The sequence below is a fragment of the Rhodovulum kholense genome, from assembly GCF_003053725.1.
GTDB lineage: Bacteria > Pseudomonadota > Alphaproteobacteria > Rhodobacterales > Rhodobacteraceae > Rhodovulum > Rhodovulum kholense.
Genome location: NZ_QAYC01000009.1, coordinates 1 through 55,174, shown reverse-complemented (window position 1 = coordinate 55,174; position 55,174 = coordinate 1). Strand labels below are relative to the sequence as shown.

At 66.7% G+C, this 55,174-nt stretch carries 59 protein-coding genes (1 of these 59 cut by a window edge); 36 read left to right on the top strand and 23 right to left on the bottom strand.

Annotated elements, in window-relative coordinates:
• Window positions 1-761, bottom strand: the 5' portion of a protein-coding gene (locus tag C8N38_RS12715) for a LysR family transcriptional regulator (RefSeq protein WP_108027561.1). Its footprint begins 121 nt before the window's first position; the window shows 761 of its 882 coding nt (coding positions 1-761); the start codon lies at window positions 759-761; its stop codon lies off the left edge, out of view.
• 114 nt (window positions 762-875) lie between these two features.
• On the opposite strand from C8N38_RS12715, the gene C8N38_RS12710 reads away from it, so the two are divergent.
• The 12 genes from C8N38_RS12710 to C8N38_RS21535 all read left to right on the top strand — a co-directional run bounded on the left by C8N38_RS12710 (window position 876) and on the right by C8N38_RS21535 (window position 11,906).
• Window positions 876-1,298: a CidA/LrgA family protein gene (locus C8N38_RS12710; RefSeq protein ID WP_215731140.1), complete on the top strand. Its 423-nt coding sequence runs from the start codon at window positions 876-878 to the stop codon at window positions 1,296-1,298.
• The gene (locus C8N38_RS12705; protein WP_108027560.1) at window positions 1,273-1,995 is read left to right on the top strand and encodes an LrgB family protein; all 723 of its coding nucleotides are present in this window, start codon (window positions 1,273-1,275) and stop codon (window positions 1,993-1,995) included. The genes C8N38_RS12710 and C8N38_RS12705 overlap by 26 nt, the downstream gene beginning before the upstream one ends.
• A 478-nt stretch (window positions 1,996-2,473) precedes the next feature.
• Entirely contained in the window at window positions 2,474-3,598 is a 1,125-nt protein-coding gene (locus C8N38_RS12700; protein WP_108027559.1) for an NAD(P)H-dependent glycerol-3-phosphate dehydrogenase, read from the top strand.
• Window positions 3,595-4,377, top strand: coding sequence for an HAD-IIB family hydrolase (locus C8N38_RS12695; protein WP_108027558.1), 783 nt, complete (start codon window positions 3,595-3,597; stop codon window positions 4,375-4,377). Before C8N38_RS12700 ends, C8N38_RS12695 begins: the two co-directional genes overlap by 4 nt.
• 3 nt (window positions 4,378-4,380) lie before the next feature.
• Window positions 4,381-5,883: a glucosylglycerol-phosphate synthase gene (gene ggpS, locus C8N38_RS12690; protein ID WP_108027557.1), complete on the top strand. Its 1,503-nt coding sequence runs from the start codon at window positions 4,381-4,383 to the stop codon at window positions 5,881-5,883.
• Window positions 5,884-5,980: 97 nt separating this feature from the next.
• Complete coding sequence (gene nadD / locus C8N38_RS12685) at window positions 5,981-6,586, top strand: nicotinate (nicotinamide) nucleotide adenylyltransferase (protein WP_108027556.1); 606 nt, start codon at window positions 5,981-5,983, stop codon at window positions 6,584-6,586.
• Window positions 6,579-7,379 (top strand): ATP-dependent sacrificial sulfur transferase LarE, encoded by an 801-nt coding sequence (gene larE, locus C8N38_RS12680; protein WP_215731139.1) that lies wholly within the window; start codon window positions 6,579-6,581, stop codon window positions 7,377-7,379. Before nadD ends, larE begins: the two co-directional genes overlap by 8 nt.
• Window positions 7,376-8,011 (top strand): nickel pincer cofactor biosynthesis protein LarB, encoded by a 636-nt coding sequence (gene larB / locus C8N38_RS12675; RefSeq protein ID WP_108027554.1) that lies wholly within the window; start codon window positions 7,376-7,378, stop codon window positions 8,009-8,011. The genes larE and larB overlap by 4 nt, the downstream gene beginning before the upstream one ends.
• A complete protein-coding gene (gene larC, locus C8N38_RS12670) occupies window positions 8,008-8,793 on the top strand; it encodes a nickel pincer cofactor biosynthesis protein LarC (RefSeq protein WP_108027553.1) in 786 nt (261 codons plus the stop codon). The genes larB and larC overlap by 4 nt, the downstream gene beginning before the upstream one ends.
• A 129-nt stretch (window positions 8,794-8,922) precedes the next feature.
• On the top strand, window positions 8,923-10,338 hold the full coding sequence (locus C8N38_RS12665) for a radical SAM/SPASM domain-containing protein (RefSeq protein ID WP_146176273.1): 1,416 nt from the start codon (window positions 8,923-8,925) through the stop codon (window positions 10,336-10,338).
• A gap of 4 nt (window positions 10,339-10,342) precedes the next feature.
• Window positions 10,343-11,500, top strand: coding sequence for an aldo/keto reductase (locus tag C8N38_RS12660; RefSeq protein WP_158272350.1), 1,158 nt, complete (start codon window positions 10,343-10,345; stop codon window positions 11,498-11,500).
• Window positions 11,493-11,906 carry a hypothetical protein gene (locus C8N38_RS21535; protein ID WP_075784544.1) on the top strand — a complete coding sequence of 138 codons (414 nt, stop codon included), beginning with the start codon at window positions 11,493-11,495 and terminating at the stop codon, window positions 11,904-11,906. Before C8N38_RS12660 ends, C8N38_RS21535 begins: the two co-directional genes overlap by 8 nt.
• 9 nt (window positions 11,907-11,915) lie before the next feature.
• Here C8N38_RS21535 and C8N38_RS12655 read toward each other — a convergent pair whose 3' ends face one another.
• The gene (locus C8N38_RS12655; RefSeq protein ID WP_158272349.1) at window positions 11,916-13,142 is read right to left on the bottom strand and encodes a S41 family peptidase; all 1,227 of its coding nucleotides are present in this window, start codon (window positions 13,140-13,142) and stop codon (window positions 11,916-11,918) included.
• A 130-nt stretch (window positions 13,143-13,272) separates the two neighbouring features.
• Between C8N38_RS12655 and C8N38_RS21155 the strand changes: the two genes are divergently transcribed.
• Window positions 13,273-13,728, top strand: coding sequence for a hypothetical protein (locus C8N38_RS21155; protein ID WP_146176272.1), 456 nt, complete (start codon window positions 13,273-13,275; stop codon window positions 13,726-13,728).
• A gap of 894 nt (window positions 13,729-14,622) precedes the next feature.
• Here C8N38_RS21155 and gyrB read toward each other — a convergent pair.
• From gyrB to mutM, 9 genes are all read right to left on the bottom strand, one after another.
• A complete protein-coding gene (gyrB, locus tag C8N38_RS12645; RefSeq protein ID WP_108027548.1) occupies window positions 14,623-17,040 on the bottom strand; it encodes a DNA topoisomerase (ATP-hydrolyzing) subunit B in 2,418 nt (805 codons plus the stop codon).
• Window positions 17,041-17,118: 78 nt separating this feature from the next.
• Complete coding sequence (locus tag C8N38_RS12640; RefSeq protein WP_108027547.1) at window positions 17,119-17,739, bottom strand: LysE family translocator; 621 nt, start codon at window positions 17,737-17,739, stop codon at window positions 17,119-17,121.
• Window positions 17,736-18,176: a VOC family protein gene (locus C8N38_RS12635; protein WP_108027546.1), complete on the bottom strand. Its 441-nt coding sequence runs from the start codon at window positions 18,174-18,176 to the stop codon at window positions 17,736-17,738. The genes C8N38_RS12640 and C8N38_RS12635 overlap by 4 nt, the downstream gene beginning before the upstream one ends.
• Window positions 18,173-19,285: a DNA replication/repair protein RecF gene (gene recF, locus C8N38_RS12630; RefSeq protein WP_108027545.1), complete on the bottom strand. Its 1,113-nt coding sequence runs from the start codon at window positions 19,283-19,285 to the stop codon at window positions 18,173-18,175. Before recF ends, C8N38_RS12635 begins: the two co-directional genes overlap by 4 nt.
• An 80-nt stretch (window positions 19,286-19,365) precedes the next feature.
• On the bottom strand, window positions 19,366-20,484 hold the full coding sequence (gene dnaN, locus C8N38_RS12625; RefSeq protein ID WP_108027544.1) for a DNA polymerase III subunit beta: 1,119 nt from the start codon (window positions 20,482-20,484) through the stop codon (window positions 19,366-19,368).
• A gap of 123 nt (window positions 20,485-20,607) precedes the next feature.
• On the bottom strand, window positions 20,608-21,963 hold the full coding sequence (dnaA, locus tag C8N38_RS12620; RefSeq protein ID WP_108027543.1) for a chromosomal replication initiator protein DnaA: 1,356 nt from the start codon (window positions 21,961-21,963) through the stop codon (window positions 20,608-20,610).
• Between the two features lie 589 nt (window positions 21,964-22,552).
• Window positions 22,553-22,819 (bottom strand): 30S ribosomal protein S20, encoded by a 267-nt coding sequence (gene rpsT / locus C8N38_RS12615; protein ID WP_108027542.1) that lies wholly within the window; start codon window positions 22,817-22,819, stop codon window positions 22,553-22,555.
• 182 nt (window positions 22,820-23,001) lie between these two features.
• Window positions 23,002-23,778, bottom strand: coding sequence for an enoyl-CoA hydratase (locus C8N38_RS12610; RefSeq protein ID WP_108027541.1), 777 nt, complete (start codon window positions 23,776-23,778; stop codon window positions 23,002-23,004).
• 62 nt (window positions 23,779-23,840) lie between these two features.
• Window positions 23,841-24,692, bottom strand: a complete 852-nt coding sequence (gene mutM, locus C8N38_RS12605; RefSeq protein ID WP_108027540.1) for a bifunctional DNA-formamidopyrimidine glycosylase/DNA-(apurinic or apyrimidinic site) lyase — start codon at window positions 24,690-24,692, stop codon at window positions 23,841-23,843.
• A gap of 85 nt (window positions 24,693-24,777) precedes the next feature.
• On the opposite strand from mutM, the gene ubiE reads away from it, so the two are divergent.
• Both ubiE and ubiB read left to right on the top strand, forming a co-directional pair.
• Window positions 24,778-25,530: a bifunctional demethylmenaquinone methyltransferase/2-methoxy-6-polyprenyl-1,4-benzoquinol methylase UbiE gene (ubiE, locus tag C8N38_RS12600; RefSeq protein ID WP_108027539.1), complete on the top strand. Its 753-nt coding sequence runs from the start codon at window positions 24,778-24,780 to the stop codon at window positions 25,528-25,530.
• Window positions 25,531-27,063, top strand: coding sequence for a 2-polyprenylphenol 6-hydroxylase (gene ubiB, locus C8N38_RS12595; RefSeq protein WP_108027538.1), 1,533 nt, complete (start codon window positions 25,531-25,533; stop codon window positions 27,061-27,063).
• A gap of 39 nt (window positions 27,064-27,102) precedes the next feature.
• Here ubiB and C8N38_RS12590 read toward each other — a convergent pair whose 3' ends face one another.
• Complete coding sequence (locus tag C8N38_RS12590) at window positions 27,103-27,768, bottom strand: flagellar hook capping FlgD N-terminal domain-containing protein (RefSeq protein ID WP_108027537.1); 666 nt, start codon at window positions 27,766-27,768, stop codon at window positions 27,103-27,105.
• Window positions 27,769-27,780: 12 nt separating this feature from the next.
• Window positions 27,781-29,508: a flagellar hook-length control protein FliK gene (locus C8N38_RS12585; protein WP_146176271.1), complete on the bottom strand. Its 1,728-nt coding sequence runs from the start codon at window positions 29,506-29,508 to the stop codon at window positions 27,781-27,783.
• A gap of 116 nt (window positions 29,509-29,624) precedes the next feature.
• Here C8N38_RS12585 and C8N38_RS12580 point away from each other — a divergent pair, with 116 nt between their 5' ends.
• From C8N38_RS12580 to C8N38_RS12555, 6 genes are all read left to right on the top strand, one after another.
• A complete protein-coding gene (locus C8N38_RS12580; RefSeq protein WP_108027535.1) occupies window positions 29,625-29,933 on the top strand; it encodes a rod-binding protein in 309 nt (102 codons plus the stop codon).
• Window positions 29,920-30,258: a hypothetical protein gene (locus tag C8N38_RS12575; protein ID WP_108027534.1), complete on the top strand. Its 339-nt coding sequence runs from the start codon at window positions 29,920-29,922 to the stop codon at window positions 30,256-30,258. Before C8N38_RS12580 ends, C8N38_RS12575 begins: the two co-directional genes overlap by 14 nt.
• A gap of 209 nt (window positions 30,259-30,467) precedes the next feature.
• Window positions 30,468-31,670, top strand: a complete 1,203-nt coding sequence (locus C8N38_RS12570; RefSeq protein ID WP_108027533.1) for a flagellin — start codon at window positions 30,468-30,470, stop codon at window positions 31,668-31,670.
• Window positions 31,671-31,735: 65 nt separating this feature from the next.
• Window positions 31,736-32,131, top strand: a complete 396-nt coding sequence (gene flaF / locus C8N38_RS12565; RefSeq protein WP_245895736.1) for a flagellar biosynthesis regulator FlaF — start codon at window positions 31,736-31,738, stop codon at window positions 32,129-32,131.
• A complete protein-coding gene (gene flbT, locus C8N38_RS12560; protein ID WP_108027531.1) occupies window positions 32,128-32,538 on the top strand; it encodes a flagellar biosynthesis repressor FlbT in 411 nt (136 codons plus the stop codon). The genes flaF and flbT overlap by 4 nt, the downstream gene beginning before the upstream one ends.
• Window positions 32,535-33,899: a DUF1217 domain-containing protein gene (locus C8N38_RS12555; RefSeq protein ID WP_108027530.1), complete on the top strand. Its 1,365-nt coding sequence runs from the start codon at window positions 32,535-32,537 to the stop codon at window positions 33,897-33,899. Before flbT ends, C8N38_RS12555 begins: the two co-directional genes overlap by 4 nt.
• 56 nt (window positions 33,900-33,955) lie before the next feature.
• Here C8N38_RS12555 and C8N38_RS12550 read toward each other — a convergent pair whose 3' ends face one another.
• Window positions 33,956-35,317, bottom strand: a complete 1,362-nt coding sequence (locus tag C8N38_RS12550; protein ID WP_108027529.1) for a FliI/YscN family ATPase — start codon at window positions 35,315-35,317, stop codon at window positions 33,956-33,958.
• Between the two features lie 84 nt (window positions 35,318-35,401).
• On the opposite strand from C8N38_RS12550, the gene C8N38_RS12545 reads away from it, so the two are divergent.
• From C8N38_RS12545 to C8N38_RS12505, 9 genes are read left to right on the top strand one after another with little or no spacing between them, the layout of a single operon-like run.
• Window positions 35,402-35,791: a FlgB family protein gene (locus C8N38_RS12545; RefSeq protein ID WP_108027528.1), complete on the top strand. Its 390-nt coding sequence runs from the start codon at window positions 35,402-35,404 to the stop codon at window positions 35,789-35,791.
• Window positions 35,792-35,812: 21 nt separating this feature from the next.
• Window positions 35,813-36,205: a flagellar basal body rod protein FlgC gene (gene flgC / locus C8N38_RS12540; RefSeq protein WP_075784565.1), complete on the top strand. Its 393-nt coding sequence runs from the start codon at window positions 35,813-35,815 to the stop codon at window positions 36,203-36,205.
• Between the two features lie 11 nt (window positions 36,206-36,216).
• Complete coding sequence (fliE, locus tag C8N38_RS12535) at window positions 36,217-36,507, top strand: flagellar hook-basal body complex protein FliE (RefSeq protein WP_108027527.1); 291 nt, start codon at window positions 36,217-36,219, stop codon at window positions 36,505-36,507.
• Window positions 36,508-36,511: 4 nt separating this feature from the next.
• On the top strand, window positions 36,512-36,778 hold the full coding sequence (locus C8N38_RS12530; RefSeq protein WP_075784567.1) for a flagellar biosynthetic protein FliQ: 267 nt from the start codon (window positions 36,512-36,514) through the stop codon (window positions 36,776-36,778).
• A gap of 3 nt (window positions 36,779-36,781) precedes the next feature.
• Entirely contained in the window at window positions 36,782-37,504 is a 723-nt protein-coding gene (locus C8N38_RS12525) for a flagellar hook-basal body complex protein (RefSeq protein WP_108027526.1), read from the top strand.
• 19 nt (window positions 37,505-37,523) lie between these two features.
• Complete coding sequence (flgG, locus tag C8N38_RS12520) at window positions 37,524-38,309, top strand: flagellar basal-body rod protein FlgG (RefSeq protein WP_108027525.1); 786 nt, start codon at window positions 37,524-37,526, stop codon at window positions 38,307-38,309.
• The gene (gene flgA / locus C8N38_RS12515) at window positions 38,309-38,746 is read left to right on the top strand and encodes a flagellar basal body P-ring formation chaperone FlgA (RefSeq protein WP_108027524.1); all 438 of its coding nucleotides are present in this window, start codon (window positions 38,309-38,311) and stop codon (window positions 38,744-38,746) included. The genes flgG and flgA overlap by 1 nt, the downstream gene beginning before the upstream one ends.
• 15 nt (window positions 38,747-38,761) lie before the next feature.
• On the top strand, window positions 38,762-39,499 hold the full coding sequence (flgH, locus tag C8N38_RS12510; protein WP_108027523.1) for a flagellar basal body L-ring protein FlgH: 738 nt from the start codon (window positions 38,762-38,764) through the stop codon (window positions 39,497-39,499).
• Between the two features lie 8 nt (window positions 39,500-39,507).
• Window positions 39,508-40,053, top strand: a complete 546-nt coding sequence (locus C8N38_RS12505) for a flagellar basal body-associated FliL family protein (protein WP_108027522.1) — start codon at window positions 39,508-39,510, stop codon at window positions 40,051-40,053.
• Between the two features lie 20 nt (window positions 40,054-40,073).
• Here the strand turns inward: C8N38_RS12505 and C8N38_RS12500 are convergent, their stop codons facing one another.
• From C8N38_RS12500 to C8N38_RS12460, 9 genes are all read right to left on the bottom strand, one after another.
• Entirely contained in the window at window positions 40,074-40,421 is a 348-nt protein-coding gene (locus tag C8N38_RS12500) for a hypothetical protein (RefSeq protein ID WP_108027521.1), read from the bottom strand.
• Window positions 40,421-41,500, bottom strand: a complete 1,080-nt coding sequence (locus tag C8N38_RS12495) for an EscU/YscU/HrcU family type III secretion system export apparatus switch protein (protein WP_108027520.1) — start codon at window positions 41,498-41,500, stop codon at window positions 40,421-40,423. The genes C8N38_RS12500 and C8N38_RS12495 overlap by 1 nt, the downstream gene beginning before the upstream one ends.
• Window positions 41,497-42,267: a flagellar biosynthetic protein FliR gene (locus C8N38_RS12490; protein ID WP_108027519.1), complete on the bottom strand. Its 771-nt coding sequence runs from the start codon at window positions 42,265-42,267 to the stop codon at window positions 41,497-41,499. The genes C8N38_RS12495 and C8N38_RS12490 overlap by 4 nt, the downstream gene beginning before the upstream one ends.
• On the bottom strand, window positions 42,264-44,351 hold the full coding sequence (gene flhA, locus C8N38_RS12485; RefSeq protein WP_108027518.1) for a flagellar biosynthesis protein FlhA: 2,088 nt from the start codon (window positions 44,349-44,351) through the stop codon (window positions 42,264-42,266). Before flhA ends, C8N38_RS12490 begins: the two co-directional genes overlap by 4 nt.
• 491 nt (window positions 44,352-44,842) lie before the next feature.
• Window positions 44,843-47,260: a hypothetical protein gene (locus C8N38_RS12480; protein ID WP_108027517.1), complete on the bottom strand. Its 2,418-nt coding sequence runs from the start codon at window positions 47,258-47,260 to the stop codon at window positions 44,843-44,845.
• Window positions 47,257-48,126 carry a flagellar motor stator protein MotA gene (gene motA, locus C8N38_RS12475; protein WP_108027516.1) on the bottom strand — a complete coding sequence of 290 codons (870 nt, stop codon included), beginning with the start codon at window positions 48,124-48,126 and terminating at the stop codon, window positions 47,257-47,259. The genes C8N38_RS12480 and motA overlap by 4 nt, the downstream gene beginning before the upstream one ends.
• Before the next feature lie 64 nt (window positions 48,127-48,190).
• Window positions 48,191-48,808 carry a MotE family protein gene (locus tag C8N38_RS12470; protein WP_108027515.1) on the bottom strand — a complete coding sequence of 206 codons (618 nt, stop codon included), beginning with the start codon at window positions 48,806-48,808 and terminating at the stop codon, window positions 48,191-48,193.
• Window positions 48,805-49,266, bottom strand: coding sequence for a hypothetical protein (locus C8N38_RS21950; RefSeq protein WP_245895734.1), 462 nt, complete (start codon window positions 49,264-49,266; stop codon window positions 48,805-48,807). Before C8N38_RS21950 ends, C8N38_RS12470 begins: the two co-directional genes overlap by 4 nt.
• A gap of 10 nt (window positions 49,267-49,276) precedes the next feature.
• The gene (locus C8N38_RS12460; protein ID WP_245895732.1) at window positions 49,277-49,786 is read right to left on the bottom strand and encodes a flagellar basal body-associated FliL family protein; all 510 of its coding nucleotides are present in this window, start codon (window positions 49,784-49,786) and stop codon (window positions 49,277-49,279) included.
• 78 nt (window positions 49,787-49,864) lie between these two features.
• Here C8N38_RS12460 and fliF point away from each other — a divergent pair, with 78 nt between their 5' ends.
• From fliF to C8N38_RS12430, 6 genes are all read left to right on the top strand, one after another.
• On the top strand, window positions 49,865-51,559 hold the full coding sequence (gene fliF, locus C8N38_RS12455) for a flagellar basal-body MS-ring/collar protein FliF (protein WP_342750300.1): 1,695 nt from the start codon (window positions 49,865-49,867) through the stop codon (window positions 51,557-51,559).
• Window positions 51,559-52,161, top strand: coding sequence for a FliH/SctL family protein (locus C8N38_RS12450; RefSeq protein WP_108027513.1), 603 nt, complete (start codon window positions 51,559-51,561; stop codon window positions 52,159-52,161). Before fliF ends, C8N38_RS12450 begins: the two co-directional genes overlap by 1 nt.
• Window positions 52,154-52,447 carry a FliM/FliN family flagellar motor switch protein gene (locus C8N38_RS12445; RefSeq protein WP_108027512.1) on the top strand — a complete coding sequence of 98 codons (294 nt, stop codon included), beginning with the start codon at window positions 52,154-52,156 and terminating at the stop codon, window positions 52,445-52,447. The genes C8N38_RS12450 and C8N38_RS12445 overlap by 8 nt, the downstream gene beginning before the upstream one ends.
• Window positions 52,448-52,452: 5 nt before the next feature.
• A complete protein-coding gene (gene fliP / locus C8N38_RS12440) occupies window positions 52,453-53,190 on the top strand; it encodes a flagellar type III secretion system pore protein FliP (RefSeq protein WP_108027511.1) in 738 nt (245 codons plus the stop codon).
• Window positions 53,191-53,661: 471 nt separating this feature from the next.
• Window positions 53,662-54,240, top strand: coding sequence for a hypothetical protein (locus C8N38_RS12435; RefSeq protein WP_108027510.1), 579 nt, complete (start codon window positions 53,662-53,664; stop codon window positions 54,238-54,240).
• Window positions 54,241-54,266: 26 nt separating this feature from the next.
• Window positions 54,267-55,174: HAMP domain-containing protein (locus C8N38_RS12430; RefSeq protein WP_146176270.1), on the top strand; the 908-nt coding region annotated here is incomplete at its 3' end.

Here is a 55,174-nt window from a genome sequence, read left to right as displayed (position 1 = left end):
GCCACCGGCACATGCACCCGCGCCCGGGCGATCAGCCGGGGCAGGAAGGCCACGCCCAGCCCGGCGGCCGCGAGCCGGATGATGAAGTCGATCTGGCTCGACCGCGCGGTCACCTCGGGCTCGAACCCATGCCGGGTGCAGGCGGCGCGGATGATCCGGTTCAACGCGAAGCCGCTGTCGAAGAGGATGAAGGGCATGGCGCGCAGATCGGAGAGCGTGATCGGCCCCGGGCTTTGCGCCAGCGGCGCGTCGGGGGCCATCAGCGCGACCAGCGGGTCGCGATGCACCGGGCGCCAGTCGAATTCGTCCGACACCGGCAGAAGCGAGGCGGCCAGGTCGATCTCGCTGGCCCGCAGCAGTTCTTCGAGCCGGTCGCTGCCATGTTCGACCAGCGTGATGTCGACCCCGGGATAGCGCTGGCGGTAAAGCGTGAAGACCGGCGCGAAAAGTTCGCTCGACCCGATCGGCGGCAGCCCGATACGCAGCAGGCCACGCCTGAGCCCGGCCAGTTCCTGCAGCTCGGTCATCAGCGTGTCGCGGTCGGCCAGCAGGGCCTGGCCGCGCTGGAACACGATCCGGCCCGCGGCGGTGAGGGTGACGCCTGCCGGGCCGCGATTGAGCAGCGGCACCCCGATCTCGTCCTCAAGCTGGCGCACCGCCTTGCTGATCGTCGACTGGGTTGCATGCACGCGCCCGGCCGCGGCCGAGAACCCGCCTGCGCGCACGACCTCGACAAAGACCCTGAGCGTCCTGAACTCCATGCCTATTCCGATAACGACTGAGGGTCAGTCAAACAAGTCATTTGAAGAATGCGGCATCTTGCCCACATGAACCCCTTGCGGGACGTTTCCCGCGCGTCTTCAGGAGTAGAGATCGTGACCGCCCATGCCCTTGCCCGACAGCTTCGCATCGCCCTGCGCCGGAGCCGCCTGGTGCAGATCGGCCTTCTGGTCGGCTTCTGGCTGGCCGGCGAGGCGGTGGTGCGGCTGACCGGGCTGCCGCTTCCGGGCGGGTTGGTCGGGATGGCGGCGGCGCTGGCGCTGCTGGGCTCGGGACTGGTGCGGGCGGGCACGCTGCGGCGGGGCGCGAACTGGTTCCTGGCCGAGATGCTGCTTTTCTTCGTGCCGGCCGTTCTGGCGGTGCTGAACCACCGCGAATTCCTGGGACTTCTGGGGCTTCAGATCCTGCTGATCATCGTTCTGGGTACGCTTGCGGTCATGGCGGTCACCGCATTGACGGTCGAGCTGTGCTGCCGCTGGGGGATCGGGGGGCATGGACAGCCTTCTGCACTGGACTGAGCAGCTTCTGCCGGTCGCCGGCTGGACGGCGCTGACGGTGGGGTTCTATCTGCTGGCCAAACGGGTCTACCGGCGCTGGTCGCGCTGGTGGCTGATGCCGCTGGCGGTGGCGCCCGCGCTGTTGATGATCGCGGTGCTGGCGCTGCATGAAAGCTATCGCGACTATATCCGCGGCGCGGGCTGGCTGATGCTGATGCTGGGCCCGGCGACCGTGGCTTTCGCGGTGCCGATCTACGAACAGCGCGCGCTGATCCGGCGCTATTGGCCGGTGCTGCTGGTCGGCATGGTCGCGGGCAGCGCGACGGCGGTGGCGGTCAGCTGGGGGCTGGCAAGCCTGTTCGGGCTGGACGAAAGCTTGCGGCTGAGCCTTCTGCCCCGGTCGATCAGCACGCCCTTCGCGATGGAGGTTTCGGCCGATATCGGCGGGTTGCCCGATCTGACGGCCGTCTTCGTGGTGATGACCGGTGTGCTGGGCGCGGCGCTGGGCGATGTGGTGCTGGCCTGGCTGCCGGTGCGCTCGGCCCTGGCGCGGGGCGCGCTTCTGGGGGTTGCTGCCCATGGCGCGGGCACCGCCCGGGCGCATCAGATCGGTCCGGTCGAGGGCTCGGTTGCGGGACTCGTCATGGTGCTGGTCGGTCTGCTGAATGTCTGCCTCGCGCCGCTGCTGGTCTCGGCCGCCCGGTTGGCCGCCGGATGAAACGGCCTGACGGGTCAAAAATGCTTAGCATTCGGAATGGTTCGTGGGGCGAATGAAGGTCCACCGATGCTGGCCTTCGGCGGTCGCGCGGCGGGCGGAAGGGCGGCGAGGCCAAGGGACAGGTGGCTCGCCTCCCGCCGAAATCTACGGATTTTGCCTTCCAGAACTGCAGACCCGACTGGACTGGCCGAAGGGCGCAAAAACCGGTCGCGGTGCATATTTCGTGAGCAGAACGAAGAAGGGCGCCCTCGATTTCGCTTCGCATTGATGCTGCGGTGCGGCGAATGCTTGATTTGACGAAGTAACGGCATAGCTTTGGCTGGCGCGTATCGCCGCGCTTGCGGCCCGTATCCTTCCCGTATCGCAACGGCATCGATAGGGCGGCCGCGCGCAGGCGTACCGCGGGCCGGCCCGGAGGCGGCTTTCAACGCTTTCCCGGGCCCGTCCTTCCGACAGATGGCAGGGAGTCCGACCAGACATGAAAGACATCGCATCCGGGGACCGGCAATCCTCTCCGTTCGGGACGGTCGCCGTGCTGGGCGCCGGGTCCTGGGGCACGGCGCTGGCGCGCGTACTGTCCCGCAACGGTCGTGCAGTGCGGCTTTGGGCGCGGCGCCCGGCGCTGGCGCAGGAGATCGCCGCCACCGGCCGGAATTCGCAATATCTGCCGGGCATCGAGCTGGGCGAGACGTTGCACGCGACCGCCTCGCTGGCCGAGGCGTTGGACGGGGCCGAGGCGGTGCTGATGGTCACGCCGTCGGCGACGCTGCGCGAGATGTGCCGGGCCGCGGCGCCGCATATGCCGCCGGGCATCCCGATTGCGCTTTGCGCCAAGGGGATCGAGCTTGGATCGGGGCTTCTTCTGTCCGAGGTCGCGGCGCAGGAATTGCCGGGCCATCCGATCGGCGCGATTTCGGGGCCGACCTTCGCGCGCGAGACCGCGCTGGGCCACCCGACCGCGGCGACCGTGGCCTTTCCCTTCACCTATGCCGACCGGCTGGCGCCCCAGTCCAGCGCGGCGGCGCGGATGGCGATGTCGGTCGGGGGCCACGGCTTCCGGCCCTATGTCTCGGACGATCTGGTGGGCGTCGAGGTCGGCGGCGCGGTCAAGAACGTGATCGCCATCGCCTGCGGGATGATGTCGGGCGCGGGCTTTGCCGAAAACACCCGCGCGGCCCTGATTGCCCGCGGCGTCGACGAGATGAAGGCGCTGGCCGAGGCCCTGGGCGGGCAGCGCGAGACCGTGACCGGGCTGTCGGGCGCGGGCGATCTGACGCTGACCTGTTCCTCGACCACCTCGCGCAACATGGCGCTGGGCACCCAGCTTGGCGAGGGCATCGCGCGCGCCGATTGTTTCGGCGGCCGCCCGGTCGTGGTCGAGGGCGAGGTCAATGCCCGCTCGGTCATCGATCTGGCACGGCAGATCGAGGTGCCGATGCCGATCTGCGAGACGGTCAATGCCGTGCTGCACGAGGGGGCCGATCTCGAGCGCAGCTTCTCGGCGCTCTGGACCCGGCCGATCGAGGCCGAGCCGCGCGCCCTGACGCTGTCGCTCGACCATCCCGCCCCGACCGTTCCCCTGCCTTTCGGAGTGTCCTCATGAACCTTGCCACCGCCCCCCATCCGCCGCTGTCGGACCGCCGCTTCGTGCTGGCAACCGATCTGGACGGCACCTTCCTTGGCGGGACCGAGGCCGAGCGGCAACGCCTTTACGACTGGATCGAGGCCAACCGCGCCAGCGTGGGACTGATCTTCGTCACCGGGCGCGACCCGGAATTCATCATGGAGATGTGCGCCGAGAACGGCCTGCCCTGGCCCGAATACGTGGTCGGCGATGTCGGTACCTCGATTGCCGAGGTTCATCCCGGCGAGGCGATCCGGCCGATCCCGGCGCTGGAAGAGGATATCTCGCGGCGCTGGGATGACAGCGGCGCGCGTGTGCGCGCGGCGCTTGACGGCCATCCGGGGCTGACGCTGCAACCCACCGAGTTCCGCTACCGCGTCAGCTTCGACATGGACCCCGAGACCTACGACCCTTCGGCCGAGGCGAAGGTCGAGGCGATGGGGCTCGACTGGCTGATCTCGGCCGACTGCTATTTCGACGTGCTGCCCAAGGGCGTGTCCAAGGGGCCGTCCCTGCGCCGGCTGGTCGCGCATCTGGCCATCCCCGAGGGCCGGGTGCTGGCCGCGGGCGATACGCTGAACGACCTGTCGATGCTGGAATGCGGTCTCAACGCCGTTGCCGTCGGCAATTCCGAACCCGCCCTGGTCGAGCGGGTCCGCGACCTCGACCATCTGCACATCGCCCGGGCGCATGGCGCCGCAGGCATCATGGAGGCCATCGCCGCTTTCGATCTTCACACTTTGCCCAAAGGAGCCTGACCCATGCCATCGGATCTTGTCATCGTCTATCACCGCCAGCCCTACGAGGAGGTGGAGGAAGACGGAAAGATCGTCCTGCGAGAGAACAAGAGCCCGAACGGCATCGTGCCGACCCTGAAAAGCTTCTTCGGTCGGTTCGAGAAAGGCGCCTGGATCGCCTGGAAACAGGCCGAAGACCCGGCCAATCCCGATTTCGAGCGGGTGATCGAGGTCGACGACGCTTTCGGCAAGTACACGGTCTCGCGGCTGCCGCTGACGGCCGAACAGGTCAGCAGCTTTTATCACGTCACCTCGAAAGAGGCCTTCTGGCCGATCCTGCATTCCTTCAAGGAGCGCTACAATTACGACCCCGTCGACTGGCCGACCTTTCGCGAGGTGAACTGGGCCTTCGCCGAGGCCGCCGCCGCCGAGGCCGCCGAGGGCGCGGTGGTCTGGGTACATGACTACAATCTGTGGCTGGTGCCTGGCTATCTGCGGACCCTGCGCCCCGACGTGAAGATCAGCTTCTTCCACCACACGCCGTTTCCGGCGGCCGACACGTTCAACGTGCTGCCCTGGCGCAAGGAGATCCTGCAAAGCCTGCTGGCCTGCGACGTGGTGGGCTTTCACATCCCGCGCTATGTGGCGAATTTCGTCTCGGCCGCGCGCAGCCTTCTCGATGTCGAGGTGACGGCGCGCCAGAAGGTCGAGCCCGAATTCGCCGCCGAAGTGACCGCGCTTTCCGAACGCAGCGTGCCGACCGAACTGGTCTATGAAGACCGGCGGGTGGCGGTGCAGGCCTCGCCCGTCGGGGTCGATGCCGATTACATCGACGCGGTCGCGCGGCGCGAGGAAACCGCCCGCCGTGCGGAAGAGATCCGCGCGGAAATGGGCGGCGCCAAGCTTCTGCTGTCGGTCGGGCGCACCGATTACACCAAGGGCGGGATCGACCAGCTGCTGAGCTATGAACGCCTGCTGGAGGCCCAGCCCGATCTGCGCGGCAAGATCCGGCTGATGCATGTCTCGGTGCCCGCGAACCGCAACATGACCGTCTACGAGAATATCCAGAACGAGCTGGAACAGATGGCGGGGCGGATCAACGGCCGTTTCGGCAGCCTCGACTGGCAACCCATCGTTCTGATTTCGCGCGCGATCCCGTTCGAGGATCTGGTGGCCTATTACCGCGCCGCCGATGTCGCCTGGATCACGCCGCTTGCCGACGGGATGAACCTGGTCTGCAAGGAATTCTGCGCCGCGCGGGTCGATGGCGACGGGGTGCTGGTCTTGTCGGAATTCGCCGGCGCCGCGGTCGAGATGGGGGCGGCGCTGCTGACCAACCCGTTCTCGCACCGCTCGATGGACAGCGCCATCGCCCAGGCGCTGGACATGCCGACGGCCGAACGCCGCGACCGCATGGCGGCGCTTCGCGATGTGGTGCATCGCCACGACGTCCGGTTCTGGGCCAACCATCAGATGGAGGCGCTGTCCGGTCCGACGCTGGGCGCGGCCGCCTTGCCCGCCGCGTGATCTTTTCCTGACGCAGCGGAACCTTGCGGGGCGACAGGACGCCCCGCCTCTGCTACCATGAGCCAGCGGAAGACGGGCTTTCGGTGGGGAGGGTGCGGTGCGCGTCGCTTTGTTCGGCGGAAGCTTCGATCCGGTTCACGAGGGGCATCTGGCGGCGGCGGTGCTGGCCCGGCAGGCGCTTGACCTGGACCGCGTCATCTTGATCCCCGCAGGCTCGACCGCCACGCGGCCCGGCCCCAAGGCGCAGGCCGTCGCCTCGGCGGCGCATCGGCTTGCGATGCTGCGGCTGCTGTGCGAGGGCCGTCCCTGGCTTGAGGTCAGCGATGCCGAATGCCGCCCTGGCGCTTCGCCCTTTGCCGTCGATACCCTGGCGCTGTTTCACAGGACGCTTCCGGCGGGCACTGACATCGTTCTGCTGATCGGCAGCGACAAGCTGGCCCTGTTGCCGCGCTGGCACGGTATCGACGCGATCCGGGCCTCTGCGCGTATCGTTGCGCTGGACCGGCCCGGTCATCCGCTCGACGCGGCGCCGCCCTGGGTCGAGCGGCTTGGCGGACCCTTGCCCGACCTCTCGTCGACCCAGATCCGCGCGCGTCTGGCGGCGGGCGGACCGCTTGACGGGCTCTGCCCCTCGGCGGTGATCTCTTATCTGATGACAGAGCAGCCCTATGCCCGGCCCGGCCCCGCAGCCCGCTTTGCCTGAGCGGCTTAGCGCCGTGCTGGCAGGACTGCCCTTGCGGGCGGTGGCCTGCAGCGGCGGCATCGACAGCCTGCTTCTGGCCACGCTTGCCCATCGGCAGGCGCCCAAAGCCACGCGCATCGTGCATGCCGTCAGCCCCGCCGTACCCGCCGCCGCCACCGCCCGGGTCCGCGCACAGGCCGGGGCCGAGGGCTGGGCGCTGGATCTGGTCGATGCGGGCGAGTTTTCCGATCCCGACTATCTGGCCAACCCGGTCGACCGCTGTTTCTTCTGCAAGCAGCGGCTTTATTCCACCTTGCGGCAGGTGACGGCCGCCGTCGACGGGCCGGTCGCGATCCTTTCGGGCACCAATGCCGACGATCTGGGCGAGTATCGCCCAGGCTTGCGCGCCGCCGAGGCGCTGGGGGTGCGGCACCCCTATGTCGAGGCGGGGATCGACAAGGCGCGCATCCGCGGCATGGCGCGTGCGCTGGGGCTTTCCTTCGCCGATCTGCCCGCCTCGCCCTGCCTGGCCAGCCGACTGTACACCGGGCTTGCGGTCACGCCCGAACGGCTGCGCGCGGTCGAGCGGGCCGAGGACCGGCTGCGGGCCGAAACGGGGCTTTCGGTGCTGCGCTGCCGCCGCCGGGGGGATCTGATGCTGATCGAGGTCGAGGCGGGCGAGGGCGCGCGGATCGGTCCCGGGCTGATCGCCTGTGTTGCCGCCGAGGCTCGCGCCATCGACCCGGGCATCCGTGAGCTGAGGCTCGATCCGCGGCCCTATGCGCCGGGCCGGGCGTTTCGCGGGGCGCGATGAGGGTGCGGCTCGATCACGACCGGCCGCGCCGGATCGGCCAGCCCGAGGCGATCCTCTGCGAGGGCAAGGCGCTGGCCGATCTCGACGCGATCCTCGGGGCGCTGCAGGGCCGGCCCACGCTTCTGACCCGGCTGGCGCCCGAGCGTCATGCCGCGCTTGCCGCCCCGCCCAAGGATTACGACCCGGCCTCGCGCACCGCCATCGTCAATGGCTGTCTGCCTGCGCGGACGGGTAGGGTGCGGGTGGTGACGGCGGGCACCGGCGACCTGCCGGTGGCGCTGGAGGCGCTGCGCACGCTCCGCTTCGGCGGGCTTTCGCCGGACCTGATCGCCGATATCGGCGTGGCCGGGCTCTGGCGGCTGGAGGAACAGATCGAGAGCATCCGCGACAGCGATGCGGTGGTCGTGGTGGCGGGCATGGACGGGGCGCTGGTGTCGGTGATCGGCGGGCTGGTGGGCGTGCCGGTGATCGGGGTGCCGACCTCGGTCGGCTATGGCGCGGCAGAGGGCGGGCGCACGGCGCTGAACGCGATGCTGGCCAGCTGCGCCCAGGGGGTGCTGGTGTGCAATATCGACAACGGCTTCGGCGCGGCCTCGGCGGTGCTTCGGATCCTTGAGGCACGGGCACGGTGAGCGGGGTTCTGGTGATCCGGACGCCTTCGGGGCTGAGCGGCGACATGCTGCTGGCGGGGCTGGCGGTGATGGCGGGTCAGGCGGCCGATATCGGCTCGGTTCTGGCCGCGACCGGTCTGCCGCTGCCGCACGGCGCGGTCGAGATCCGGCCGCATGCCTTGCAGGGCATCTCGGGCTGGCAGGCGCGGGTCCGGCTGCCGCATGAACATGCCCATCGCCATCTGGGCGACATCCTGGCGTTGATCGAGGCGAGCCGTCTCGCGACCCCGGCGAAGGCGGTCGCGGCGCGGGCCTTCACGCTTCTGGCCGAGGCCGAGGGGGCGGTTCATGGCTGCCCGCCCGGGAAGATCGCGTTTCACGAGGTCGGCGCGCTCGATTCGATCCTCGACACCTGCCTCGCGGCCGAGCTTCTGGTCCGGATCGCGCCTGACCGGCTGGTCTGCAGCCCTCTGCCGCTGTGCGACGGGACGGTCCGCTGTGCCCATGGCCTGTTGCCGACGCCCGCGCCTGCGGTGCAGGAGCTTCTGCGCGGGGTGCCGGTCTGCGGCCTTGCCTCGATCGGCGAGACCGTGACCCCGACCGCCATCGCCTTCCTGCGCGCAGCCGGTTTCGTCTTCGGCGACTGGCCCGAAATGGTGATTCGACAGACCGCCCGGATCTATGGCGGGCGGGTGCTGCCGGGGGTGCCGAACGGCGCGCTTTTCGCGCTGGGCGATGCGGTCCCGGCCCCCGCGAAACACCGGCCGCACGATCCCGCCGGGCCCGACAGCGAGTCATCTTGACTTAGCGTCAAGTGCCACGCATAATAATGAAATTAAAGGCAATTTGTTTCTGTCCTCTGCGTTTGCCGAGCCTGGCAGTGCGTGCCGAGTGGCGTTTGTTCCCGAAAGTCATTGACCCCGAGGTGTGCGATGCCCGTTACCGCCACGACTGCGCCCGCGTCCGCAGGCGAAAGCCACAAGACCCCCTCTGCCACGCCGCTTTCCCAGACAGACTACCTGATGCCGGTCGAGGTGCATGTCTTTGCCCGCGACGGCCAGCACTATGCCTTCGATTGCCGGTCCTACGCGATCTTCAAGCTCGACCGGGCGGCGGCGCTGGTTCTCGAGCGCGCGGCGCGGCTGAGCTTGCCCGGGATCGTCGAGGATCTGGCGGGCGAGGTGCCCGAGGCCGAGATCCGCGCCCATTACCTGCGCTTCCTCGAGATGCTGGTGGCGGGCGAGTTGTCCTGCGAGCCGGTGCCGAGGCCCGGCCGGCCGCCCTTCAAGAACCTCGTCCTGATGTTGGCGGGCGGCTGCAACATGGGGTGCAGCTACTGCTTCGAAAAGGACGTGCCGATCTACCAGAAGCCCAACGTCATGACCCGCGACCGGGCCGACGAGGTTCTGGACTGGTTCTTCCGCCATCAGGAAGGGCCGAAGGCGCATGTGCAGCTTTACGGCGGCGAGCCGCTGCTGAACTGGGAGGTGCTGACCCATGTCGTCGAGCGGATCGACGCCTGGGCCGCGCGCGAGGGCAAGGACCTGAGCAAGTACCTGATCACCAACGGCACGCTGCTGAACGAAGAGAGGGTGGGCTTTCTGGTCGATCACGGGGTGACGGTGCAGGTCAGCGTCGATGGCGACCGCCGCACCCATGACCGGTTCCGGACCTTCAAGAACGGCCGTCCGACCATGCCCGCGATCCTGCCCAATATCAAAAGGCTGGCCGAGAAGGGGGCGGATTTCAACCTGCGCGCGGTGCTGACCCGGGCCAACAAGGACCCCGATGCCGTGACCCGCGGGCTGAGCGCGCTGGGCGGCGAGAGGGTCTCGTTCGAGGTGGTGGCGACCGACGCCCGCGAGGCGCAGTTCGACGAGGCCGACTGGGAAGAATTCCTGGCCCATTACGACCGCTATCTTGGCCGCGCCTTCGAGACCTGGACCGGCCTGCCCGACGAAATGAAGGGCACGATCCTCAAGATCCTGCGCCAGCAGCGCGTGGTTTATGGCTGCGGCGCGGGCGTGTCCGAGGTGACGGTGGCGCCCGATGGCAACATCTACGAATGCCAGCGGATCTATCGCGATCCCTATTCCAACATCGCCGAGAACAGGGGGCCGACCGAGCTTGACAGCCGCTTCCTGACCATGGTCGACGACCGCCCGGTCTGCCGGGACTGCTGGGCGCGGTATCTTTGCGGCGGCGGTTGCCTGCATCAGTCGCAGACCGGGCACGGTTCGGACGACCCGCTTCCGCATTATTGCCGGATGAAACATGCGCTGGTCGAGGCGGCCATCGTCCGGATCGACCAGATCCGCAGCGTCGCGGCCCGGGCCGTCGAGGCCTGAGGCCATGGCGCTGGCTCTCGACAGACGCCCGCTGGGCAAGACCGGGATCGAGGTCTCGGCGATGGGGATCGGGTCGAGCCCGTTCCGCCATGGGGCCGCGGCCGACTGGGCCGGGCTTCTGGAAGAGGCCTATGACTGCGGCATCACCTATTACGACACCGCCCGCAGCTACGTGAACGGCGAGGCGGTGATCGCCCATCTGCCGCCCCGCGTGCGCGACGGGCTGACCATCGCCACCAAGACCGGCGCGCGGGGCGGGCCGCATTGCCTGCGCGATCTGCAGACCTCGCTTCGGACCATGGGCCGGGACCATATCGACCTCTGGATGACGCACATGGTCGAGACCATGCGCGAGTATGAGCTTTGCACCGATCTGGGCGGGTTCTGCGATGTGGCGGTCGCGGCCCGGACGGCGGGTCTGGTGCGCGCCACCGGCGCCTCGTTCCATGCCCCGACCGAGGTCATCCTGCGCGCCATCGAGGAGCGCGCCTTCGATGTGGTGATGTTTCCCTTCAACGTGCTTGGCCGCGAGACGGTGTTCGGCTCGCCCATTTCCGACTATCGCGACCGGCTGTTGCCGGCGGCGCGCGCCAACGGCGTGGGCGTCGTGGTGATGAAGGTGCTGGCGGGCGGCGAGATGAAGCATGGCGCCCCCCGGCTCGGGTTTCTGGCCGATCCCGCCACGGGGCAGGACACGCTGTCGGGGGCGATCCGCTATGCACTGATGCAGCCCGGCATCGCGACCGCCGTGCTTGGCATGGCCAACCGGACCGAACTGCGCCGGAACCTCGCCGCCGGGATCGGCGTCGGGCCGGACCCCGAGGCCTGCCGGACGCTCGAGGCCCGGGTGGCGGCGGCCTCTCCCGGCGAATGCACCCGCTGTGCCGCCTGTCTGGACGTCTGCCCCGAGGGGATCGAGATCCCCAAGGTGTTTCGCCTGCTCGATCAGGACCGCTTCTTCGGCATGACCGGGATCGCGCGGTTCAAATATGCCCGGATGCAGCCCGATGCCTCGGCCTGTGCGCGCTGCGGAAAATGCGCCGAGGTCTGCCCCGAGGATTTCGATATCGCCCGCCTGCTGCAGCTTGCGCATGTGCGGTTGACCCAAGCCACCCGTCCAGCCGGTTCCAGACAGACAGAGGAGGAAAATACGCATGGCTGACGAAGTCCAGGGCTTCAAGAAGGTGACTGCAGAGCAGTTACCCGAGGAGCAGAAGAAGAAGCTCCGCAACGCGCTCCAGCAGGAGCTGGCGGAGGCGATGATCAAGACCATCCGCGCCGAGCCGCCCCAGGTGGATCTGAGCGAGATCGAAGTGATCCTCAAACCCGGGCAACGGATCGAGGAATGGGACGTGCTCGCCAGTTGCGGCACCTGCGGGACCTGCGGGACCTGTGGCACCTGCGGCACGTGCGGGACGGCGGCGCTGACCGACGACATTCCGATCAATATCGCCCGCGAGCTTGGGGTGCTGCTGCCCAAGCCGCAGGTCGATCTGTTGCGGCTCCATTCCGACATGGAGAAGATGAACTCGATGATCCTGACGCTGGCCAATCGCCGGCAGAAATAGCGGCGCGGATCAGTCGAATGAGGCGAGCGCCGCGTCCAGAACCGGATCGCGGCCCTCGCGCAGATCGAAGGCCCCGGGCGCGGCCTCGATGTCGGGGACCAGCCCCGCGCCCTCGATCGGCGCCTCGGTGCCGGGCCGCGCATAGCGGGCCACGGGCACGAAGACCCCCAGAAGCGACCGCGGCAGGCGGAACTCGACCGGATCGCCCACGGCGCCGCCGCTTGGGCTGCCGACAAGAACCGTGCCGGGCAGGGCGGCAAGGGCTGCCACACAGATCTCGGCGGTCGAGGCGGTGCCCGCGTCGATCAGCAGCCGGAGCCGGGCGGGCTGGGGCGTGGCTGTGGGCGCGAGGATCAGATCCTCGAACCGCCCGAGCTGTCCGCCATAAGGGGCGGGATGGGCGTGACGCATCCAGACCAGCGGCGCGCCGGTCAGCCTTGCTGCCAGCATGCGGGCCTGTTCGTCGCGCCCGCCGCCATTGCCGCGCAGGTCGATCACCAGCCGGTCGCAGCCCGCAAGCCCGGCAAAGGCGGCGTCGAGCTGGCGCGCCATCTCGGCATCGCTGATCTGACCCGTCCGGTCGCGGCAGGCGAAGCTGCGCATCGCGATCAGCCCGGTCCGGTCGTCAATCCGCCGGGCGCGTACGGCAGGCGGCGGCGGGGCGGCGGGGTCCTGCACGCGCCAGTCGGGCGCAAACGTCAGATCGCGTCTGCGGGCATCGGTCAGGCTCAGGCGTCGGGGCAGGGGGGACTCGCCCGGCAGGCAGTCGCGGTGCGAGAGGCTTTGCAGGGCAAAAAGGTACCTCTGCCGGGGCGTCGAGCCGGGGCGCAGCCGGAGGGACGCCAGAACCTTTTCGGCCGGGACGCCGTCGATGGCGGTCAGGAGATCGCCGACAGAGGCCGCCCGATAGGCCGAAATCGCAGGATCGGCCCAGAGAAGCACCGGGCCCTCGGGGGTGGGGGCGAAAACCAGACCCGACAGCCAGCCGGTCTCGGCCCCCATCACGCTGGGGGCCAGTCTCAGGTGACAATCGCCCAGCGCCCAGAGCCCGTCGCGAAGCGCCCGCGCCCCGGCCCAGAGATCGCCTGCGGGGTCGACTGTGCGCAGCACCGAAAAGACGGCCGCCGGGTTGGCGCCGTCAGAATCGGCATGACGGTCGCGGCCGGCCCACCAAAGTGTGATCGTCTCTTCGAGAAAATCCAGATCGGCCAGCCAGTCGGATCGCAGATAGGACACGTCCGGCCCCTCCTGCCCGAACGGCGTTGCCCCCATGATGCGGCGGCGGCTCGGTCCGGTCCAGCCGAAATGCCGCAACGTTTCGCCCGGTGCCGCCAGGGGGGCGGCAATTGCAAAAGAAGCGGTGCTGTTGACAGGGCAGCGTGAGGGGCGCCGCTTAACCCGACTGGCCGACGGCATCGAGCCGGACAGACCGAGCGCTCCGGCCCCGCCTGCCACCGCGCTCGACCCCCGCGAGGCGCTGGGTCGGACCGAGGCCTCCCGGTCCCTTGCGGCGCGCGCGCTTTTCGAGGCGATGGCCAACCGGGGCAGCGACGCCGCCCGCGCCGAACTGGCCCAGATCGCGCTGATCTTTGACCCCGAAGGCGATGCCGACACCCTGTCCGAGGCGATCTCGGGCTTGGTCTCGTCGGTGCATGGGCCAGACAGTCCAGCGCCGGTCTTGGCGTTTTACGAGCCCTTTGCCGATACCGCGCTGCCGGTCCGCTGGTCGGCCGGGGCCGAGACCGTCGAGGCGGTCGAGATGGTGCCGGGCGCGCCGGGTGGGAGGCCATGGGGCTGGCGGTGCCGCTGGCCATCGGGCTGAACGGGGCGCGGACGCTGGCCGCCGTCGGCCGGGGGGGCACCCGGGGCCGAGGCGCCGGGCTGGGGCTGGGACTGGGGCGGCTATGACGAGGACAGTTCGGCGCGCTGGCGATGGCGGCAGCGATGCTCTGGACCCGGTCGCGGGCCGGCCGCGCTGACCGAGAGCCCCGCGCAGGACGCCGTGATGGCCCGGCCGGGCTTGAACGCGCTCCACGGCGAACTCGCGACGAACCAGCGGGGCGTAAGCGGCCTGGACGCCGCGGCCGCTTGCGACGCTGCCGGTCGAGCTTTCGTCCCGCGACGCGCGGCTGCGCGACGGAGAGATCGACCGCGGGCACTTTAATCAGATGCTGGCCGACAATGCCGCCAATGACCGGCTGGTGCTTTGGGATGCGGATGCGGCCGAAAGGCGGCGGCACCAGTCGCCGCGGACGCGCGAGGATGCCGCAGGGATGGTCGCCCGGGCCGAGCGCGACCGCCAGCGGGGCGAAAAGGCCGCGCGTGCCCGCGTCCGCGCCGCCCCCGGGGCGGGGCGTTTCGGGTCCAGAAGGTCACGGCGCGCTTTTTCGCTCAGGACTCCTGCGGGTCGATCAGAGCCGATGTGGAGTTCTGGAATATCGGCGCGCGCGCGTCGTCCGGCTGTGAGGCGGTCACCGTCCGGTTCGAGATGCACACCACCTGGCCGAAGGCCGAAACCGAGCGTGTCACCGCGACCGGGACCTTCTCGGGCGGGCCGGACGGGACGATGCGGCTGATGGTTCCCGACGAGGGGCCCGTCGCCCGCACCCTGTCGGGCGGGCGGACGTTGACCTGTCAGGGCGTGGCGGCGACGTCGCCAATCCCGACGCCTTCACCAACTGGCCTGGCTGGGACCCCGGGTCCGGTCGCAACGGCCTCAGAAATCGAGGTTGGCGACGCTCAGCGCGTTCTGCTGGATGAAGTCGCGGCGCGGCTCGACCACGTCGCCCATCAGCTTGGTAAAGATGTCGTCGGCCTCGGCCACATCCTCGACCCGCACCTGCAGCAGCGTCCGCGCCTCGGGGTCGAGCGTGGTTTCCCAGAGCTGCTCGGGGTTCATCTCGCCAAGACCCTTGTAGCGTTGCAGCGACAGGCCCTTTTCGCCCTCGCTGAGAATCGCCTGCAGCAGTTCGGAAGGCGCATGGATCGGCTGGTCGCGGTCCTTTCGCACCAGCTTGGCGGGACGTTCGTAGACCTCCTGCAGCTTGGCGGTGAAAGTCCCGAGCCGCGCGGCCTCGGCCGAGCGCAGCACCGCACCGTCCAGCACCCGCACCTCTTCGACGCCGCGAACGACGCGCGAGAAGCGCATGCCCTTGTCCTGGGTCGGGCGCCCCTGCCAGCCGCGTTCGTATTCCAGCGCGATCAGGTCGAGCCGCCGGGCCACCGCCTCGGCCGTGCCCTGCAGGTCGGCGTCGATCTGGCCGGGCCGGAAGGCCCCGGCAATGGCGGCCTGTTCGAGGATATGCGCGGGGTAATGGGTCGGGAAGGCTTGCAGGATGCGCCGGACCTGGCGGGCCTCTTCGATGACCCTGGCCAGATCGTTGCCGATCAGGTGCTGCCCGTCGCCCAGCTGCAGCACGGCGCCGTCGATCCCCATCTCGACAAGGTAATCCTCCAGCGCGGCCTGATCCTTCAGATAGACCTCGGACTTGCCGCGGGCGACCTTGTAAAGCGGCGGCTGCGCGATGTAGAGGAAGCCCCCCTCGATCACCTGCGGCATCTGCCGGAAGAAGAAGGTCAACAGAAGCGTCCGGATATGCGCGCCGTCGACGTCGGCGTCGGTCATGATGACGATCTTGTGGTAGCGCAGCTTCGAGATATCGAACTCGTCCCGTCCGATCCCGGTGCCAAGCGCGGTGATCAGCGTGCCGATCTCCTGGCTGGACAGCATCCGGTCGAAGCGGGCGCGTTCGACGTTCAGGATCTTGCCCCGAAGCGGCAGCACCGCCTGATTGGCCCGGGCCCGGCCCTGCTTGGCCGAGCCGCCGGCGCTGTCGCCCTCGACAAGGAAGATCTCGGATTTCGCCGGATCGCGCTCCTGGCAATCGGCCAGCTTTCCGGGCAGCGAGGCCACATCCATCGCGGTCTTGCGCCGGGTCAGCTCGCGCGCCTTGCGCGCCGCCTCGCGCGCCAGCGCCGCCTCGACGATCTTGCCGACGATGTTACGGGCTTCCTGCGGGTGTTCCTCGAACCACTCGGCGAGCTTTTCGTTCACCAGGCTCTCGACCGCGGGGCGGACCTCGGAACTGACCAGCTTGTCTTTGGTCTGGCTGGAAAATTTTGGGTCGGGCACCTTCACTGACAGCACGCAGGTCAGCCCTTCGCGGGCATCGTCGCCGGTAAAGTTGACCTTCTCGCGCTTGGCGATGCCGCTCGACATCGCGTAATTGTTGATGCTGCGGGTCAGCGCGCCGCGGAAGCCCGCCATGTGGGTGCCGCCGTCGCGCTGCGGGATGTTGTTGGTGAAGGGCAGGACGGTCTCGTGATAGCTGTCATTCCACCACATCGCGACCTCGACCGCGATCCCGTCGCGTTCGCCGGTCATAAAGATCGGATCGGGCACCAGCGCGGTCTTGTGACGGTCCAGATAGCGGACGAATTCGCGCACGCCACCTTCATAGAACAGTTCGGACCGCAGCGGTTCGGCGCCGCGTTCGTCTTCCAGCAGGATGCGGACGCCGGAATTGAGGAAGGCCAGTTCGCGCAGCCGGTTCTCCAGCGTCTTGAACGAATAGTCGAGGTTCGAGAAGGTATCGGTCGAAGCCAGGAACCGGACCTCGGTGCCGGTGCGCCCGTCCGAGGGACCGACGACGCGCAGATGCTCGGCGGTATCGCCATGCTCGAACCGGGCATAATGTTCGTGGCCTTCGCGCCAGATCCGCAGCTCCAGCCAGTCCGACAGCGCGTTCACGACCGAGACGCCGACGCCATGCAGCCCGCCCGAGACCTTGTAGGAGTTCTGGTCGAATTTGCCCCCGGCATGCAGCTGGGTCATGATGACCTCGGCCGCCGAGACGCCCTCTTCCTCGTGGATGCCGACCGGAATGCCCCGGCCGTTATCGCTGACCGAGACGCTGGAATCGGCGTGAATCTTCACGGTCACCGCGTCGGCATGGCCGGCCAGAGCCTCGTCGATGCCGTTATCGACGACCTCATAGACCATGTGATGCAGCCCCGACCCGTCATCGGTGTCGCCGATATACATCCCGGGCCGTTTGCGTACCGCTTCCAGGCCCTTGAGAACCTTGATGGAATCGGCGCCATATTCTTCGGCAACCCGTGCGTTTTCGGCCATGTGCAAGATCCTCTGTTCGTCGCCGATCTTATACGGGGTCGTGGTGGGATTGTCACGCAAGAGCCACAATATTTGGTATCAGGCGAAGGGAATGACCAGCCCCACCGCGATCAGCATGCCGCCCGCGATCTGGTTGACCCGCCGCAGCGTCCGGGGCTCTTCCAGTAGCCGCCGCGCGCGGTCGATGAAAAGCGCAAGCGTCAGGTTTCCGAGAAACGGTACCAGCACCGAGATCGCCACGATGGCGGCAATGTCGGGGCCCCGCAGGCGGTCGATATCGAAGAAACCCGGCAGCACGCCCATGTAGAACAGGATCGCCTTCGGATTGCCGAGGATCGCGGCCATCCCCGCCAGAAAGCCCGCGATCCGGCCGGGCCGGGTCAGGCGGCTGTCAGCGGCGATGCCGCGCCCGGCCTGAAGGATCAGCATGAGCCCCATGGTCAGGAACAGTGCCGAGGCCAGAAGCCGCAGGATCGCGAGCAGCCCTCCGAAGACCGACACCGCCCAGCCCAGCCCGAAGATGGCAAGCGGCGGCCAAAGTGCGTCGCCCACCATCACGCCCGCCGCCAGCGGCCAGGCGGCGGCGAACCCGCCCGACAGCGCCCGCGCGGTCAGCGCCAGCCAGACCGGCCCCGGCGTCAAAAAGAGGATCAGCACCGCGCCCGCGTAAAGCGCCAGGTCGGCGGCGCTGGCGGTCATGATGCGGGCGGGGAGCGGGGCACGGTCAGCCGCCCCTTGGCATCGAGCGGCCAGAACGGGTTGTGCGCCAGCTCCCAGACATGCCCGTCGGGGTCGGCAAAATAGCCCGAATAGCCGCCCCAGAAGACTTCCTGGGGCGGTTTCATCGGCCGGGCCCCGGCCGAAAGCGCGGCCTCCCAGGCAGCATTGACCCCGGCGCGGTCGGGAAAGTTCTGCGCCAGCGTCATCGCCCCGGTGCCCAGCTCCGCCTCGGGGCGCCCCTGATCGGCAGCCAGCGCCGCCCGCCCGAAGAGCCCCAGTGCCATCCCGTCGAGCTGAAAGACCACGATCCCCGCTTCGGCCTCGGCGGGCCGCCACCCGAGCGCCTCGTAGAACGCGCGGGCGCGGTCAAGATCGTCCACGCCCAGCGTGATCAGGGTGATGCGCTGCGGGGTCACGGGCTGTCCCTCCTGTCGATCCGGCTGGTGCCGCCGGTTTCGGCCACCTCAAGATACTGCGCCCGGTCTCCCAGTTCGGAAAACAGGTCGGCCCCGGTGCCGGTCATCCAGGCCTGAGCCCCCAGGGCGCAGATTTCGTCGAAAAGTGCGGCCCGCCGACTGGCATCCAGATGCGCCGCCACCTCGTCCAACAACAAGAGCGGCGGCGCCCCGAAATCCTGCGCCAGCGCCCGCGCATTGGCAAGGATCAGGGCGATCAGCAACGCCTTCTGCTCGCCTGTCGAACAGTGCCGCGCCGCGACCCCCTTGGCGGTGAAGATCGCCTCGAGATCGGCGCGGTGCGGCCCGGCCAGCGTCCGCCCCGCCGCCATGTCGCGGCCCCGACCCGCGGCCAGCGCCCCGGCCAGGGCTTCGGGGTCTTCTGGGTCGGCGCCTTCGGGACCCGCCAGTGCCAGCGCGGCGGCGGGAAAGGCGGTTTCGGCCTCGGCCTGCGCGGCGTCGAGCCGGGCCAGCGCCGCCCGCCGGTTTGCACCCAGCACCGCCCCGGCCTCGGCCATCTGCGCTTCGAGCGCACCGAACCAATGCGGGTCGCGCACCTCGTCCTTCAGCAGGCGGTTGCGTTCGCGCATCGCCTTTTCATAGGCCAGCGCCGCTTCGGCATGGCCGGGTTCGAAACTCAGCGCGATCCTGTCCAGAAACCGCCGCCGCCCCTCGGCCCCCTCGATCCAGAGCCGATCCATCGACGGCACCAGCCACAAGACCCGCGCGATGCGTGCCAAGGCCACCTGCGCCGCCGCCTTGCCGTCGAGCCGCACCTGTCGCGTGCCGCCCGGTTCGGCCCAGGTCTCGATCTCGTGGATCGAAACAGGCCCGGCCAGCACCGCCCCGACCTTCCAGCCCAGCTGTCCCGGTGCCCGTGCCAGATCCTCGGCCCCGGCCCGGCGCAGGCCCCGGCCGGGCGACATCAGCGATACCGCTTCCAGAAGGTTGGTCTTGCCCGCCCCGTTCGCGCCAAAGACGGCGACCGGCCGCCGGTCAAGCGCAAGCCGCGCCCGCTCATGCGAGCGGAACTGCGAAAGGGTCAGCTCTGTCAGCGAGAGCCCGGGCACGGCTGGCCCTTCTTCTTGGCGAAAATACCAGCGCCGCAGGCCGCCCGGCGTCCGCCGGGCCCCGCATCGCTCACCGGGTCTCAGACCCGCATCGGCATCACGACATAGACCGCCGAGGCATCGTCACCCTCGCGCATCAGGGTCGGATCGCCGGACGAGTTGAACAGGAAGACGGCATTCTCGCGATCGACCTGACCGGCAATTTCCAGCAGGTATTTCGCGTTGAACCCGATCTCGAGCCGTTCGTCGCCATAGGCCACGGCCAGTTCTTCCTCGGCCGCGCCGCTGTCGGGCGAGGTGACCGACAGCGTCAGCCGGTCTTCTTCCAGCGCCAGCTTGACCGCGCGCGAGCGTTCGGAACTGACCGTTGCCACCCGGTCGACCGCCTGGGCGAATTCGGCCGCGTCGACCTCGAGCCGCCGGGCATTGTTCATCGGGATCACCCGCGAGTAATCCGGGAAGGTGCCGTCGATGACCTTCGAGGTCAGGGTGATCTCGGGCGTTGCAAAGCGCACCTTGGTTTCGCTGACCGAGACCGCGATGTCGATGTCGTCATCGTCCAGCAGCTTGCGCAACTCGCCCACGGTCTTGCGCGGCACGATCACGCCGGGCATGGTCTCGGCCCCGTCGGGCAGGGCCGCGTCGATCCGTGCCAGCCTGTGGCCGTCGGTCGCGACGCAGCGCAGCGCCTGTCCGTCCTCGCCGGTCGCCACATGCATGTAGACGCCGTTCAGATAATAGCGCGTCTCTTCGGTCGAGATCGCGAATTTCGACTTGTCGAACAGCCGCCGCAGCACGGGGGCCTTGGCGGTAAAGTTCGAACTGTATTCCGACGAGGCCATCACCGGGAAATCTTCGCGCGGCAGCGTCGCCAGATTGAAATGCGACTTGCCGGCATTGACCGTCAGTCGCCCCGAGGTGCCGTCATCCGACAGCTCGACCAGCGCGCCGTCGGGCAGCTTGCGGACGATTTCGTGCAGCGTGACGGCAGGCACGGTGGTCGCGCCCGCGCGTTCGACCGTCGCCGGGGCCTTGTCCACGACCTCGATATCGAGATCGGTGGCGCGGAAGCTGACGCTTGCCCCCTCGGCTTCGATCAGGACGTTGGCGAGGATCGGAATGGTGTTGCGCCGCTCGACCACCGATTGCGCCTGGCCCACCGCCTTGAGAAGTGTGCCGCGTTCGATGCTGAATTTCATGCCCCTCGCTCCTCTTGCGCCCGGGAGGCGAACCCTAACGGTTTCGCCCCCCCGCTCAAGCGTTTTGTTGGACTGTCCGAGACTTTCACAAGGGCGTCAAGGGGCCCCCTGGGCCGGGGCCGATCAGGCCTCCAGCATGCGGCGCAAAAGCTCCAGATCCTCTTCGATCTGGCTGTCCTTTCCGCGCAGCTCCTCGATGCGCTTGACCGCATGCATGACCGTGGTGTGGTCGCGCCCGCCGAAGCGGCGCCCGATTTCGGGCAGGCTGCGCTGGGTCAGCTGCTTGGACAGGTACATCGCGATCTGGCGCGGACGGGCGATGGTGCGGTGCCGCTTGGGGCCGACCATGTCGCTGAGCCGCATGTTGTAATGCTCGCTGACCTTGCGCTGGATCTCCTCGATGGTGACCTTGCGGTCCGAGGCGCGCAGGATGTCGGCCAGACAGTCCTGGGCAAGATCCAGCGTGATCTCCTTGCCAACCAGCGAAGCGAAGGCAAAGAGCCGGGTCAGGGCGCCTTCCAGCACACGGACGTTGGTGGTGATCCGGTGGGCGAGGAATTCCAGCACGCCGCCCGCGATGACCAGACCCGGATACTGAATCCGGTACAGCTCGACCTTCTGCTGCAGGATGCCGAGGCGCAGTTCGTAGTCGGTCGGGTGCAGGTCCACGACCAGCCCGCATTGCAGGCGGCTGCGGATCCGGTCTTCCAGATCCTTGATCTCGCCCGGCGCGCGGTCGGCCGAAATAACGATCTGCTTGTTCTGATCGACCAGCGCGTTGAAGGTGTGGAAGAACTCTTCCTGGGTGCTGTCCTTGCCGGCGATGAACTGGACGTCATCGACCATCAGCACGTCGACCGAGCGGAACAGCGACTTGAAGCCCATCATGTCGCGTTCGCGCAGCGCCTGCACGAAGCGGTACATGAACTGTTCGGCCGACAGGTAGACCACCTTCTTTTCCGGTGCCCGCTGCAGCAGATCCCAGGCGATGGCATGCATCAGGTGGGTCTTGCCGAGGCCCACGCCACCGTACAGGAAGAGCGGGTTGAACGCGACCGGGCCGCCCTCGGCCACGCGGCGCGCGGCGGCATGGGCCAGTTCGTTCGGCTTGCCGGTGACGAAGCTGTCGAAGGTGAAGCGCGAGTCGAGCGGCGCGCCGGGCATGTCGCCCTCGTCGCGCGGCTCGGCCGCCACGGCGCGGCGCGGTTGCGCCGCAGGCGCGGGCTCTGCCGGTTTCTGGGCCGCGACCGCGAATTCCAGCCGGTCCACATCGACACCGCTGCGGGTGAGATGTTCGAGGATCTTGTCGCCGAAGTTGCGATTGACCCAGTCGCCGACAAAGCTGGTGGGCACACCGAACCGCGCCACCCCGTCTTCGAGGGCGCGGAATTCCAAAGGAGCGATCCAGGTTACGAAGTTGTTCTTGCCGATCGATTTCTCCAGATCATCTCGAATGCGTCCCCAGGTGTCGTCTGTCATCTTCTCTTGCCCGCTCTTAGCCGATCCCGCAAAACCGGACAGCCCGAGAGACGCTCCGTCATGGAGCGGCCGTCGGAACCCCGGTGCGCATCGAAACGGGAGAAGACCCTTTCGGCAAAAGCGACACTTCCGTTGCCGGACTCCGCCATCGCGGCGCCCGGGTGTCCCCAAGTCGCTTTGCCTATCACGGTCCTTTGGACATGACACAAAACCCTACGGACAGAGCCAGGCTCCGTCAGGCTCGCAGCAGCGTTCGGTCAGAGCGCATCCCCTGAATATACGCCCTGTCCGGCAAGCCCCCCTCGATCGTCTCTCCCGCCGGCTCTGGCCGGATAAAAAAGCAGATCGTGGCGCGGGTCTTTCCGCGTCATGCCCCCCCAAGTCGATGTGAATCGCCCACAGACGGTAGACCGGGCGTCGTGAGGGGTGCAACAGAACTTCGACCTTGACGGCGAGCATGCGCGGAACGAATCCGGAGCGTGTTGCCGCAGGCCCATAAGGGCCGGGGAGGGGGCCCAAATGGCGAAGGGCGCAGCCTTGCGACCGCGCCCTTCGGAGCCCTTGTTTTTATGGCGGAATCAGCCCCGGATCAGGCGTTCAGCGCCTTCACCCGCGAGGCCAGCCGCGACATTTTCCGAGCCGCCGTGTTCTTGTGAACGACGCCCTTCGTGACGCCGCGCATCAGCTCGGGCTGGGCCTGGCGAAGGGCGGCCGCAGCGGCCTCCTGATCGCCCGAGGCGATCGCCTCTTCGACCTTCCGCAGGTAGGTGCGGATGCGCGAGCGGCGCGCCTTGTTCACGGCATAGCGGCGCTCGTTCTGACGGGCGCGCTTCTTGGCTTGGGGCGAATTGGCCATGTGGTCCTTTTCCCTTTTCCGGGTCTCGTGGTCAAAATCTCTCGCGCAACGAGTCCCCGGCCGGGTTTTGATGCCACCGGCTGATTCCGGCCAAAGCGGGCCTCACGCGCATGTAAGGCGCGGCTTATAGTCGAGCTTGCCGCAAAAGGAAACCGGAAAATGCGCAGCCCCGGGGCGGCGCGTCACTTGTCGCGGAACTGGGGCTCGCGCTTTTCGACGAAGGCCTGCATGCCCTCGGCCCGGTCTTCGGTCGCGAACATCATGTGGAACATCCGCCGCTCGAACAGCAGCCCTTCGCGCAGGGTGGTCTCGAAGCTGCGGTTGACGCATTCCTTGACCGCCATCGTGGTCAGCGCCGATTTCTCGGCAATCTTCTGGGCCGCCGCCATCGCCTCTTCGATCAGCTTCTTGGCGGGCACGACGCGGCTGACGAGCCCCGCGCGCTCGGCCTCCTCGGCATCCATGAAGCGGCCCGTGAGGTGCATGTCCATCGCCTTCGACTTGCCGACGGCGCGGGTCAGGCGCTGGGTGCCGCCGATCCCGGCAACGACGCCGAGATTGATTTCCGGCTGGCCGAATTTCGCGGTGTCCGCGGCAATGATGAAGTCGCACATCATCGCCAGTTCGCAGCCGCCGCCCAGCGCATAGCCCGCCACGGCCGCGATGATCGGCTTGCGGCAGGCCAGCAGGCGTTCCGTCTCGGGGGTGAAGAGGTCGCCCGCGAAGACGTCGACGAAGCTCTTCTCGCTCATCTCCCGGACGTCGGCACCGGCGGCGAAGGCCTTCTCGGACCCGGTCAGGACGATGCAGCGGACCTTTTCATTGGCATTGGCCTCGCTTACCGCGTCGGCCAGCTCGCCCATCAGCTCGCCGTTCAGCGCGTTCAGCGCCTCGGGCCGGTTCAGGCGGACCAGCGCTACGTGGTCCTCGATCTCGACGATCAGCGTCTTGTAAGCCATGGACTGTCGGCCTCCGTTCGGTTCGAGCCCGAGTCCTTAACAGTCTCGGGCCTGCGATCAAGCTATCTTTGGCATTGCGGACAGTAGAATGTCGACCGCCCCGACTGGACGACTCGGCGAATGGTGCCGGGGCATCCGGGGGTGGGGCAGGGCTTGCCCTCGCGTCCATAGACGCGGAAATTGTGCTGGAAGTAGCCCAGTTCGCCATCGGCCTGACGATAGTCCCGAAGGCTCGACCCGCCGGCCTCGATGGCCTCCGTCAGCACCGTCCGGATCGCCGGAACCAGAGTTGCCAGCCGGGCTGCGGCAATCCGGCCCGCCTGGCGCAAGGGCGAGATCCCGGCCCGGTGCAGCGCCTCGCAGACATAGATATTGCCAAGCCCCGCGACCACGCGCTGATCGAGCAGCGCGGCCTTGATAGGGGTCTGCCGCCCGCCGAGCCGCCCGGTCAGGTAAAGCTCGTGAAAGCCGTTGCCCAGCGGTTCGGGGCCGAGGCCCGCCAGCAGCCGGTGACGGTCCAGCGCGTCGGTGGCGGTCAGGTCCATGGCGCCGAAGCGGCGGGGGTCGTTAAAGGTGATCCGCGCGCCGCCCTCGATCTCGAACACCACATGGTCGTGCTTTTGCGGCGCCGGATGGTCATGGACGAAATGGCCCAGCGCGACGCCCGACACCAGGATCCGGCCCGACATGCCCAGATGCACGATCAGAGTCTCGCCGGTCGAAAGCTCGGCCAGAAGGTATTTGGACCGCCGCCCGAGCCGCAGCACCCGCGCCCCTGTCAGCCGCTCGGCCATGCGCTCGGGCAGGGGCCAGCGCAGGTCGGGGCGGTTGAGGCGCGCGGCGAAGATGGTGCGACCTTCCAGCACGGGGGCCAGGCCGCGACGCACTGTCTCTACCTCTGGCAATTCCGGCATCGGACCTTCACTTCATGGCGGAACGGATTGTAGTCCCCGCAGAGCGCCCTATAAGAAGGGCCGGACAAATGAACGGCAAGGCCCCATGACCGAGAGTGCCCAGAAAACCACCCATTTCGGGTTCCAGACCGTCGCCGAGGAAGAGAAGGCAGGCCTTGTGCACGGGGTCTTCACCCGCGTTGCCTCGCGCTACGACCTGATGAACGACCTGATGTCGGGCGGCATCCACCGGGTCTGGAAGGACGCGATGATGGACTGGCTCGCGCCGCAGCCGCATCAGCGTCTGCTGGACGTGGCGGGCGGCACCGGCGACATCGCCTTCCGCTTTCTTGGCCGCGCGCCCGGCGCGACGGCGGTGGTCTGCGACATGACGGAATCGATGCTGGTCGAGGGCCGCAAGCGCGCCGAGGCCGACAACCTTGCTGCCAGTCTCGACTGGGTGGTGGGCGACGGCATGGCGCTGCCCTTCGCCGATAACAGCTTCGATGTCTTCACCAATTCCTTCGGTACCCGGAACATCACCCGTATTCAGGACGCTCTGAACGAGGCCTACCGGGTGCTGAAACCCGGCGGGCGGATGATGATCCTTGAATTCAGCCAGATGCCGAACCCGCTGCTGCAATGGGCCTATGACCGCTATTCCTTCAACGTGATCCCGCCGCTGGGCCAGTTCGTGGTCAATGACCGCGACAGCTATCAGTATCTGGTGGAATCGATCCGCAAGTTCCCCGATCAGGAAACCTTCGCCGGGATGATCCGCACCGCCGGGTTCGAGCAGGTGAAGTATCGCAACCTGTCGATGGGCATCGCGGCACTGCATTCGGGCTGGAAGATCTAGGTGCGCGGGCCTCACAATATCTGGCGGCTGGTGCAGACACTGGCCACCATGGAACGCACCGGCGCGAACCGCTTCGTGCTGGAGCAACTGGGCGCGCCCGCCAGCGTCCGCGCTGCGGCGCGGGTTATGGGCTGGCCGTTCAAGGTGCTGGGTGAGAAGGGCGATCCGGCTTTGCCGCCCGCGACCCGGGCGATCACTGCGCTGGGGCCGGCCTATATCAAGTTCGGCCAGATCCTCTCGACCCGGCCCGATGTGGTGGGCGACGAGCTGGCGGTGCAGCTGCGGGTTCTGCAGGACAAGCTGCCGCCCTTCCCGACCGAAATTGCCAAGGAAACCGTCGCCCAGGAGCTGGGCCAGCCCGCCGACGAGCTGTTCTCGGAATTCTCCGAGCCGATCGCCGCGGCCTCGATTGCCCAGGTCCATCGCGCGCGCGTCGCCCGGACCGGCGAGCTGGTGGCGGTCAAGGTGCTGCGGCCCGGGGTGGAACGGAATTTCCGCAAGGATATCGACGCTTTCTATTTCGCCGCCTCGACCATCGAACTGCTGGCGCCGTTCTCGCGTCGGCTGCGTCCGACCGATGTGATCGCCCATTTCGACGGGGTGGTGACGGGTGAGCTGGACCTGCGGATCGAGACCGCCCAGGCGGCCGAGTTCCTCGCCAATACCGAAAACGATGCGGGCTTCACCGTGCCGCGGGTGATCTGGCCTCTGTCCTCGAAGCGGGTCATGACCATGGCCTGGTGCGAGGGCGTGCCGATCGGCGACAACGCCGCGCTGGATGCCGCCGGGCACGACCGCCGCGCCATCGGCGAGCGGGTGCTGTCGATGTTCCTGCGCCATGCGCTGCGCGACGGCTATTTCCATGCCGACATGCACCAGGGCAACATGAAGGTCGGTGCGAACGGCGACATCCAGTGCTTCGATTTCGGCATCATGGGCCGGATCGACGAATATACGCGCCGGGTCTATGCCGAGATCCTGTACGGGTTCATCCGCCGCGATTACCGCCGGGTGGCCGAGGTGCATTTCGAGGCGGGCTACGTCCCTGCCGACCGCGAGATCGACGAATTCGCCCAGGCGCTGCGGTCGGTCGGCGAGCCGATTTTCGGCATGGACGCGACCCACATCTCGATGGCGAAGCTTCTGGCCTATCTCTTCGAAGTGACCGAGCGGTTCGGCATGGCGACTCGGACTGAACTGATTCTGCTGCAGCGGACCATGGTCGTGGTCGAGGGCGTGGCGCGTTCGCTCAACCCGTCGATCAACATCTGGGAAGTCGCGCGGCCGATCGTCGAGGAATACATCAAGGAAAATATCGGGCCGAAGGCGGTGGTTCGCGATCTCAGCCGCACCGTTCGGGTGCTGTCCCGTTTCGGGCCTCGGCTGCCGGAACTGGCCGAATCCGCGCTGATCCGCCAGTCGCAGTCCGAGCCCGTGCGGCCGTTGCGTCCTTGGCTGCAGCCACTGCTATGGATGGGCGCCGGCGCCGCGCTGACCTGGATCGGCGCCGGATTGGCCCTGCTGCTGTCCTGAAACCCGTCAGGCGGCCCGTGAGGGCCGCCTGCGCGACGGTCAGACCGGATCGCGCAGTGCCGAAACCTCCGACGCCTTGACGATGGTGCCGCTGTCGAAGACGATGCTGATCTGACCCTCGTCGGTGCGGACTTCCGCAATCTGGGCATAGATCCGAGCCTGGGCCTCCGAAAGTTTGCTGCCATCCTCGGCATAGCTTTCCACGATGAAATCGTAGAGCCCTGCCTCGTGGTCCTCGCCGCCGGACCAGAGTATGGTCTTGGTGTCGGGGGGGATGGGCTCGGACTGCACGATGGCGCCGGTATCATCGCGCACCACAAGCGTGGCAGTCGAAGCGTCCTTGTCGATCTCCGGGAAAACCGTGACGGGCGTCACTCCGTCATAGTTCGCGGGAACAGCGGCCTGGCCTTCCATTCCGACCCAGGATCCGTATTGGGACAGGCCGCCGCCGCCCAGATTGGCCGAGAGGGCCTTGAGCAATTCGTTGGTCTGCACCTGCTGTTCGACCCCCGAAAAGGTCGCAATCTGCAGCGCATAATCCGACGATTCCATCGGGTTCAGGGGGTCCTGATTCTCGAGTTGCGTGGTCAGCATGCGCAGGAAGGTTTCGAAGTCGCTGCTGATCATCGTCTTCGAGTTGCCGCTGGTCGAGGCAGAGGACGAGTTCGTGGCGGCGCTGGCGGCGGAGGAGACGCTGTCAACCATGGAAAATTTCCTTCAAAGACGAAGATCTAGACCGCCGCCCGACGTGCGGGCAGAGGTACTGTTCGTGGCAAGGGGGCCGGTGTCGGCCCCGTCGTCGCCCGGAGTGAGCCCTGCGGCGGCAAAGCCGCGCGCCTGCCCCTGAGAGCCGCGCTGCTGCCCGGCGAAATCGAGGATGACCTCGCCATAGCCGAGATCCCGCATCGCGCTGGTCAGCATGTCGCCATGGCGACGCATCAGGTCGAGCGTATCGCCACGATCGGCGAGAATGCTGACAGTGATGCCATGATCGCCCGGGGTCAGGGTCAGCCGCACACGGCCAAGCTCTTCCGGGCTGAGTGTCAGATGGACCGATCCGTCAGCCGCGCGGTGAAGCGATTCGGCCATCTGGCGCATCGCCGTGCGCGGTGCATCGGCCAGTTGGGGAGGGGTGGAGGCAGAGCGTGCGGCTTCGGAAGTCCGCGCCGGGTCGGACCCGGCGCGATCCGAAAAGCCGGCCTCGGTTGCCGCGGTGGGATCGGCGCGGGCGCCGTCGGCAACAGCCGACCCATCGGAGCCCGCGCCCGCCGATAGCGTCGCGGCCGCGCCATCCGGCTGGGCCTGCGCGATCGGAGCGGTGGCCGTCTGCTGTCCCGTGGCGGGGGCAGCGGCCTCCTGTCGGAGCGAGTCGCGGCCTCGATGGTCGCCACGCCCGCCGGATCTGCCGTCGGAGGCCGAGGCCGCACTGGTCTGAACCACAGCCGCCGCAGCCTGCCCCTGCAAGGTGTCGCGGGCGGTCTGGGTGGCGGGATCGGCGGCGGCCTGGGGCTGCTGCGGCGCTGGCGTTGCTTTCGCCTGAAGGGGCTCGGGGGAAGAGGCCGATGCGGTCTCAGTTCCTTTGCCCGTCCGAAGCTCGGATTTCGGGCTTTCGATTTGCGACGCGGCCGCCGAACCCGTTTCAGGTCGGACGCCTTCAGCCGCGACCGGCGGTGTGTTCTGGTCGGCCGGGGTCGGCTGCGGCCTGCCGGTTGCCCTGGCCGCCGATTGTGCGGCGGCCTCGTTGGCGGCGGTCTCGCCGACCTTCGGGTCTTTGCCGCCCGGGGCGACATCTCCCGGCACGGCGGGTGCTGTCGTGGCCTCTGTCGCCGCCCGGGGCAGGGGCGAGGCTGGCGTGGAGGGTTCGTTTGCCGAAACGGCGCCACCCGGCGGGGGAACCGTCGCAGGCGCCGGTCCTGCAGGCTCGGAGGGAAGGACGGTTTCGGCCGCGGCAGCGCGCGTCGCCCCGACGGCTCCGATCGCGGCCGGCTCGGCCCCGGGGGCGGTCGCCGCGGCGACCGCCGTGGAGGCCGCCGGCGGTGGCGCGGCCAAGGGGACAGCGACTGCAGGATCCAGCGCTTCATCCTTGGACGTGATCTCGGACGCAGCCGGGCCGTCGCTGTCGGTGTCTGTCTCCGCTTCGGATTTCGGCGCTTCTTTGCCCGTGGTCCCGGCTTCGGGGGCTTCGGCGGTCTCTGCCGGGTCAGTCTTGGCTGAAGCGGTGTCCTCGGCGGCCGAGGTCGGGCCGTCGCGTCGCGCGGCTGCATCCGACGCTTTGTCCCTGGCCGGGGCCCGGGCGGGCGCCTCGGTCCGGTCCGGGGGCGTCGACTCGTCGAAGACCGACCGGAAATCCGCACCCTCCATGTCGGAAGGCCGGGAGGGGCCCGGGGTGTCGAATCGGGAAGGCCCGGAGGGGCCGAGCGTGTCGAAAGGGAAAGGAACCTGCATGCGTATCGCCAGACTTCTGTCGGAGTTGGCCGCAGATTGGACCGGGATCGGTTACCGGTCCTTTACCGAATTCCCCCAATAACGGAAAAAACGACTCGCAGTTTAGGAGTTCCGCCATGCTGCCTTCCGCCCTTCCTCCTCCCGGTGCGAGCGGCGCCACCGATCGCGAAACCCGTCTGGCCCAACTCCGTGCCGCGGCCGAGAAGCTCGAGGCCCAGTTCCTGTCCGAGATGCTCGAATCGGCCGGTCTGGGCGATCTTTCCGGCGAATTGTCCAGCGGTGCGTTCAGTGGCGGCATCGGCGAATCCCAGTTCAACTCTTTCCTCCGCGACGCTCAGGCCACGGAAATGGCGCGCGCGGGAGGTATCGGCCTTGCCGAAAGCATCTTCGAATCACTCAAGGAGCGGATGGATGACCTCGATTGACACGATCGCCGACCTTCTCGAGCGCGAGTACCAGGCGCTCCGGCAGAGCGACTTCACGGCCCTGCGCGCATTGACCGACGAGAAGGAGCAACTGGTCGCCCGGTTGCAGATGCCTTCCGAGGCCGACCGCGACGCGCTGGACAGGCTGCGCAGCAAGGCGCGGCGTAACGATCGCCTGCTGGCGGCGGTCGAAAAGGGGCTGGACTCGGCCCGTGCTTCGCTGAAGCGGCTGCGCGAACCGGCGGCGGCGCTGGATACCTATACGCAGCGCGGCGAGCGCACCCGTATCGGTGCCACGCCTTCGGCGCTCACGCGCCGCGCCTGAGCCCTATTTTAGCCAAATCCGACGATTACAACCTTCCCCAGTTAGTCGTCCCTTAACCCCGGGCTGAAAGGTTCGGGGCGCGCCCTGAGACGGGTGGCACGGCACGGGGAAACTCCGCAGCCGTATGGGTCAGAACGCCTTCAATTGCCGCTTATCCGCGGCTTAACCCCTTGGGCGCAAAGCGCCTTGTACTTGGAAGGACCATACCCATGTCCAGCATTCTGACGAACTCCAGCGCGATGGTCGCGCTCCAGACCCTCCGCGGCATCAACTCCAGCCTCGAAAAAACCCAGTCGGAAATCTCCACCGGCAAGTCCGTCGGCTCGGCCAAGGACAACTCGGCCGTCTGGGCCATCTCGAAGGTCATGGAAAGCGACGTGGCGGGCTTCGACGCCGTCTCGGACAGCCTTGCGACCGGTCAGGCGATGGTCGGCGTGGCGCGGACCGCGACCGAAACCATCACCGACCTGCTGAAGGACATCAAGACCAAAGTCATCGCGTCCCGCGACGCGACCGCCAGCACCACCAAGCTGCAGAACGAAACCGACGAACTGATCAGCCTGGTCGAATCCACGATCAGCGCCGCGCAGTTCAACGGCGTCAACCTGATCAACTCGGGCACCGGCACCTCGGTGGTCGGCTCGATCGACCGCAGCGGCAGCAGCGTGACCGCGAACACGATCACGATCGATGCCCAGAACCTGAACACCGCGGCCGCCGCGACCGCCGCCGGCCAGCTGGCCGCCGGTACCACTTCCGGTACGAACCTCGTCGTCGTTGGCAACAACAACGACGGTGCCGTGTCCATCGCCTCCGGTGCCGGGGAGTCCTTCGGCCTGTCGGCCGTGGCCCAGGACGAAACCATCACAGTGACGCTGGGCGATCAGAATTTCAGCTACACCGTGACCGCCGATGACGTGGCTGCTGGCAACGATGCGAACGAGATCGCGCTGTCGAACCTGCGCGATCTGATCAACGCGGCCGGCATCACCGGTGTCACCGCACTTTACGACCCGGTGAACGCCGCCGGTGAATTGGTTGTCGACAACCAAGGTGCCGACGACATCAACATGACGGTTCGCGTGCGCGCCGACGGCGCTGGCGCCCTGGCCGGCCTGAACGGCTTCAGCATCACCGGCGGGACCGCGCTGGCCGATATCGAGACGATGATCAACGCCTCGATCGACGCTGCCGCGGCCTTCGGTGCGGCGGAATCCCGTCTGGAAACCCAGTCGGACTTCCTGTCGAACCTGACCGACGCCCTGAAAACCGGTATCGGCGCCCTCGTCGACGCCGACATGGAGGAAGCTTCGGCCCGCCTCCAGGCGCTGCAGGTGCAGCAGCAGCTGGGCACCCAGGCTCTGTCGATCGCCAACCAGGCGCCGCAGAACCTTCTGTCGCTCTTCCGTTAAGGACGGCAGGCCGGGGCCAAAGTGCCCCGGCCTTCTCCGCCTGAGAGCTGAAAGCTACGATAGGAATGGAAGGACAGAACGTGAACGCACTCCAGATGGCCCAATCGGCCTATTCGGCCCCGAACCAGAACAAGACCCGCAGTCCCCGCGCCACCGAATACGCTGCCTTCGTCAGGATCACCTCGCAGATCAAGCAGGCTCAAGACGCCGGACGGCGCGCCTTTCCCGCCCTTGCCGCCGCCCTGCACAGGAACCGCAAGCTTTGGCGGACCCTCGCGATCGACGTCGCCGACAAGGACAATGCGCTGCCCGCCGATCTCAGGGCCCGCATCTTCTACCTTTACGAATTCACCGATCGTCACACCGATGAGGTGCTTGCCGGCCGTGCCAAGCCGACGGCGCTGATCGAGATCAACACGGCCATCATGCGCGGACTCGCCGAACGGGAGCGTGTGTCATGAGTGGCGGTCTCGTCCTTAAACTCGGTCCCAAAGAACGCGTGCTGGTGAACGGCGCGGTGATCGAGAACGGCGACCGGCGCACCCGGCTGTCGATCAAGACCCCGAACGCCAACATCCTGCGTCTGCGCGACGCGATCCATCCCGAAGAGGTCAACACGCCGGTCCGCCGGGTGTGCTACGTGGCCCAACTCGTGCTTTCGGGCGACTCGACCCCGACCGAGGCGCGCCCGCAACTTATGCGCGGGATCGAACAACTGAGCCAGGCGTTGACCGATCCGGACAGTAGGGCGCAGCTTGCCGCGGCCACCGATGCTGTCCTGCAGGATCAGTACTACCAGGCGCTCAAGGCATTGCGCGGCCTTCTTCCGCGCGAAGAGCGTCTTCTTGCGGGGCTTCGGGACCAATGAGTTTCCAGCCGGTTCTCCCTCTGACGGGTTATGCCGGCTGGCGCTTCCTCGAACGCACGATGGAGCGCCAGCAGGAAGCTTTCAACAAGAGCCAGACGACACAGAAGGAACTCGACTACTTTGCCAAGAACATCGGCAAGGTGACGTCGGCGGACGATCTGGTGTCAGACTATCGGCTGCTTAAGGTGGCGCTTGGGGCTTTTGGGCTGCAGGATGACATCGGCAACAGGTACTTCATCAAGAAGGTCCTGACCGAGGGCATCGACGATGATAAGTCACTGGCCAACAAGCTGTCCGACAAGAGCTACTACAATTTCGCGAAGGCCTTCAGCTTCGTCTCTGCGGATGCTTCCGCTGTGGCGACCGAGAAGGACTTTGCCAATGATTTGAGCCTGAAGATCGAGGGCGCGGGATATCTCGCGGTCATGACGCCTTCCGGCGAAGTCGCCTATACCCGAAATGCCAGCCTGCAGCGCGACGCAGACGGCCGGATCGTCACCGCCGAGGGCTACACTGTCGCCTCCTCCCGCGACGTCGGCCTGTTGCCTGTCGCAGCCGCTGAGACCGAAACCGGTGAGGAGACCGACACCGATACCGACGAGGAAGAAACGGCCTTCTCTGGTATCACCATTCCTGACTTTGTCGAGACCGTCACTGTGAATGACAAGGGCGAGGTCTATGGCCACTTCGAAGGGGGTGGGCAGGGCCTTCTGCTCGGTCGTCTCATCCTGACCAATTTCTCCGATGAAAAGGCTGAAGAAGCCCTTGCCGTGCTTGGGGCCGAAGAAGCGGACGCGGTTGAAGATGTGGATGCCCCGCCCGTCGATCGTGAGACGGCCTACTTCGTTGTCACCGAAGGGTCGGGCTATCCGATCTCGGGGCCTGCGCTTGAGGACGGGTTCGGCAGTTTCAAGCGGGGCGAGGCCGTCGAGGCGCAGGAAGTCTTCGATACCGAAATGATCACTGCGGCCTTTCTGACCCGCAGCTTCGAGCTCGCGGTTGGCGAACAGGACGAGGGCATGCGCCTGGCGCTCAATATCGACCGGGAACTCGTCACGCTTGCCGCCGACGACATATCGGAGGACGCCAAGTGGTTCTCGATCATGGGGTCAGGGCCGATGCGGTCGGTCTTCGATACGGCTTTCGGCCTGCCCAACTCCTTCGCTTCGCTCGATCTTGACCGGCAGCTCGATGTCTACAAGGCCAAGGCCAAGGCGATGTTCGGCGATACCAGTGTCTCGCAATTCTCGGGCGACGAGATGCGCGAGAAGCTCATCAAGATGTACATGATCAGGTCCGACGCCGATACCGGTGCCGGGTTCAGTTCAGGGCAGATCGCGCTGAGGCTTCTGGGCGGCTGATTGCGTACTCCAATTTCCGGGGCGGGATCGGTCCCGCTCCGGCTCGGTGGGCGCGCTCAGCCCCGGATCGTGCGAAGCCCCGGTTTGACCGGCGCGGGCTTTGCGGTTTCGAGAATTCCGGCAAGGCGCGCAAAGCTCTCGGCGACGCCGCCAGGAGCGTCTTCGGACAGGAACGCATCAAGCGCGGGCCAGACCGCGATGGCTGCGTCGATTTCCGGGTCGGATCCGGCGGCATAAAGCCCGGCCTGGATCATCATCTCGGCCCGATCATAGGCGCCCAGCATCCGGCGCGCCCGTGCGATCAGCGCGTTTTCTTCTCCGGTCGCCGCCCGCGGCAGACTGCGCGAGACAGACCGAAGCAGATCGATCGCCGGGAACCTTCCGCGCTCTGCGATGCGGCGGTCGAGGACGATATGCCCGTCCAGAACCCCGCGCAGAATGTCCGCCACGGGTTCTTCCATGTCCGACCCGGCAACGAGGACCGAGAACACCGCGGTGATGTCGCCGCTGCCCGCGACCCCGGGACCGGCGCGTTCGGCAAGGGACATGATCGCCTGGGCGGTGGAGGGCGGATAGCCGCGAAGCGCGGCCGGTTCTTGGGCCGCAAGCGCCAGCTCGCGATGGGCCTCGGCAAAGCGGGTCACCGAGTCGGCCAGAAAGAGAACGTGGTTGCCCTGATCGCGGAAATGCTCGGCGACCGCCATCGCCGCCCAGGCCGCGCGGCGGCGCACCATCGGCGACTGGTCCGAGGTCGCGGCCACGACAACGGCACGCGCCATGCCGTCCGGCCCCAGGACTTGGCTGACGAACTCGCCCACCTCGCGCCCGCGTTCGCCCACAAGGGCGATGACGGCCATGTCGGCCTCGACCCCGCGCGCGAATTTCGACAGGAGCGACGACTTGCCTACGCCCGATCCCGCGAACAGCCCGATCCGCTGTCCGCGCACGATCGGCAGCAGGGTATCGAATGCGGCAAGCCCGGTCCCGAGGCGTCCGCCAAGCGGACGGCGTTCGGTCGCGGGCGGCGGTGCGGCGCGCAGCGGGCGCGGCGTGGGACCGGGCATCAGCGGCCGACCGTCAAGCGGCTGGCCGAACGGATCGACGACCCGGCCCAGCCAGGAGCTGTGCGGCGCGATTTCGCCCGGTCCCAGAAGCACCGCCCGGTCGCCGACCGACAGACCCTCGGGCGTGCCGTCGGGCAGCACCGTGACGGTGCCTTCGGCCAGCGCCAGAACCTCGCCGCGTCGCCGGGGGCCGCGGCCATGCCGGATCTCGACCAGATCGCCAAGCCCCGCGCTGTCGGAGAGGCCCGCCACCGTGACGGTCCCGCTGCCCGCGGCCACGACTCGCCCCACCGTCCGCACCGGAGTCAGGGCGGAAATGCGGGCGATCAGCGATGAGAACGGGTTCTGCGGCATGAAGATTCTCCCGAAGCGATCATGACTTACGGTTTCTAAAGGAATCAAGCTTAAGCATCGTTTGAGACCGAGGGAGAAACCCCGATGTTCGAGAAGCTTGAAATCTTCCGGATGGCGTCCGGGCTGGCTGAACATGCCGGAACGCGCCAGACCGTCATAGCGCGAAATATCGCGAACTCCGACACGCCTGGCTATCAGGCGCAGGATGTCGCGGATTTTGCCAAGACCTATCGCAGGTCCGACACGGGCGCGCGCATGCGTGCCACGCGCCCCGGCCATCTGGCCGGGAGCGAGACCGCCTATGCCCCACAGCGCGCTGACGCGTCCGATCCGGAAGAGCCGAACGGCAACACCGTCTCGGTCGAGGATCAGATGCTGAAGGCGGTCGAGACAAAGCGCCAGCACGAACTCGCGCTGGCCGTGTACCGAAGCTCGCTCGGGATCCTGAGAACCAGTCTCGGGCGGCAACGATGACCAGAATGGTAGGAGCCTGAGATGAACGATCTTAGCCAGAGTTTCGGCCTTTCGGCCAGCGGGCTGAAAGCCCAGGCGACGCGGCTTCGGCTGGTGTCCGAGAACATCGCCAACGCCGACACGCCCGGCTATCGCCGCAAACTGACAACCTTCGAGACCCAGCTGACTTCGGACGGTCCCACCGGCGAGGTGCAGACCGGCCGGGTGACGCTCGATCAGTCGGATCTGAGCATGATCCATGACCCGTCGCATCCTTTGGCCGATGCCGAGGGCAACTATAGCGGGTCCAATGTGGATCTGGTTGTCGAGATCGCCGACGCGCGCGAGGCGCAGCGCAGTTACGAGGCGAACCTGAAAATGTTCGACCAGGCGCGGCAGATGTCCCGCGGCCTGCTCGACCTGTTGCGCCGATAGGAGAGACGGAGATGGACATGAAATCCAGCGCCGCCGCCCTTGGTTACGCCACGGCGCGCCCGGCCACCCAACCCCAGCATGCCGAAGACAGCGCCGAGAATACCTTCGCATCGGCGGCCCAGGGGCTTTCGGACACGATCCGGAACGCCGAACAGACCGCGATGTCGTCGATGACCGGCGGCGCCGATCCGCATGCTCTCGTGCAGGCGCTGGCGCAGACCGAACTGGCGATCGAGACCGCGGTGACGATCCGCGACAAGGTCGTCGAGGCCTATCAGGAAATCCTGAGGATGCCGGTCTAGCGCCATGAATGAGCTCATCTTCTACGACACCCTGCGTCAGGGCCTCTGGATCTCTGTGGTGATCTCGATGCCGATTCTGACGGCCGCGCTGGTGACCGGCGTGGCGATCGGCCTGTTTCAGGCCCTGACCTCGGTACAGGAGATGACGCTCACCTTCGTACCCAAACTTGCGGCGATCCTGATCGTGTTCTGGGTCTCGATGGCGTTCATGACCGAAACGCTGATCGGGTTCTTCACCGACCGGATCGTCCCCATGATCGCGGGGATCTGACCGATGGACAGCACCGGCTACGTCACGCTCACCCGACAATCGGGCCTGATGCGCGAGATGCAGAGCATCGCCAACAACATCGCCAACAGCTCGACGATCGGCTATCGCCGCGAGGGGCTGATCTTTTCGGAATACATCGCCGATGTCGACGGGCCGGGCGGGTCCCTGTCGATGGCCGAGGCCAATGTGCGCGTCACCGATCTGGGACAGGCGCCGCTGACGCAGACCGGAGGCACCTTCGATTTCGCCATCGAAGGCGAAGGGTTTTTCCTGCTCAACACGCCCCAGGGCCAGCGCCTGACGCGCGCCGGAAGCTTCACGCCCGATGCGGCCGGCAACCTGGTGTCGCCCGACGGCTACGCGCTGCTCGATGCCGGCGGCACCCCGGTCTTCGCGCCGCCGGATGCGGCCTCGTTCGCGGTTTCCGCCGATGGAACAGTCAGTGCAGACGGCACCCCCCTGACCCAGATCGGCATCTATCTTCCCGCCGATCCGAACGCGATGACCCATGTCGCCGGGACGCTTTTCGATCCGGGCGGGGCGCCCCAGCCGGTGGAAGATACCAGCATCCTGCAGGGCTATGTCGAACAGTCGAACGTTCAGCCGGTGACCGAGATTACCCGGATGATCGAGGTCCAGCACGCCTACGAGCTTGGCCAGAAATTCCTTGAACGCGAGGACGAGCGCGTCCGCGACGTCATCCGGACCCTCGGGTCCAGCAGCTGATTCAGAAAGGACGAATCCCATGCGCGCCCTCCAGATCGCCGCCACCGGTATGTCGGCCCAGCAGATGCGGGTCGAGGTCATCTCGAACAACCTCGCGAACATGAGCACGACGGGCTACAACGCCCGCCGCGCCGATTTCGCCGATCTTCACTACCAGCAGGCGACCCGTCCCGGGACCATCAATGCCAACGACGGCACGGTGTTGCCGACCGGCGTGCAGCTGGGGCTTGGCGTGCGTCCGGCGTCAGTGTCGGTGATTCTGTCGCAGGGGTCGCTGTCGCAGACCAATGGCGACCTCGATCTGGCCGTCGACGGCCGCGGCTATCTTGAGGTGACGTTGCCGTCGGGCCAGTCCGCCTATACCCGGGACGGTGCGCTCAAGCGCACCGGCGACGGGCTGATCGTCACCTCGGACGGCTATACGGTGGTTCCGGGCATCACCATTCCCGACGATGCCCGCAGCCTGTCGATCAACTCCGAAGGCGAGGTCTACGCGTATTTCGACGGTCAGGTCGCGGCGCAGCTTCTGGGCCAGTTCAACCTGACCATGTTCTCCAACGACAAGGGGCTCGAGGCCATCGGATCGAACCTCTTCGTCGAGACCGAGGCCTCGGGCGCGCCGATCGTGGGCACAGCCGGCGTGGACGGTTTTGGCACCCTGCGCCAGGGATACCTCGAGGACAGTTCGGTCGATGCGGTGCGCGAGATCACCGAACTGATCGAAGCCCAGCGCGGCTACGAGTTGAACGCCAAGGTCATCACCGCCGCCGACCAGATGATGAGCGCGACGACACAGGTGCGCTGATGCGAACGCTTGCCCTCCTTGCTGCCCTGGCCGCCGGGTTGCCGGTGCCCGCAGGTGCCGACATCCTGGTTGCGACCCGGTCGGTGCGGGGGCAGACGATCCTCGGCCCGGGCGATGTCGCCGTCATCGAAGGCGATGTCGTGGGGACGCTGATCGCACCCGAAGAAGCCATCGGTCAGGAAGCGCGCGTCAATCTTTATGCGGGACGCCCGATCCGCGTCACTGATGTCGGTCCGCCGGCGATCATCGAGCGCAACCAGATCGTGACCCTGCGCTTCCAGAGCGGGGGACTTGTCATCGCCGCTGATGCCCGGGCGCTCGACCGCGCCGGGGTGGGCGATGCGCTGCGGGTGATGAACCTCGCCTCGCGCAATACCGTCACCGGATTTGTCGCGCCCGACGGCAGTGTGGTCGTTGGCGCCAGCATGAAACCCTGAGGAGCCTTTCCGTCCATGAGACCCCTTGTCATTGCCCTTTGCGCCACGGCGCTGCTTGTTCCGGCCGCGTGCGACCGGCTGAAGGAGGTGGGGCGTCCCCCGTCCTTCAAGCCGGTCGAGGGCTCCAACGCCTATTATGCGATGACCGATGGCGAGACGCTGCCGATGCAGGTCGAGCGGCGCAGCCCGCTGGAAAGCTCGTCGCTCTGGTCCCATGGCCGTCAGTCGCTTCTGGGCGATCACCGGGCCGGGCGCCGCGGCGACATCCTGACCGTGGTGATCGAGATCGACGAAAAGGCCGAAATCTCGAACAGCACCTCACGCAGCCGCAGCGGTGCAACCTCGATGGGCATCCCGCAGATGCTGGGCATTCCGCAGCGGATCAACAAGGCGCTGCCTGATGGGGTCACCATGGACAACGCCGTCGAGGCGGATTCCAGTTCAAGCCACAGCGGCGACGGGTCGGTCAAGCGCAAGGAAAAGCTGACGCTCAGGATCGCGGCCACTGTCACTGACGTGCTGAATAACGGCGTCATGAAGATCGAGGGCTCGCAGGAGGTCCGGGTCAACTTCGAGATGCGCGAGCTTCTGGTCAGCGGCTATGTCCGGCCCGAGGACATCTCGCGCCAGAACGAGATCACCTATGACAAGATTGCGGCGGCCCGGATCTCTTATGGCGGCCGCGGTCAGATCATGGACGTGCAACAGCCCCGTATCGGCCATCAGATTGCCGATATCGTGCTGCCATTCTGAGACCTGAAATGGGCAAGCTTCTACCAGTCATCATCGCGGTCGTCGGTCTCGCAGTCGGAGGCGGGGCAGGGTTCCTGTTGAAACCTGCGCCCCCCCCTCCGGCTGAAACCGATCACACCGCGGCCGAAGGTGCTCCGGGGGACGGCGCGCATGCGTCGGCCGCCGAAGCTCATGGCGATGCTGCATCCTCGACCGCCGGACATGGCGCGTCGGGCGACGACGAGTCGGCAGGACCCGAATATGCCAAGCTGAGCAACCAGTTCGTCGTTCCGGTCATCCGGTCGGGTAAGGTGGCGGCGCTGGTCGTGATGTCGATCAGCCTCGAAGTTCCTTCGGGAAGCAGCGAATTCGTCTTCGAGCGAGAGCCCCGGTTGCGCGATGCCTTTCTGCAGGTCCTGTTCGATCACGCCAATGCCGGCGGTTTCGATGGCGCCTTCACCGAAAGTGGCAATCTCACTCTGCTGCGCCGGGCGCTTCTGGAAGCGTCGCAAAGCGTGCTTGGCCGGATCGTCTCCGATATCCTGATTACAGATCTGGTGCGCCAGGACGCCTGAGCGCGCATGACGGACGCGCCTCAGCGGCGGCGCGTCCGGTCGAAAAGACCGCGCAGCGCCTCGTCGCGCCCGAAGGTCCGTGCCGCCTCTTTCATCAATATCGCTTCCTGCGCCCGCGCCCGGGCCAACTGGGCATTCAGCGCGGTCCGTCGTTGCTGATGTCGAAGCATCCGGCTGCCGTCCATGACGGCTCGTACGGCAATGTCGTCATCGGCCGCCGCGCGCCGGGCCTCGTCGTCCAGCGTTTCGATGGCGGCCTCGATCCGGCGGCGGTCCTGGGCGGCCATCCGCAGCCGGCCCAGCGCTGCATCCTTCAGAATCGATCCGATCTGCATCAGGCGTTCGGGTCGGTCGTCGCGCTCTGCCATCACAGCCCCTTCGCCCTGGTCCGCATCTCTTCCGCAAAGCGGATCGCTGCGGCCACGGCCTTGTAATGTTCAGGTTTGATCTCGTCGCCGATCTCGACGCTGCCATAAAGGGCGCGGGCCGTCGGCGGGTCGCGCCGCATCGGAACCCCGGCCTCGGCCGCAACCTCGCGGATCTTCGCGGCGATTTCGTCCACTCCCTTGGCGACACAGACCGGGGCGCCACGGCTTTTTCGGTCCCATTTCAGCGCAACCGCATAATGGGTCGGGTTGACGATCACGACATCGGCATCGGCCACGTCGCGCAGCATCCGGTTGGTCGCGATGTCGACCGCGCGCTGGCGCCTTTGCTGCTTGATATGGGGGTCGCCTTCGGATTGCTTGAGCTCTTCCTTCAATTCCTCAAGCGACATGCGGTGGCGCCGGCGATGCTCGGCGACCTGCCAAAGGTAATCGATGGCGCCGATCGCGGCGGCGATGGCGACCACCACGGTCAGGAACTCCAGCGACATCCGTACGAGCTTGGCCGCAGCCATCGCCGGGGACAGGTACATCGTCCCCAGCATCTCTTCGAAGTGCTTACCGAGATAGAGCGCCAGAAGCACGGTATAAAGCGCCAGCTTGACCGTGCTTTTGGTAAACTCGAAAAGCCCGGACCGGCCGAACTTGTTCTTGGCGGTCTCGATCGGATCGATCCGCGAAAGCTTGGGCATCAGCTTGTCGGGCGCGACGACGAAGCTGCGCTGCGCAAGGATGGCCGCGAGTGCCGCAATGGCCGGGATCCCGAGCCAGGGCAAGGCGGCGAGTCCGAACTCGGCCATCAGTCCACCCGTGGGGGCAGTGCCGTGACCTCCAAGCAGCATTGGGGCCAGGCGGTCGGCCTGGCCGATCATGCCCGCGCCGAGTTCTCCCATGCGGATCAGGCTGGCGCCGCCCAAAGCCATCGCAGTAATGGCGAAACCGGCATAGACCGCGGCGGTATTGATATCGACCGACCGCGCGATCTCGCCCTTGCGGCGTGCGTCGTCGAGCTTTTTCTGTGTCGGCTCGAACTGCTTGTCGCCGGGGTCCTCGTCGCTCATCCACCCGCTCCGAATGGGGCGGCGAAGACCGTCAACAGCCGATCCTGCCAGAAAGTCAGCATCGGCGGCAGCGCGAGCAGCAAGATGATCAACCCGCCAGCGGTGATAGCCGGGGCGCCGACGAAGGCGACCATCAGCTGGGGCATGGCCTTGTTGATGACGCCAAGCGCCAGATTATAGATCAGCGAGGCAATGACGAAGGGCATGGCCAGCGTCGCGGCCAGGGCGAAGCCCCTGGCGATGCTGCCGGTGCCCCAATCCGCCAGGGTGCCCGCGTCGGGAAACCGGCCCGCGGGCAGCAGGTCATAGGACAGGATCATCGCCTCGGCCGCGCGGACGTGAAGCCCCGACATCACCGCAAGCGTCAGCCCTGCCATCAGCATCAGCCGCCCCATGGCCGGTTGCGGGTCCATCGATGCGGCGCCAAGGATCTGGGACAGCGACGTGGCTTGCGCGGCGATCTCGCCCGCCATCTGCAGCGCGAGGATCATCATCCGCAGCACCAGCCCCAGCGCCAGGCCGATCACGGTCTCGGTCGCGAAGGATATCGCCAGCGAGGGCGGCGCCTCGATGAGCCACGGTGCGACCGCCGGGGCCACGACCGCGGTAAAGGCAAGCGCAAGGCCAAGTCGCACCCGGGTGGGCACGGCCCGCTCGCCGAAGGCGGGCAGCATGGCCATGATCGCGCCGACCCTCAGGAAGACGAGGAACGTCGCGATCGCCAGAGGCCGCCAGATCTCGAGCGCCGGGGCCAGTTCGAGGCTCATGCCGCGACCATGCCGACCAGCGCCGGGCGCGAATTGGTGCCGATTTCCTCGAAGGACAGGACCGGTGCCGCGATGCCCTTGGCGGACAGCGCCATCTGCAGGAAACGACGGCGGCGGCCCGAGGTGGCGATCACCGGGAAGATGCCGTTCTCGCCCGCCTTGGCCAGTTTTTCCGAAACCGCGCTGGCCAGGCGGTTGAAATCTTCGGGGGGCAGGGCGACGTCGGGCACCCCGGTCTCGCCGCCCACCTGATAGGTCGAAAAGCGTGACTCCCATTCCGGCGAAAGTTGCAGAAGCGGCAGGGTTCCATCCTCGCGGCGATGTTCGGCCACCAGTTGGAAACCGAGGCGGCGGCGCACATGTTCGCAGATCGATTCGGCACCGACATGGCTTGGACGGGCCTCGGCGATGGCTTCGAGGATCAGCGGCATGTTGCGGATCGAGACCCGCTCGTCCAGCAGCAGCCTCAGGACGGCCAGCAGCAGGTCCGGCGGAACCTTGTCGGGCACCAGATCGTCGATCATCCGGCGGTTGGCCTGCGCCCGGGTCTGATCGGACAGGTTCTTCAACTCGTCGAAGATCTGGCGCAGGGCCTTGTTGGTCAGGAGCCGTGCGAAGTTGTTCTTGATGACTTCCAGAAGATGGGTCGCCAGCACTTCGGAAGCGTTGACGACTGTCACGCCCTGCAGGGCAAGTTCCTCGCGTCGATCCGCCGACACCCAGCGCGCCGGCGCGCCATAGACCGGTTCCCGCACGTCTTCGCCCCGCGGCAGAAGCGCGATATCGCCCGCCTGCAATGCCAGAACCTGATCGGGCCGCAGCCGGTCCCGGGCCTGCTCAACCCCCTGGATCCGCACGACATATGTGCCCGGAGGCAAGGCGCCGTTGTCGGTCAGGCGCATCTCGGGCAGGATCAATCCGTAGCTTTCGGCCACGTGCCGCCGCATCGAGACGATCCGGGCCTCGATCCCGGTCGACGGATCGAGCACCATGCCGACCAGGTCGGGGGCGAATTCCAGGTGGATGTCGTCAAGGTCGAGCAGGTCGCCCATGCGGTTTGCCGGTTCCATCTTTTCGGCCACCTCGGGTTTGGCGGCCTTCGCGGCCTCGCGCTGAATCGCGCGCCAGCGGGTGAAGGACGCGATCCCAAGCACGAGGCTGCCGGCGATGAAGGGCACGAAGGGCAGGCCGGGCACCAGAGCGAAGAGGCCCAGCAGCACCGATACCGTGCCGAGCGCCGCCGGATGCTTGCCGAGCTGGTTGAAAACCGCGAAATCGGCAGTGCCGGTGGTGCCGCCCCGCGACAGCAGAAGGGCCGCAGCGATCGAGATGATCACCGCCGGAATCTGGCTGACGAGGCCGTCGCCGACGGTGAGGATGGCGTAGGTCTCGAAGGCACGACCAATCGGCATTCCATGCATGATCACGCCGATTGCGAGTCCCATCAACAGGTTGAGGAGGGTGATCAGCAGGCCGGCCACCGCGTCGCCCTTGACGAATTTCGACGCACCGTCAAGCGAGCCGAAGAACGTTGTCTCGGCCTGTTCGCGTTCGCGGCGCGCCTTGGCTTCGGCATGGTCGATGGCGCCGGCGGCCATGTCGCTGTCAATGGCAAGCTGTTTGCCAGGCATCCCGTCAAGGGCGAAGCGCGCTCCGACCTCGGCCATCCGCCCCGCGCCCTTGGTGATGACGATGAAGTTCACGATCATCAGCACCCCGAACACCACGAGCCCGAGGAAGACGTTGCCGCCCATGACAAACATGGCGAACCCCTCGATCACGTCGCCCGCCGCGCCGGTGCCGGTGTGGCCCTGGCCGATGATGAGCTTGGTCGAGGACACGTTCAACGACAGCCGCAGCATCAGCGATGCCAGCAGGATCGTCGGGAAGGACGAGAAATCGAGCGGGCGTTCGATGAAAAGCGTAACCGTGAAGATCAGGATCGCGATCGAGAACGAGGCGGCGAGGCCTATGTCGAGAACCCAGGCGGGCATCGGAAGGACCATCATGACGATGATCGCCATAAGGGCGAGGGCCATCAGGATGGTCGGACGGAACATCTCGGAAATCGAAAAGCCGGGCATGGGTCAGATCCCTTTCGGGCGGAAAAGCGGCAGATCGCCGGGCTTTCGGAAGCCATACGTCATGGGCTTGGAGCGGTGCCGATCCGTTTGCGACGACGTGATGGGGCTTGCGATCTCAAAGCTGGAAACGGGTCGGCACCGTCTTGTGCCGGTCCCTGGTCCACTCGCTGGACCTTTCGTCTTGGACCGGCCAGAAAGATGCGGGGCAAATTGCGCTGGCATTGGGCCGGGGTGTCCGTCAGGGACAGCTCCGGTCAGTTGCAGGAAAATTGCCCGTCGAGGCGGCTGTCGGCGCGCTTGTGACGGTCCGGTGCAGGTCATTGTTTCGCGGCCATCTGGCACGCGCAGCCAAGGAACATGTGCCATTCTGGCCCACTCAATTCGTTCTAACTTTTAGCCAGCCTATGGGGTAGGAATTGACAAAGGCTGAATGTCTGCGCTCCAGTTCCGGTCAGTTCCGGTCAGTTCCGGTCAGTTCCGGTCAGTTCCGGTCAGTTCCGAGCGGCCGGGCGGTCCAGAAGAGCCTTCAGCCGATCGCGCATTGTTTCGCTTGCGCCAAGTGCATCGCGGGCGACCGCGAGGCTCGGTTCGTCGGAGATCGGCGCAGGTTCCTGTTCGCGCCGGGTCTGGACGAAAGCGCGTTCTTCCGGCCCCCCGAAGGTTTCGACACCGGTCCAGTCGCGCGCGCGCCAGGCCATTGCCGATTGCGCTTCGGAATCACCCGCTGCGCCAAGAAAGTCGGCCGCCGACTGAAGATTGCCCTGCCGTTGAGCGATCTGGGCGCGCAGTTCGTCGGCTTCTGCCGTTTCGATGCCCGCAAGGTACTGCTGGGCTTCTCCTGCGCGCGCCTGTGCAAGGGCAAGACGGGCGCGGACCAGGCGTTCGCGTGTGGTTCCTCTGGGCGTCACGGGCTGAAGGATCGTGGACGCGCGGTCCGGGAAACCCGTCTTGGTCAGCCGATCCGCTACGGACAAACGTGCTTCGGAGTCGGCGGAAAGATCGGGAAGCGTCATCGCGCCGGCATAGACTTCGCGCATGAAGGCTTCGTCCGAACCTCGCTGTGTGAGTTCTTCGAGCAGTTCTGAAGCCAGTTCCGTCTGGGCCTCAAGGCCGTGATGGGCCAGCATGGCGAAAGCTGTTTCAAAATCGCCCCGAGCGCCGTAGCCCCGGATCGCGAGCGTCAGCAGTCGTGTACCGCTCGCCGTCCCGCGGCGCTCGAAGGCGAGCGATTCAGCGAGCTTTAACGAATCGACCGAGGGAACCTGGCCGCGGCCAAGTCCGGTTTCGATCTGGAGGGCGAGAGCGTCTGCCGTGCCCTGGCCTCCGGAGGAAACGACTTCCTCGATCTTGCGGTCGGCCTTGTCGTCGGCGCCGCGGGCAAGTTCGATCTGCGCCTCGACGATGGTGAGATCTTCGGTGCGCCCTCTCTCGCCGGTACGCGCCACTGCATTCCGGATCTGCAGGGCGGTCGCCTGATCGCCGGCGGCCAGAAACCGTTCAGCCAGCGTCGGACCGAGATGGCGGCGGATATGGATCGGAAGTTCGGAGAAGCTTTCCAGCAAGGCGGTGCGATCGAGATCCGACAGATCGCCCAGTACGGGCCTTGCCAGCGCCGCCCAGAGCGCCGCACGAGTTGGGCAGGACATCTGCCCGTCGAACAACTCGGGGTTATCCGCCTGGCCGTTATCCACAATTGCAGCCAGTTCGCGCAGCAAGGGCACGTCGGGCGCGTCGGTCCCGGCCACGTTCAGGACCGCGCGGGCTTCTGCTCCGAACCCGAAGGCGATATAGGCTTGGGCAAGGCCAACGGCACCCGCCGGATCTGTGGCATCCCGCATGTCAAGAAGCGCCGCGCGCTTTTCGGCAAGGACCTCGCCCGGCGTGCGATCCCCGCCCCATCCATTCAGATCGAATTTGCTGTCGGACAGACACCGCGTGCCGTCGGCTGCGATAGGGTCTTCGCCCGAGGGAAAGTCCAGCCCGAGATCCATGCTGGTTTCGACCCGCATGTTGCGCCAATCGGAGGGCGCATGATGTTCGGTCTCGGGCGTTTCCGCCTGTCCATGCTCCGCGGCGCCCTGGTCGGGCGTGGTCGCATCGCCATGGGGTTCATTGGACGCGTGCGACTCCTCCACCGAGGGGATGTCGACCGCGGGTTCAAGAAGACCCTGTGCCGTGGCACGCCCGATCTGCTTCATCAGTTCCGACTGCATCATCGCGACGCGGGGATCGGTTTCGGCGGGCGGGATTTCCGGCTCTAGCAATTTCTCGACCATCGCCGCCGGAGGCTTGATTCCGGTCGAAGACGAAAGCGGCGACCTGAGTTCCAGATCGATCGGAAGGCGCAGAGCCGCGCTATCGGTGCGTTCGGCCGGTGGCGGCGCAGGGGTGGCAGCGGTCGCGGGGTCGTCGTCTTGAGTCTCGGTGTCGGGGGGCGCCGCGGGCTCGGGGAGGGCCGCCGACTGGGGCGGTTCCGGCGCCAGGGACGGGGGAGAGGCCGGCTCTGAAACGGGAGGCAGAAGTGCGGTTTCGAACGGAGAGCCGTCCGGGGCCGGCCCGGTCCGGAAATCGAGCACGAGAACCCCCGGGCGCAGTTCGAAGGCCTCGACGTGAGCATCTGCACCCACGCGGAGCGAGACGAGGCCAGGCGCGACCAGTGCCGCGTCGGCGAGACGCTGGCGCGGCATCCGGTCGAAGACGCCGCTCAGGTCGAACCGCAGGCCGGGATTGTCGAATTTCAGCAGATAACCGTCCGGTCCGCGTCCAAGCGCCCAGGCCTGGGGCGCGTCGGTTTCGAACACGAGGCGCGAATAGTCGGGGTGCTCGCCAGACCGGATCTCGACCTGCTGGGCGAACGCCGGCGGCCCTGCAAGCAGGGCCAAGGCAAGTACGACGTGCCGGGCCTTCATGCCGCCTCCTGTTTCGAGGCCTTGAGGGCCTCTTCCAGTTCGGAGAAGCTGGGACGGCTGCCGCCGGGGGTGTTCTGTCTGCCAACCTCGATGCAGATCGCCGGCGGGTGATTGTGCAGGTTGGCGACAAGAACCTCGCGGATCAGCAGATAGAAATGCGCGTCTTCCTCGACCACGACCTTCAGCTTGGACGCGAACGGCCCCATGAAACCGTAGGCGAGGAACACGCCCAGAAACGTTCCGACCAACGCACCACCGATCATTTTGCCCAGCACTTCCGGGGGCTGATCGATCGAGCCCATGGTCTTGATCACGCCCAGCACGGCGGCGACGATGCCGAGAGCGGGCAGGGCGTCGGCAACGGACTGCAGGGCGTGGCTTGAGTGCATCGAGTGGTGAAGATGCGCCTCAAGGCGTTTTTCAAGGACTTCCTCCACCTGATGGGGATCGTCGTAGTTCATCCCGGCGGCACGGAGCGTATCGCAGATCAGATCGACGGCCTCGTGATCGGCCACGATCTTGGGATAGCGACCGAAGATTGCCGAGTCGGCAGGCGCCTCGATATGGGTTTCCAGTTCCAGCGGGTTCTGACGGGCGACGCGAATCAGTTCGAACAGCAGGCACAGCAGATCGCGATAGTCGTCAGGCTTCCAGTGGGGGCCCTTGAACACCTTTCCGATATCCTTGATCGTGTGCTTGATGGCGGCCATGTCGTTGCTGATCACGAAAGCACCTGCTGCGGCGCCGCCGATCATCGCGAACTCGAAGGGCAGCGAATGCAGGATGATGCCCATCTTGCCGCCTGCCATTACGTAGCCGCCGAACACCATCACGAAGATGAGAATGATCCCGACGATACCAATCATGGATGGTGCTCCGCTACTCTGACCTTGTTCGGGACAGTCTCAGACCCGAGTTAACAAGGTGTGGTTACTCTTTGGGGGCGCGGGCGTTCCGTCCCGCCAGGATCACACTGATCGAATAGGCGACGTTCGGATCGAGGCCGGACATCACCGCGGCAGCGAGATCGGGACGCATTCGCCCGAGGAATCCTGCCGCGAATTCCGGGTCCATCTGCGCGAAAAGCGCCGATGCCTCCTCGGGCTTCATGCTTTCGTAGACGGCGGTCAGGCGCGCGACGTCGTTCTCGGCCGCCTGATCGGCCAGCGCGAGGGTCGATTTCAACGAATCCTCGGCGGCCTGAAGCGATGCCATCTGCTTTGATATTTCTTCGCCTGCGATATCCAGCGTTGCGGCCCGGTCGTCGAGCTCGGCTTCGCGCGCGTCCAGTTCGGCCGCGCGGGTCTTCAGAGCGTTCAGCAGATCCGCAATGTCCGCGGGGGGCGGGCAGGGATCGGCCGCGGACCCATGGTCTGCGGCCCCGCCGTGGTCGGAGGCTGCGGCATGTTCGGCCATGCCCCGCAATTCCTGCGCCAGGGCCTGCGCGGTGCCGTCGCCGAAGCGGATCAGGCCGGAGGCCAGAAACAGTCCGGCGACAACCGGCAGAACGGCGCCGCTGGCCCGTTTCGATCGCGAGGACTTCGTCATTCAGCGGCCTCCCGTGCGTTGCGGCGGAACAGGACCGTGGGTTCGGTGTCGCCGGTCTCGGCCGAAGCCGGGGCGGCGGGCTTCGGGGCGGCCGTCTGGGGGGCGGCCGGTCTCGGCGCTTCTGCGGCGGGCGCGGGCTGCGAGGCTTTCCGGGTGGCGTCGGAGACAGCGTCGTCGGGCAGGTCATGCATTGCCGCGACAAGAAGCTCGAGCCTTCGTGCGACATCTTCGGCGCGGCCGGTCAGGCCTTCGAGACTGTCGGTCGAACTTTTCGCCGAGAACTGGGCGCCCTTGAGGACCTTGGTCATGTCGTCGACCTGTGCCGACAGGACGGCAATCGCACCGCCCATGCCCTTTTCCAGGTCATTTAAACGCCGCAGTCGTCTCGCCAGGACATAGCAATAGAGCGTCGCTCCGAGTGCCCCGGCAATGAGCAGGATGTCCGAGATCAGCGCCATGGGATTCTCCTCAGTTCAGCACGAATTCGGTGATAAGCAGATCGCGCACCCGGTCGTCGCCGGTGACGAGCTGCACCCGCCGCAGCATTTGCGCGCGGAGGGTAATGAGCATGGTCGGGTCTTCGAGCTCGGCCATGTCGACCGCCCTCAGGTAGCTGTTCAGCACGTCGAGGACGCGGGGCATCAGCAACGTCACTTCCTGCTGATAGGCGGGCCCGACTTCCAGCTGGGCTTCGAAGCGAAGGTGACGGCTCTGGGCGTCGGGCCCGAGCGAGATGATCATCTGTTCGATCGGAACGAACGCCACGTCGAGCGGCGCCGATTCGGCCCCATGGGCGCCCTCTTTTCCGCCAGCGCCATGTCCCGCATCGGCCCCGGCATCGCCCCCGAGAATCATGCCCGAATACAACGCAAAGAAAGCCCCGCCTCCCAGGATGAGAGCAAGCGCGACCCCGATGATAAGGGGCTTCTTTGAGGATTTTGCGGGTTCTTCCGCTTCGGCCATATCGGTCGCAGCCATGTCCTGGGCTCCTTCTGTGTCCCTCCCTCTATAGCCGGATGAGGGCTAACCGATTGTTAAGCCGGGCCTGCGAAGGATGTGCGGCAGAAACGGGGCAGAAGCCCCCCCCGGAATGGGAGAACTCAGTTGCAGCAGCTGTTGTCCGTTTGGACCGGGCTGAGCCCACGCAGAAGGCTGGTCGTGGTCATCGCCACCGTCGCCATGTTTGCGGCCGTACTGGCGCTGTCGCGCGTCGCCACGTCGCCTCGCATGGCCTTGCTATATTCCGGGCTCGATACTTCGGCCGCAGGGGACGTGATCCGCGCGCTCGACCAGACGGGGGTCGCCTACGAGGTGCGGGGGCCGGCCATCTATGTCGACAGCAGCCAGCGCGACTCGCTGCGGATGACACTGGCCAGCGACGGGCTGCCGGCCAACGGATCGGCGGGCTATGAACTGCTTGACGGGCTGTCGGGCTTTGGCACGACATCGCAGATGTTCGATGCGGCATACTGGCGCGCCAAGGAAGGCGAACTCGCGCGTACCATCGCCGGCAATTCTCAGTTCCGGACGGCGCGCGTGCATATCGCCACCCCAAGCGCGCGCCCCTTCGCCCGCGACGTGCAGCCCTCGGCCGCGGTCACCGTGACCCCGTCCGGCGGGTCGATTTCCGCGGCCCAGGCGAAGGCGATCCGTTACCTGGTGGCCTCCAGCGTCTCGGGCATGAGGCCCGAGGACGTGTCGGTGATCGACGGGACCACCGGGACTGTTGTCGCTGACGAATCGAGTATTGCCGCCGCGGGCGACGACCGTGCCGAGATCCTCAAGGGGCGGCTGGAGCGTCTGCTTTCCGCGAGGCTCGGACCCGGTCGCTCCATCGTCGAGGTCAGTGTCGATACCGAAACCCAGCGCGAGTCGATCCGCGAACGGATCATCGATCCCGAGGGCCGTGTCGCGATCAGCCAGAACAACCAGCAGCGGCAATCCACCTCCAGCGACACCAATGGCGGCGCGGTCACCGTGGCCAGCAACCTGCCGAACGGTGCGGGGAACTCGGACCGGTCGTCCCAGCACAAGGAAACCGAGACCCAGGAAGTGGTCAATTACGAAGTCTCCGAAACCGAACGCGAGATCCTGCGCGCGCCGGGCGCGATCCGGCGCCTGAGCATCGCTGTTCTGGTCGAGGGCGTGACTTCGACTGCTGCGGACGGCACCGAGACCTGGCAGCCGCTGCCCGATGCCGACCTCGAGTCGCTGCGCGAACTGATCGCCTCGGCGGCGGGGTTCGACGAACAGCGCGGCGACGCGCTGACCATCAAGTCGATGCCCTTCCAGCCGCTCGCTGAAGAGGGCACCGGCCCGCAAAGCAGTCTCTTTGGCGAGTTCACGCTCGATCCGCTGACGCTGATCCAGCTGGCGGTGCTGTCCGTGGTCGCGCTGATCCTCGGTCTCTTCGTCGTCCGTCCCATCCTGGCCAGCAACGGCAGGGCCGGAGTTGCCGGATTGCCCGCGCCGGTCGGAGGCGCCGACCAGACCTGGCTCAATGGCGAGATCGATCCGGCCGACGGTCCGCAGGACGATCTTGGCGGGCTGCCTGGCGATCTCGGGCTACCTGCGATGACCATGGCCTCGATCGATCCGTCGGACTTCTCGGACGAACCTCTGGGCATGGACGGCTTCGGCGGCGGCAGCGACAGCCCGGTCGACCGTCTGCGCGATCTGATCGAAAGCCGCCGCGACGAGTCCATTGCGATCCTGCGCGGCTGGATGGAAGAGCGGCAGGAGAAGGCGTGATGTCACGGTTGCTGCTGGAGGATTTCTCTAATCACGGCGCCAGGCCCAAGGTCGAGCGCGAGCCCGACCTGCCGGTCGAGGACACCCAGCAGGTCCGGCTCGACGCCTATGAAGAAGGTTACCGGGCGGGTTGGGACGATGCCACTGCCGCCGAGGCGGAATCGCGCGCGCGGATCGGCGCGGATTTCGAGAAGACTCTGCAGGACCTGTCGTTCAGCTATCATGAGGCGCGCACCCATGTGATGGAGGCGCTGGAGCCGCTTCTGACCGCGATGGTCGAGCGTGTCCTGCCCGAGCTCGCGCGACACGGGTTCGCCCGCAAGGTCGTCGAGATTGCACTTGAACTGGCCGAGGCCGAGGCCAACGCGCCGCTTCAGCTTCGGGTCTGTCCGGAAAATCGCGACGCGCTCGAAGAGCTTGCGGGGGCCGATCCCGGCCTGCCGCTGCAGATCGTCGACGATGCGACCCTTGGGCCCGGGCAGGCGCTGCTTCGCGGCGGGGCCGGGGAACGCGAGATCGACATTGATGGCATGCTGGCGGCAATCCGCAGCGCGCTGAACGACTTCATGACCACCGAAGAGGAGGCACGCCGCCATGGCTGATACATCTTCCGACGCGCCGGGCGAAGGCCTCGGTGCAAAGTTCCTCGATCAGGTTCCGATCGAGATCACCGTTTCGGTCGGCAAGGCCCGCCCGCTGCTGCGCGATCTGCTGCAGATCGACCGCGGCGGGGTGCTGCCGCTCGACCGCCGGATCGACGACCCGGTCGAGCTCTATATCGGCGACCGGCTGATTGCCCGCGGCGAGCTCCAGGAGGTCGAAGGCGCCCAGGCCGGGCAGATCGCCGTGCGCCTGACGGAAATCATCGACACCGTCTCGGGGGCCTGACCGCTATGCTCAAGCGCCTGCTGCCGGCCGTTCTGATCCTGCTTGCCCTGGCCGTGCCGGCCCAGGCGCAGGAAATCTCGATCTCGCTGGGCGAGGGCGGGTCGCTGGCCGGGCGCGGGGTCCAGATGATCCTGCTGGTGACCGTGCTCAGCCTGGCGCCCGGCCTGGCGATCATGCTCACCTGCTTTCCCTTCATCGTGACGGTCCTGTCTCTGTTGCGGCAGGCCATCGGGCTGCAACAGTCGCCGCCCAACATGCTGATTGTCAGCCTGGCGATGTTCCTGACCTATTTCGTGATGGAGCCGACCTTCACCCAGGCCTGGCAGGCCGGTGTGGTGCCGATGATGAACGAGACGCTGCCGATCGACGATGCGATCCCGCGGATCCTCGATCCGTTCCGAACCTTCATGGCGGGCCGCGCGGATGCCGACACCTACGAGCGGCTTCTGTCGCTTCGGCCGCAGGCAGATCCCACGGCGGCGATCTCGGATGCGCCGCTGTCGCTTCTGGTACCGTCCTTCATGCTCAGCGAGATCCAGAGGGCGTTCGAGATCGGGTTCCTGATCTTTCTCCCGTTCCTGATCATCGACCTCGTGGTGGCCGCGATCCTGATGTCGATGGGGATGATGATGGTGCCGCCCGCGGTGGTGGCGATGCCGTTCAAGCTGGCCTTCTTCGTCGTGGCCGACGGCTGGAGCCTGATTTCAGAAGCCCTGGTGCGGGGGTACTTCCCGGGCGGCTGAGCCGCGCCGTTGTCCCGGTTGCAAGCGTTTCATTTCTGCCCTGGCCCGTTTCCTCGGAAACGGGCCTTTCGGTTTCTGGGCGACCCAGGGGCTCCGATCATCCTTTGCATTCCTTATGAAAAGGACCGCCGATCTGGGCGAAGCCCGGGCTCCGAATCAGTCCCGAAGTCGTTTTCCTTTTTGCCATATGGCCGACGCCAGGTCGGCGGACAAACGAGTCCCGGCATTGGCCCGTGGCTCGGGAATGCCTTCGGCGTTGGTCGCTCACCCTGCGACGTTCTTGCCTGTTGGGGGTGCCATAACAATGGCTTGAAGGCCGCCTGGGCGTCATTGGGCCAGTCCGGCCGGTCACGTGAAAAACGCAATTGTGGGATGTGTCGACATGTCGCGATTAAGCTGCCGTTGGGTCTTTTCTCGTATTTCTTTAGCAACCGGGACGGTCCCGGCCGCTGCCGAAGCGAAAGGAATACCATGATCCGCACAGCCTTCTCTTTCCCGCTCCTTGCCGGCCTCCTGTTCGCGGCCCCTGCCCCCGCCGCCGATGGCGACGCTGCGATGGCGGCCTTTCTGGAAAATGCGATCCGGCCATGGGCCGCGGCGCCGGTCGTGATCGAGGCGGTCGAGGCTCAGAATGCCGTCACCGGCGGCTATTCGCAGGAAAAGATCGACGAACTCGATGCGGCTTGGCGGGCTCAACTCGACAGCGGCTCTTCGGATCTGATCTCGGCGGTCACCGACAATGCGGCGGCCGAGTTCCTGCGCAGCCAGGTGGATGCCTCGAATGGCAAGGTGACAGAAGTGATCGTGATGGATGCGCGCGGCCTCAACGTCGCGACATCGGGTGTCACCTCGGATTACTGGCAGGGCGACGAGGACAAGTACTCCATGACCTATTCGGTCGGCCCCGACGCCGTCCATTTCGGCGAGATCGAGCTGGATGAGTCAACCCAACGCTATCAGGCACAGATTTCCTTCACCCTCGTCGACCCGGACAGTGGGGCGCCCATCGGCGCGATGACCGTCGCGGTCGACGGCGCGGCCCTGTTCTGATCAACCCGGAAAAAGGAGTGGCGCCAATGCCGAACGGAGCTTCCGCCGCCCTGGCGTCCCTTCCAAGACGCTCGATTTTGATCAGAATCTCGGGATTGATCGCGGCGACGACCTTCGTTGTTGCGATCCTCCTGGCCACTTTCGCCACGCGAAGCGCGCTGGATATTGTCGGCGATGCGCTTGGCGAAGAGTTGCAGTCGATTCTTGTTGGCAGCGCCGCGAATCTGGGTCCGCATCTGCGTTTCAAGAACATCGAAGCCATCGAAGAGGACCTGAACGGTCAGCTTCAGCGCGCGGGCGACAAGGCGGTGGCGCTCGGCGTCTGGAACGCCGATGCAGAAAGCATCGCCCAGGCTGGCCCCGGGGATACAGAAGCCGCCGCCAAGTTGCAGGAAATGGCTCTCCAGGCGATTTCCTCAGGGGAAGCCGTCTTCCAAAGGGGAAGGCTTGTCCAGGTCGTGCCGGTTAAATTCGGACCCAATCAGGCAACTGTCGGAGCGGTGGGGGCTGTCTGGACTGCGCAAGGTGCAGTAACAGCCGTTTTTCGGAATGCGGCGCCAGGCATGGTCGTGACCATGGGTCTGTTCCTGGGATTGCTTTTTGCGGCCACGGCACTTTTGCGCCGCATGCTCGGCCGTCCTCTCGGCACACTCTGCGCTGCCATGGGGGACGTGGCGCGCGGGGATCTCGACAATGCAATTCCCATGACCGACCGTGCCGACGAAATCGGCGAACTCGCCCGCAGCCTCGAAAGCCTGCGTGGCGATTTGGGTCAGATGAGAGCTGCCGAAATGCGGCGCGAAGCGGCCCGGGCGGACCAGACGAAAGCGATCGAAGGTCTTGCCAGCGCGCTTCAGGCGCTGTCTGGCGGCGATCTGACGAGCCGGATCGACGAACGGTTCGCGGAGGATTACGAGCGGTTGCGGAGCGATTT

Bases quoted from the DNA above. Each gene is read 5' to 3' on its own strand.
- C8N38_RS12705 (WP_108027560.1), top strand. From the start codon at position 1,273: ATGGACAGCCTTCTGCACTGGACTGAGCAGCTTCTGCCGGTCGCCGGC.
- C8N38_RS12700 (WP_108027559.1), top strand. From the start codon at position 2,474: ATGAAAGACATCGCATCCGGGGACCGGCAATCCTCTCCGTTCGGGACG.
- C8N38_RS12695 (WP_108027558.1), top strand. From the start codon at position 3,595: ATGAACCTTGCCACCGCCCCCCATCCGCCGCTGTCGGACCGCCGCTTC.
- ggpS (WP_108027557.1), top strand. From the start codon at position 4,381: ATGCCATCGGATCTTGTCATCGTCTATCACCGCCAGCCCTACGAGGAG.
- larB (WP_108027554.1), top strand. From the start codon at position 7,376: ATGAGGGTGCGGCTCGATCACGACCGGCCGCGCCGGATCGGCCAGCCC.
- C8N38_RS12665 (WP_146176273.1), top strand. From the start codon at position 8,923: ATGCCCGTTACCGCCACGACTGCGCCCGCGTCCGCAGGCGAAAGCCAC.
- C8N38_RS12660 (WP_158272350.1), top strand. From the start codon at position 10,343: ATGGCGCTGGCTCTCGACAGACGCCCGCTGGGCAAGACCGGGATCGAG.
- C8N38_RS21535 (WP_075784544.1), top strand. From the start codon at position 11,493: ATGGCTGACGAAGTCCAGGGCTTCAAGAAGGTGACTGCAGAGCAGTTA.
- gyrB (WP_108027548.1), bottom strand. From the start codon at position 17,040: ATGGCCGAAAACGCACGGGTTGCCGAAGAATATGGCGCCGATTCCATC.
- C8N38_RS12640 (WP_108027547.1), bottom strand. From the start codon at position 17,739: ATGACCGCCAGCGCCGCCGACCTGGCGCTTTACGCGGGCGCGGTGCTG.
- dnaN (WP_108027544.1), bottom strand. From the start codon at position 20,484: ATGAAATTCAGCATCGAACGCGGCACACTTCTCAAGGCGGTGGGCCAG.
- dnaA (WP_108027543.1), bottom strand. From the start codon at position 21,963: ATGACAGACGACACCTGGGGACGCATTCGAGATGATCTGGAGAAATCG.
- rpsT (WP_108027542.1), bottom strand. From the start codon at position 22,819: ATGGCCAATTCGCCCCAAGCCAAGAAGCGCGCCCGTCAGAACGAGCGC.
- C8N38_RS12610 (WP_108027541.1), bottom strand. From the start codon at position 23,778: ATGGCTTACAAGACGCTGATCGTCGAGATCGAGGACCACGTAGCGCTG.
- mutM (WP_108027540.1), bottom strand. From the start codon at position 24,692: ATGCCGGAATTGCCAGAGGTAGAGACAGTGCGTCGCGGCCTGGCCCCC.
- ubiE (WP_108027539.1), top strand. From the start codon at position 24,778: ATGACCGAGAGTGCCCAGAAAACCACCCATTTCGGGTTCCAGACCGTC.
- C8N38_RS12590 (WP_108027537.1), bottom strand. From the start codon at position 27,768: ATGGTTGACAGCGTCTCCTCCGCCGCCAGCGCCGCCACGAACTCGTCC.
- C8N38_RS12585 (WP_146176271.1), bottom strand. From the start codon at position 29,508: ATGCAGGTTCCTTTCCCTTTCGACACGCTCGGCCCCTCCGGGCCTTCC.
- C8N38_RS12580 (WP_108027535.1), top strand. From the start codon at position 29,625: ATGCTGCCTTCCGCCCTTCCTCCTCCCGGTGCGAGCGGCGCCACCGAT.
- C8N38_RS12575 (WP_108027534.1), top strand. From the start codon at position 29,920: ATGACCTCGATTGACACGATCGCCGACCTTCTCGAGCGCGAGTACCAG.
- C8N38_RS12570 (WP_108027533.1), top strand. From the start codon at position 30,468: ATGTCCAGCATTCTGACGAACTCCAGCGCGATGGTCGCGCTCCAGACC.
- flaF (WP_245895736.1), top strand. From the start codon at position 31,736: ATGGAAGGACAGAACGTGAACGCACTCCAGATGGCCCAATCGGCCTAT.
- flbT (WP_108027531.1), top strand. From the start codon at position 32,128: ATGAGTGGCGGTCTCGTCCTTAAACTCGGTCCCAAAGAACGCGTGCTG.
- C8N38_RS12555 (WP_108027530.1), top strand. From the start codon at position 32,535: ATGAGTTTCCAGCCGGTTCTCCCTCTGACGGGTTATGCCGGCTGGCGC.
- C8N38_RS12550 (WP_108027529.1), bottom strand. From the start codon at position 35,317: ATGCCGCAGAACCCGTTCTCATCGCTGATCGCCCGCATTTCCGCCCTG.
- C8N38_RS12545 (WP_108027528.1), top strand. From the start codon at position 35,402: ATGTTCGAGAAGCTTGAAATCTTCCGGATGGCGTCCGGGCTGGCTGAA.
- flgC (WP_075784565.1), top strand. From the start codon at position 35,813: ATGAACGATCTTAGCCAGAGTTTCGGCCTTTCGGCCAGCGGGCTGAAA.
- fliE (WP_108027527.1), top strand. From the start codon at position 36,217: ATGGACATGAAATCCAGCGCCGCCGCCCTTGGTTACGCCACGGCGCGC.
- C8N38_RS12530 (WP_075784567.1), top strand. From the start codon at position 36,512: ATGAATGAGCTCATCTTCTACGACACCCTGCGTCAGGGCCTCTGGATC.
- C8N38_RS12525 (WP_108027526.1), top strand. From the start codon at position 36,782: ATGGACAGCACCGGCTACGTCACGCTCACCCGACAATCGGGCCTGATG.
- flgG (WP_108027525.1), top strand. From the start codon at position 37,524: ATGCGCGCCCTCCAGATCGCCGCCACCGGTATGTCGGCCCAGCAGATG.
- flgA (WP_108027524.1), top strand. From the start codon at position 38,309: ATGCGAACGCTTGCCCTCCTTGCTGCCCTGGCCGCCGGGTTGCCGGTG.
- flgH (WP_108027523.1), top strand. From the start codon at position 38,762: ATGAGACCCCTTGTCATTGCCCTTTGCGCCACGGCGCTGCTTGTTCCG.
- C8N38_RS12505 (WP_108027522.1), top strand. From the start codon at position 39,508: ATGGGCAAGCTTCTACCAGTCATCATCGCGGTCGTCGGTCTCGCAGTC.
- C8N38_RS12500 (WP_108027521.1), bottom strand. From the start codon at position 40,421: ATGGCAGAGCGCGACGACCGACCCGAACGCCTGATGCAGATCGGATCG.
- C8N38_RS12495 (WP_108027520.1), bottom strand. From the start codon at position 41,500: ATGAGCGACGAGGACCCCGGCGACAAGCAGTTCGAGCCGACACAGAAA.
- C8N38_RS12490 (WP_108027519.1), bottom strand. From the start codon at position 42,267: ATGAGCCTCGAACTGGCCCCGGCGCTCGAGATCTGGCGGCCTCTGGCG.
- flhA (WP_108027518.1), bottom strand. From the start codon at position 44,351: ATGCCCGGCTTTTCGATTTCCGAGATGTTCCGTCCGACCATCCTGATG.
- C8N38_RS12480 (WP_108027517.1), bottom strand. From the start codon at position 47,260: ATGAAGGCCCGGCACGTCGTACTTGCCTTGGCCCTGCTTGCAGGGCCG.
- motA (WP_108027516.1), bottom strand. From the start codon at position 48,126: ATGATTGGTATCGTCGGGATCATTCTCATCTTCGTGATGGTGTTCGGC.
- C8N38_RS12470 (WP_108027515.1), bottom strand. From the start codon at position 48,808: ATGACGAAGTCCTCGCGATCGAAACGGGCCAGCGGCGCCGTTCTGCCG.
- C8N38_RS21950 (WP_245895734.1), bottom strand. From the start codon at position 49,266: ATGGCGCTGATCTCGGACATCCTGCTCATTGCCGGGGCACTCGGAGCG.
- C8N38_RS12460 (WP_245895732.1), bottom strand. From the start codon at position 49,786: ATGGCTGCGACCGATATGGCCGAAGCGGAAGAACCCGCAAAATCCTCA.
- C8N38_RS12450 (WP_108027513.1), top strand. From the start codon at position 51,559: ATGTCACGGTTGCTGCTGGAGGATTTCTCTAATCACGGCGCCAGGCCC.
- C8N38_RS12445 (WP_108027512.1), top strand. From the start codon at position 52,154: ATGGCTGATACATCTTCCGACGCGCCGGGCGAAGGCCTCGGTGCAAAG.
- fliP (WP_108027511.1), top strand. From the start codon at position 52,453: ATGCTCAAGCGCCTGCTGCCGGCCGTTCTGATCCTGCTTGCCCTGGCC.
- C8N38_RS12435 (WP_108027510.1), top strand. From the start codon at position 53,662: ATGATCCGCACAGCCTTCTCTTTCCCGCTCCTTGCCGGCCTCCTGTTC.